Source organism: Bacteroides sp. D55t1_190419_B8 (genome assembly GCF_015558905.1).
GTDB lineage: Bacteria > Bacteroidota > Bacteroidia > Bacteroidales > Bacteroidaceae > Bacteroides > Bacteroides vicugnae.
Genome location: NZ_JADMOU010000039.1, coordinates 1 through 48,820, shown reverse-complemented (window position 1 = coordinate 48,820; position 48,820 = coordinate 1). Strand labels below are relative to the sequence as shown.

Annotated in this window: 43 protein-coding genes and 4 pseudogenes; 24 read left to right on the top strand and 23 right to left on the bottom strand. The window is 42.8% G+C overall.

Annotated features, from left to right (window positions below):
- The 8 genes from I2I13_RS22210 to I2I13_RS22175 form a co-directional block, all read left to right on the top strand.
- A partial coding sequence (locus tag I2I13_RS22210) for a hypothetical protein (RefSeq protein WP_195650534.1) occupies nt 1-427 on the top strand: 427 nt, incomplete at its 5' end.
- Nucleotides 428-430: 3 nt separating this feature from the next.
- Nucleotides 431-1,258 carry a hypothetical protein gene (locus I2I13_RS22205; RefSeq protein WP_032855839.1) on the top strand — a complete coding sequence of 276 codons (828 nt, stop codon included), beginning with the start codon at nt 431-433 and terminating at the stop codon, nt 1,256-1,258.
- A 185-nt stretch (nt 1,259-1,443) separates the two neighbouring features.
- A complete protein-coding gene (locus I2I13_RS22200; RefSeq protein WP_117980033.1) occupies nt 1,444-2,454 on the top strand; it encodes a ParB/Srx family N-terminal domain-containing protein in 1,011 nt (336 codons plus the stop codon).
- Between the two features lie 428 nt (nt 2,455-2,882).
- The gene (locus I2I13_RS22195) at nt 2,883-4,400 is read left to right on the top strand and encodes a DUF4301 family protein (protein WP_148366932.1); all 1,518 of its coding nucleotides are present in this window, start codon (nt 2,883-2,885) and stop codon (nt 4,398-4,400) included.
- Between the two features lie 167 nt (nt 4,401-4,567).
- The gene (locus I2I13_RS22190) at nt 4,568-5,191 is read left to right on the top strand and encodes a chloramphenicol acetyltransferase (RefSeq protein WP_195650533.1); all 624 of its coding nucleotides are present in this window, start codon (nt 4,568-4,570) and stop codon (nt 5,189-5,191) included.
- Nucleotides 5,192-5,224: 33 nt separating this feature from the next.
- A complete protein-coding gene (locus I2I13_RS22185) occupies nt 5,225-6,619 on the top strand; it encodes an acyloxyacyl hydrolase (protein WP_195650532.1) in 1,395 nt (464 codons plus the stop codon).
- Between the two features lie 23 nt (nt 6,620-6,642).
- The gene (locus I2I13_RS22180) at nt 6,643-7,206 is read left to right on the top strand and encodes a Crp/Fnr family transcriptional regulator (protein WP_148366929.1); all 564 of its coding nucleotides are present in this window, start codon (nt 6,643-6,645) and stop codon (nt 7,204-7,206) included.
- A gap of 97 nt (nt 7,207-7,303) precedes the next feature.
- Entirely contained in the window at nt 7,304-8,458 is a 1,155-nt protein-coding gene (locus I2I13_RS22175) for an acyltransferase (RefSeq protein WP_074557004.1), read from the top strand.
- 117 nt (nt 8,459-8,575) lie between these two features.
- On the opposite strand, the gene I2I13_RS22170 is transcribed toward I2I13_RS22175, so the two are convergent.
- Both I2I13_RS22170 and I2I13_RS22165 read right to left on the bottom strand, forming a co-directional pair.
- On the bottom strand, nt 8,576-9,412 hold the full coding sequence (locus I2I13_RS22170; protein ID WP_195650531.1) for an Rpn family recombination-promoting nuclease/putative transposase: 837 nt from the start codon (nt 9,410-9,412) through the stop codon (nt 8,576-8,578).
- Between the two features lie 256 nt (nt 9,413-9,668).
- Nucleotides 9,669-9,821, bottom strand: a pseudogene (locus I2I13_RS22165) (phage integrase SAM-like domain-containing protein); the annotation flags it as partial.
- On the opposite strand from I2I13_RS22165, the pseudogene I2I13_RS22160 reads away from it, so the two are divergent.
- Nucleotides 9,782-10,057, top strand: a pseudogene (locus tag I2I13_RS22160) (N-acetylmuramoyl-L-alanine amidase); the annotation flags it as partial. The pseudogenes I2I13_RS22165 and I2I13_RS22160 overlap by 40 nt on opposite strands.
- A gap of 239 nt (nt 10,058-10,296) precedes the next feature.
- Entirely contained in the window at nt 10,297-13,431 is a 3,135-nt protein-coding gene (locus tag I2I13_RS22155; RefSeq protein WP_148366927.1) for an ATP-binding protein, read from the top strand.
- Between the two features lie 141 nt (nt 13,432-13,572).
- Here the strand turns inward: I2I13_RS22155 and purT are convergent, their stop codons facing one another.
- A complete protein-coding gene (purT, locus tag I2I13_RS22150; protein WP_195650535.1) occupies nt 13,573-14,739 on the bottom strand; it encodes a formate-dependent phosphoribosylglycinamide formyltransferase in 1,167 nt (388 codons plus the stop codon).
- 678 nt (nt 14,740-15,417) lie between these two features.
- Here purT and atpD point away from each other — a divergent pair.
- From atpD to I2I13_RS22100, 10 genes are all read left to right on the top strand, one after another.
- Complete coding sequence (gene atpD / locus I2I13_RS22145) at nt 15,418-16,935, top strand: F0F1 ATP synthase subunit beta (protein ID WP_074557001.1); 1,518 nt, start codon at nt 15,418-15,420, stop codon at nt 16,933-16,935.
- Between the two features lie 12 nt (nt 16,936-16,947).
- Nucleotides 16,948-17,193 carry an ATP synthase F1 subunit epsilon gene (atpC, locus tag I2I13_RS22140; protein ID WP_074557056.1) on the top strand — a complete coding sequence of 82 codons (246 nt, stop codon included), beginning with the start codon at nt 16,948-16,950 and terminating at the stop codon, nt 17,191-17,193.
- A gap of 83 nt (nt 17,194-17,276) precedes the next feature.
- Nucleotides 17,277-17,711 carry a hypothetical protein gene (locus tag I2I13_RS22135; RefSeq protein ID WP_074557000.1) on the top strand — a complete coding sequence of 145 codons (435 nt, stop codon included), beginning with the start codon at nt 17,277-17,279 and terminating at the stop codon, nt 17,709-17,711.
- Nucleotides 17,695-18,837, top strand: coding sequence for a F0F1 ATP synthase subunit A (atpB, locus tag I2I13_RS22130; RefSeq protein ID WP_195650530.1), 1,143 nt, complete (start codon nt 17,695-17,697; stop codon nt 18,835-18,837). The genes I2I13_RS22135 and atpB overlap by 17 nt, the downstream gene beginning before the upstream one ends.
- Before the next feature lie 108 nt (nt 18,838-18,945).
- Nucleotides 18,946-19,203: an ATP synthase F0 subunit C gene (atpE, locus tag I2I13_RS22125; protein ID WP_004308863.1), complete on the top strand. Its 258-nt coding sequence runs from the start codon at nt 18,946-18,948 to the stop codon at nt 19,201-19,203.
- A gap of 102 nt (nt 19,204-19,305) precedes the next feature.
- A complete protein-coding gene (gene atpF / locus I2I13_RS22120; RefSeq protein WP_004295759.1) occupies nt 19,306-19,809 on the top strand; it encodes a F0F1 ATP synthase subunit B in 504 nt (167 codons plus the stop codon).
- Between the two features lie 5 nt (nt 19,810-19,814).
- Nucleotides 19,815-20,375, top strand: coding sequence for a F0F1 ATP synthase subunit delta (locus tag I2I13_RS22115; protein ID WP_004295760.1), 561 nt, complete (start codon nt 19,815-19,817; stop codon nt 20,373-20,375).
- Nucleotides 20,375-21,958 carry a F0F1 ATP synthase subunit alpha gene (gene atpA / locus I2I13_RS22110; protein ID WP_195650529.1) on the top strand — a complete coding sequence of 528 codons (1,584 nt, stop codon included), beginning with the start codon at nt 20,375-20,377 and terminating at the stop codon, nt 21,956-21,958. Before I2I13_RS22115 ends, atpA begins: the two co-directional genes overlap by 1 nt.
- 124 nt (nt 21,959-22,082) lie before the next feature.
- The gene (locus I2I13_RS22105) at nt 22,083-22,979 is read left to right on the top strand and encodes a F0F1 ATP synthase subunit gamma (protein WP_195650528.1); all 897 of its coding nucleotides are present in this window, start codon (nt 22,083-22,085) and stop codon (nt 22,977-22,979) included.
- A 762-nt stretch (nt 22,980-23,741) separates the two neighbouring features.
- A complete protein-coding gene (locus tag I2I13_RS22100) occupies nt 23,742-26,339 on the top strand; it encodes a helix-turn-helix domain-containing protein (RefSeq protein WP_195650527.1) in 2,598 nt (865 codons plus the stop codon).
- A gap of 27 nt (nt 26,340-26,366) precedes the next feature.
- On the opposite strand, the gene I2I13_RS22095 is transcribed toward I2I13_RS22100, so the two are convergent.
- From I2I13_RS22095 to I2I13_RS22085, 3 genes are all read right to left on the bottom strand, one after another.
- Entirely contained in the window at nt 26,367-26,987 is a 621-nt protein-coding gene (locus I2I13_RS22095) for a lysine exporter LysO family protein (protein WP_004295766.1), read from the bottom strand.
- Nucleotides 26,984-27,262, bottom strand: a complete 279-nt coding sequence (locus I2I13_RS22090; RefSeq protein ID WP_004303461.1) for a LysO family transporter — start codon at nt 27,260-27,262, stop codon at nt 26,984-26,986. The genes I2I13_RS22095 and I2I13_RS22090 overlap by 4 nt, the downstream gene beginning before the upstream one ends.
- A gap of 402 nt (nt 27,263-27,664) precedes the next feature.
- Nucleotides 27,665-28,576 (bottom strand): SDR family oxidoreductase, encoded by a 912-nt coding sequence (locus I2I13_RS22085; RefSeq protein WP_195650526.1) that lies wholly within the window; start codon nt 28,574-28,576, stop codon nt 27,665-27,667.
- Between the two features lie 138 nt (nt 28,577-28,714).
- Here I2I13_RS22085 and I2I13_RS22080 point away from each other — a divergent pair.
- A pseudogene (locus tag I2I13_RS22080) lies at nt 28,715-29,194 on the top strand (RtcB family protein); the annotation flags it as partial.
- 356 nt (nt 29,195-29,550) lie between these two features.
- Here I2I13_RS22080 and I2I13_RS22075 read toward each other — a convergent pair.
- A complete protein-coding gene (locus I2I13_RS22075; protein ID WP_195650525.1) occupies nt 29,551-30,450 on the bottom strand; it encodes an AraC family transcriptional regulator in 900 nt (299 codons plus the stop codon).
- Between the two features lie 30 nt (nt 30,451-30,480).
- Nucleotides 30,481-31,383 (bottom strand): AraC family transcriptional regulator, encoded by a 903-nt coding sequence (locus I2I13_RS22070; protein ID WP_074636059.1) that lies wholly within the window; start codon nt 31,381-31,383, stop codon nt 30,481-30,483.
- A gap of 204 nt (nt 31,384-31,587) precedes the next feature.
- Here I2I13_RS22070 and I2I13_RS22065 point away from each other — a divergent pair, with 204 nt between their 5' ends.
- A complete protein-coding gene (locus I2I13_RS22065) occupies nt 31,588-32,595 on the top strand; it encodes an SDR family oxidoreductase (RefSeq protein WP_195650524.1) in 1,008 nt (335 codons plus the stop codon).
- Nucleotides 32,596-32,734: 139 nt separating this feature from the next.
- On the opposite strand, the gene I2I13_RS22060 is transcribed toward I2I13_RS22065, so the two are convergent.
- The 4 genes and pseudogenes from I2I13_RS22060 to I2I13_RS22045 form a co-directional block, all read right to left on the bottom strand.
- Nucleotides 32,735-33,283, bottom strand: coding sequence for an occludin (locus tag I2I13_RS22060; RefSeq protein ID WP_195650523.1), 549 nt, complete (start codon nt 33,281-33,283; stop codon nt 32,735-32,737).
- 135 nt (nt 33,284-33,418) lie between these two features.
- Nucleotides 33,419-34,114 carry a response regulator transcription factor gene (locus I2I13_RS22055; protein WP_004295780.1) on the bottom strand — a complete coding sequence of 232 codons (696 nt, stop codon included), beginning with the start codon at nt 34,112-34,114 and terminating at the stop codon, nt 33,419-33,421.
- A gap of 12 nt (nt 34,115-34,126) precedes the next feature.
- On the bottom strand, nt 34,127-35,644 hold the full coding sequence (locus tag I2I13_RS22050) for a sensor histidine kinase KdpD (RefSeq protein WP_195650522.1): 1,518 nt from the start codon (nt 35,642-35,644) through the stop codon (nt 34,127-34,129).
- Between the two features lie 144 nt (nt 35,645-35,788).
- Nucleotides 35,789-36,574 (bottom strand): annotated as a pseudogene (locus I2I13_RS22045) (aspartate-alanine antiporter); the annotation flags it as partial.
- Between the two features lie 167 nt (nt 36,575-36,741).
- On the opposite strand from I2I13_RS22045, the gene I2I13_RS22040 reads away from it, so the two are divergent.
- Entirely contained in the window at nt 36,742-38,409 is a 1,668-nt protein-coding gene (locus tag I2I13_RS22040) for a formate--tetrahydrofolate ligase (RefSeq protein ID WP_004295785.1), read from the top strand.
- A 338-nt stretch (nt 38,410-38,747) separates the two neighbouring features.
- Here I2I13_RS22040 and glyA read toward each other — a convergent pair whose 3' ends face one another.
- The 11 genes from glyA to I2I13_RS21985 form a co-directional block, all read right to left on the bottom strand.
- Nucleotides 38,748-40,028 (bottom strand): serine hydroxymethyltransferase, encoded by a 1,281-nt coding sequence (gene glyA / locus I2I13_RS22035; protein ID WP_004295787.1) that lies wholly within the window; start codon nt 40,026-40,028, stop codon nt 38,748-38,750.
- A 134-nt stretch (nt 40,029-40,162) separates the two neighbouring features.
- Entirely contained in the window at nt 40,163-40,894 is a 732-nt protein-coding gene (locus tag I2I13_RS22030) for a porin family protein (protein ID WP_195359125.1), read from the bottom strand.
- A gap of 70 nt (nt 40,895-40,964) precedes the next feature.
- Nucleotides 40,965-41,837, bottom strand: a complete 873-nt coding sequence (locus I2I13_RS22025; RefSeq protein ID WP_195359124.1) for a hypothetical protein — start codon at nt 41,835-41,837, stop codon at nt 40,965-40,967.
- Nucleotides 41,838-41,840: 3 nt separating this feature from the next.
- Complete coding sequence (locus I2I13_RS22020; protein WP_195359123.1) at nt 41,841-42,968, bottom strand: DUF3696 domain-containing protein; 1,128 nt, start codon at nt 42,966-42,968, stop codon at nt 41,841-41,843.
- A 3-nt stretch (nt 42,969-42,971) separates the two neighbouring features.
- The gene (locus tag I2I13_RS22015) at nt 42,972-43,250 is read right to left on the bottom strand and encodes a hypothetical protein (RefSeq protein ID WP_195359122.1); all 279 of its coding nucleotides are present in this window, start codon (nt 43,248-43,250) and stop codon (nt 42,972-42,974) included.
- Between the two features lie 213 nt (nt 43,251-43,463).
- Entirely contained in the window at nt 43,464-44,030 is a 567-nt protein-coding gene (locus I2I13_RS22010; protein WP_195359121.1) for a flavin reductase family protein, read from the bottom strand.
- Nucleotides 44,031-44,046: 16 nt separating this feature from the next.
- On the bottom strand, nt 44,047-44,508 hold the full coding sequence (gene pyrI / locus I2I13_RS22005) for an aspartate carbamoyltransferase regulatory subunit (RefSeq protein WP_074556995.1): 462 nt from the start codon (nt 44,506-44,508) through the stop codon (nt 44,047-44,049).
- A complete protein-coding gene (gene pyrB / locus I2I13_RS22000) occupies nt 44,505-45,446 on the bottom strand; it encodes an aspartate carbamoyltransferase (protein ID WP_195650521.1) in 942 nt (313 codons plus the stop codon). Before pyrB ends, pyrI begins: the two co-directional genes overlap by 4 nt.
- Before the next feature lie 112 nt (nt 45,447-45,558).
- The gene (locus I2I13_RS21995; RefSeq protein ID WP_148366910.1) at nt 45,559-46,341 is read right to left on the bottom strand and encodes a DUF4373 domain-containing protein; all 783 of its coding nucleotides are present in this window, start codon (nt 46,339-46,341) and stop codon (nt 45,559-45,561) included.
- Nucleotides 46,342-46,364: 23 nt separating this feature from the next.
- Complete coding sequence (locus I2I13_RS21990) at nt 46,365-46,709, bottom strand: SH3 beta-barrel fold-containing protein (protein ID WP_195650520.1); 345 nt, start codon at nt 46,707-46,709, stop codon at nt 46,365-46,367.
- Between the two features lie 227 nt (nt 46,710-46,936).
- The gene (locus I2I13_RS21985; protein WP_195650519.1) at nt 46,937-47,347 is read right to left on the bottom strand and encodes a DUF4119 family protein; all 411 of its coding nucleotides are present in this window, start codon (nt 47,345-47,347) and stop codon (nt 46,937-46,939) included.
- A gap of 131 nt (nt 47,348-47,478) precedes the next feature.
- On the opposite strand from I2I13_RS21985, the gene I2I13_RS21980 reads away from it, so the two are divergent.
- Nucleotides 47,479-48,432, top strand: a complete 954-nt coding sequence (locus tag I2I13_RS21980) for a tyrosine-type DNA invertase cluster 3b (protein WP_195650518.1) — start codon at nt 47,479-47,481, stop codon at nt 48,430-48,432.
- The last annotated feature ends 388 nt before the right edge of the window (nt 48,433-48,820 follow it).

The following is a 48,820-nucleotide window of genomic DNA, read 5'->3' as shown; positions in this document are numbered from 1 at the left end:
AGGGGAATGGAATAATGAGTCTCATTCGTATAAAAACGAAAACTACTTTATTTATATAAAAGAAAATTTAGAAAGTTCCTATGTAGAAAGGACTTTAGGGACGAAGTCTTTAATAAATATACGATATATTATTCCTATAGGAGCATATAGCTATTCTTTCAAGAATAATAAAGAAACCTCTCTAAATACGATTGGCTTCTTTAATAACGAATATGAACCTTGTGAAGTAGTATTTGATACTTGGGAGATGTACAAATTGGAATTTACAAGTCTCAATTGTGGTGGAGTAATAGATTATTATCCTATACCCTATATTAGAAAAATAAATAATCCGACTTGTAAGCAGAAACTTGAAACAGGTTATACTATTGAAGATTTTGATGAAATTCTAGCTGCTATTTGGAAATATATAAAAGAACAAAAGTAGGTAATGAAGCCAGTAGATAAGTTCTCAATACAGTATAGCGAGCTACTAGAGTATATATATCCAGTGACACAAGAATATTTCCCTGATTTTGATTATGACGAAGAAACAGGACAGGCATATATGTTGCCGTCACAAACGCCAGACACTTTTAAAGGAAGATACAACAGAGGAATATTGAAAGGTAGATTCTCGTTTGATTCATACATAAAGAATAAAGAATTGCAGGATTTACTTACTACATTAGATTTAGATGCTGAAAAGTTTTGGTATCTATTGCTTTTCTGTTATGATTGCAGTTGGGGTAAATGTATGGAGGGTATAGAAATAAAAGAATCCCCTAAAGAACAGATAGAAAGGTTTGTTAATGCTATCAGTGAGGATTATAAAAGAGATACTCCGTTTGGTGCAGTCTTTAAAAGCCCAATTTGTATTACGTTGAAAATAGGTAGGAAGAATATCGTGATAGATAATAAAACGGCTATTGCTAGTATAGCCAAGTTTTGTGCAGACGGATTGGAAACAGTAAATTCAGACCAAATGAATACTGCCAGCGTTGACTTGAGCAATCCACATACTGAATCATTCTCTGTATTCGCTTATTATTTCTCACAAATGATTATCACTGCCTTGAATTATCAAGAACAGGTAAAAGAAAAGAGAAAGAAGGGAGCTAATATGTCTGACAAGGAAAAGACGCTGATTTCTCATCTACTATACTTCACTGGTATCGTGAGCAACGAAAGTGTGTTGGTTGATTATGACTACTTGAAGTCCCTGTTGAAGCAATATAAAGATAAGGACATAAGGAGTTTGAATGCATTTTATTATTGATTGAGACTTATTTTATTGTTTATTTCTGCTTTCTTATTCTCTAAATACTTCATTCTACAGCTTGTGAAGTAGGGGAATAGGAAAGCTGTGTTTTTTTATCCCTGTTAGTACTCTTAATAAAGCATCATCTTTGCAGTATAACAAATAAAGCTGGAGCGCACCAGTCTAAAAACTGCAAAAGAAGTATGAAAACAAAAGAAAGTATGAAGAATGAAATCTTTACTCTGGAATCAAGAGAATTGAACGAAGGAAAGAAAGTGGCTTTTATTGCTGGCGGTATCAATCGAGACATTAACAAGGCTAACCTGAATGATAAAGTCAAGTCTATCGGAGAACATTCACAGTATGTTCCGCTTGTTGTGGTTGATGGTGAAGATGTGGTAAACGCAGGGTTAAGTTTGAAAGAACCTGTATCTGGACTGCCAATAGATTCCTCTAAAGCTAATGATTATTTGGTCATTATTGAAGGTCAGCACAGGTATAGGGCTATAATGGAGCTTCGAGAAAAAGATGCAAATAATAAGAAGAAGTATGAAAAGGCAATGAAGAAATGGCAGAAGGACGGTAGTAAACCAGAAAATAAGCCAGAAGAATTTACGCCTAAAGCTCCTACACAGATAAAGGCTATGTATTCGCTGGTTGAGGATGAGGATATACGGATTACGATTTCAGAAATGAACAATACGTCAGTAAAGTGGACTAAAGGAGATTTTGCAAAACAGGCTTATGCTGCCTATCCTGATAATGAGGTTTTGAAGTTCATAGTTAAGTATATGGATATACAACACCAAAGAACAAAGAAAGGTGAAGCAGATGATATGCTACCAAATGGTGGGTTTAAGTTGACAACACTTAGTAAGTATCTGATTTATTCTGCTGACATAAAAGAATCGGTACTGGCAGAGACGTGTAAATATGGAGAGGATACTCTTACTAAATATGTGGGCGATGAACCAAATAAGCTGGTTGAAAAAGCAGAGAAGATTATTAAAGCTGGTTTGGATGCAGGATTTACTTATCGTTTCTTGGCTAAAGGATTCTTCATCGACTGGATTATTAGGAAGAGCAATCAAGGAACTAACTATACAAAGCTGCTTGGAATGTTAAAGAAAGTAAAGAAGCCAGCTATAAACAGTATAATGGAAGATGCACAGAAGCATAACTTTATGGAGATACTAAATGAGAAAATAAAATAGTTAATCTTTATCCGTTGATGTCAGTTGCCAGCTAGCGTAATGTTAGCTGGCTTTTTTGTTGTTTTATTGCTAGCTGGTTTACCGTTCGTCTCAACAGTAGGGGTATGGGGTGAAATTTTATCAGGAAAGTGCTTTAAACCACACGCTCCCCAACTTTCCACGGCTGGTAAGATTTCAAATATCCAAAAGGTCTGTAATATTATTGTAATCGGTTAACTCTATTTATTCTACAAATTCTGTGATAACATCGGATATTTATCTATCTTTGTTGTGTTCAAATAACGCTGAAAAGTACATAAATGAATAACACTTCTTCGTAAGTGACTGATAATGAAATATGGAAGGAAAATTAGTTTTTTTCCCGGTTATTCGGCAAGAAGTAAATAACATTTTGTATTTTTGGGCATCAATTAATAAAATTAGATATTATGATAACGACACAGGACAAAGAGTTGCTTGCCAAGAAAGGCATTACGGAAGAGCAAATTGCAGAACAATTAGCATGCTTCCAGACGGGTTTCCCCTTTTTGAAACTGGATGCAGCCGCTTCCATCGAAAAAGGAATATTGGCTCCCGATGCAGAAGAACAGAAGGCTTATCTGGCCGCTTGGGATGCGTATACAAACACAGGTAAGACTGTTGTGAAGTTCGTGCCCGCTTCCGGTGCAGCGAGTCGTATGTTCAAGAACCTATTCGAGTTCCTGTCCGCCGACTATGACCGGCCGACTACCAAGTTCGAACAGGCATTCTTTGACGGAATCAAGGATTTTGCTTTCTATGACGATCTGAATGTAGCCTGCCAGCGTATCGACGGAAAAGATATTTCCGGACTGATCGAAGAAGGTAACTATAAAGCAGTGGTGTCCGCCCTGCTCGAAACTGCCGGACTGAATTATGGCGCATTGCCGAAAGGTCTGCTCAAATTCCATAAGTACCCCGAAGGTTCACGCACACCGATGGAAGAACATCTCGCCGAAGGAGCCATGTATGCTGCCGGAAAGAGCGGTAAAGTGAATGTGCACTTCACGGTATCTACCGAACATCGCGAACTTTTCAAGAAATTGGTAGCCGAAAAGGTAGACGAATTTTCCAAACGCTATGGAGTGGATTATTACATCACCTTCTCCGAACAGAAGCCGAGTACCGACACGATTGCCGCCGACATGGACAACCAACCTTTCCGCGACAACGGCAAACTGCTGTTCCGTCCCGGTGGCCACGGTGCACTGATTGAGAATCTGAACGACCTTGATGCAGATATTATCTTCATCAAGAACATCGACAACGTAGTGCCCGACAGACTGAAGGCCGACACCGTTACTTATAAGAAACTGATTGCCGGAGTGCTCGTGACTTTGCAAAAACAAGTATTCGAATATCTTACCCTGCTCGACAGCGGTAAATACACCCATGACCAGATGATGGAAATGCTTCAATTCCTGCAAAAGAAACTCTTCTGCAAGAATCCGGAGACGAAAGACCTCGAAGATTCCGTACTCGCCATCTACCTGAAAAACAAGTTCAACCGCCCGATGCGTGTCTGCGGAATGGTGAAGAACGTAGGCGAACCCGGTGGCGGCCCGTTCCTTGCTTACAACAGCGACGGAACCATCTCCCTGCAAATCCTCGAAAGCTCACAGATCGACATGGACGATCCGGAGAAGAAAGAAATGTTCGAGAAAGGCACACACTTCAATCCGGTAGACCTCGTATGTGCTGTGCGCGATTATAAAGGACATAAATTCGACTTGGTGAAGTACGTAGATAAGGCAACAGGCTTCATCTCCTACAAATCGAAGAACGGCAAAGACCTGAAAGCTCTCGAACTTCCCGGCTTGTGGAACGGTGCGATGAGCGACTGGAATACCGTCTTCGTAGAAGTGCCACTTTCCACCTTCAACCCGGTAAAAACAGTGAACGACCTGTTGCGTGAGCAACATCAGTAATTTATTCACCACAGAGGACACAGAGGACACAGAGATTTTATAGAGCTTTTATAGAACTTTTTCACCGGATTAATGCAATTGATTCCATTACTTCCGGTCTTACCTTACCGAAAAAACTCTGTGTCCTTTGTGTCCTCTGTGGTGAAACTTAAAAAAGAGTGTTTAGAATGAATCAGATAGAGAAGATCATCGATATTGCTACTTGGAACAGAAGAGAACATTACGAACATTTCAGTGCTTTTGACGATCCGTTTTTCGGAGTAACCGTTCAGGTAGACTGTACGCGCGCGTATCAGGAAGCCAAAGCCAAAGGCATATCCTTTTCCCTGTTAGTCCTCCACCGGATAACGACAGCCGCTGCTGCGGTAGAAGAATTCCGTTACCGCATCGAAGGCGATAAGGTGGTGTGCTATGACAGCCTTCTGCCCGAAGCTACCGTAGGCCGTGCCGACCATACCTTTTCTTTTGCCGCCTTTGAATACGATCCGGACGAACTCGTCTTTATCCGTCGGGCAAAAGCAGAGATGGAACGTTTGCAAGCCACTACGGGACTCAACAAAGGAGGCACTTTCCATCCCAATGCCATTCATTATTCGGCAGTGCCGTGGCTCTCATTCACCGACATGAAGCACCCCACCAATATGCGTTTGGGCGACAGTGTTCCCAAAATCTCCACCGGAAAGTACTTCCGCGACGGAGAAAGACTGATGATGCCCGTTTCCGTAACCTGCCATCATGGATTGATGGACGGCTATCATGTGGCACAGTTTATTGAGAAGCTCCATTTATAACTTCCGTTCTGAAAAGACTAACCAGACTATTATATGAGAGTAAAGATACCCAGATGGGAAATTGCCGTAATCTGTTCCGCTTTGCTTTTTCCCGGCACTTCGCTTTGTGCGCAGGAGGTAGGGCAGGAAGAGAAAGAGATGAAGGAAATGCGGCAAGAGGTGAAACAGCTCCGGCAGGACGTCCGCCAACTTCGTGAAGAAGTGCGGAGATTGCAGGAAGAAATTCATGGCTTCCGGCACAACAGTTTCCCGCAATGCGGAGCCGACACCGTAGCTCCCTACGTTCCCCACCATTTCATTCACCGGTTGGGGATAGAGGCGCGGCCGCAATACGTGTTCCCCACCAATCCTTTCCTGCAAGGCGAGAACGAACGGTGGAAACCCATCCAGAGTTCATTTGCCGCTCATCTGAAATACTCTTTCAAGTTTCGTCCCAACACCTGTGCCGACCGCATCTATGGCGGAGCCTATCAAGGTTTCGGCTTGGCCTTCACCACCTTTGGCGATAAAAAGCAGCTGGGTGATCCTGTGACGTTCTATGTCTTTCAAGGTGCACGCATTGCCCGTTTCAATCCCCGCCTTTCGCTCAATTACGAGTGGAATTTCGGTATCTCTGCCGGATGGAAACCTTATGACAACGATTACAACTCTTACAACGGAGCCGTAGGCTCACGGGTGAATGCCTATCTCAACGCAGGTATCTACCTTAACTGGTCGCTTTCCCGTTATTTCGACTTTATCATCGGCGGAGACTTCACGCATTTCTCTAACGGCAACACCAAGTTTCCCAATGCAGGTGTCAACACCACCGGAGCGAAAATCGGACTGGTGTACAACTTCAACCGGGAAGAAGCCGACCTCACTAAATCATTGGTTCATCCCTACGTTCCCCGTTTTCCGCGGCACGTCAGTTATGACCTTGTGTTGTTCGGCTCGTGGCGCCGGAAAGGTGTCTATGTGGGCGAGAAACAGATTGCATCACCGGGCAGCTATCCCGTAGCGGGATTCAACTTTGCTCCGATGTACAATCTCAACTATAAGCTGCGCTTCGGAGTCTCGCTGGATGGTGTCTATGACGGTAGTGCCAATGTGTACACCGAAGATGCGCTGGTAGAGTACGATGGCGGCAGCGGTTCCTCCCGTCGTAAATTTCTCGTGCCGGGCATTCAGCATCAGCTTGCGCTGGGACTTTCCGGACGGGCAGAATACGTGATGCCGTTTTTTACCATCGGTGTCGGCTTGGGAACAAATGTGCTGGGGCGTGGCGATTTGCGCGGATTGTATCAGGTCTTTGCGTTGAAGATAGACGTCACCCGGAGTTCATTCCTTCACATCGGCTACAATCTTCAGGATTTCCAGACTCCTAATTATCTGATGCTCGGTCTTGGTTTCCGTTTTAATAATAAATATCCTAAAGTACGTCATTAACCCCCAATACGCCATTCCCCCAAATGGAAAATATCATTCGTAAAATCAGGCAAATCTATCCGGTTTCCGACGAAGCACTTCAAGCGCTTCAGGCGAATATGGAATTAAGGTATTATCCCAAAGATACCTATATTGTTCAGGCAGGAGTGACAGACCGCTTGGTTTATTTCATTGAAGAGGGCATTGCCCGTTCTATATTCCATCACAACGGAGAGGACACCACTACGTGGTTCAGTCAGGAGGGTGACGTTACGTTCGGCATGGATTCGCTCTACTATCAGCAACCATCGATAGAAAGCGTTGAAACGCTTTCCGCTTGCAAAATCTACGTTATCCACATCGACAAGCTGAATGCCCTCTACGAAACGTATATCGACATAGCCAACTGGGGAAGAATCCTGCATCAGAATGTAAACAAGGAGCTTAGCCACATGTTTGTGGAACGCCTCCAACTTTCGCCTAAAGAACGCTACGAACAGTTCAACCGCCGCTATCCCGGACTTATAAACCGGGTGAAGCTGAAATATGTGGCTGCTTTTTTGGGCATTTCCATCTATACCCTTAGCCGGGTGCGCGCTAAAAAATAGCGATTAGCAGGGCTTTTTTGCTTTAGAGCAAAGAAACTTCGTAGCGCAAACCGTATCTTTGTCCTCTGAAAATACTAACTTACTAATAGAAAAACAAATGTCGAACATTTCTGCTTCAGCCTTTTCAGACACCAAGGCGCATTATGATCTTCTTGACGGACTTCGCGGTGTGGCGGCTCTTATGGTGATCTGGTATCATGTATTCGAGGGCTTTGCTTTTGCCAGTAATAGTGCTATTGAAACTTTGAATCACGGATATTTGGCCGTGGATTTCTTTTTTATCCTTTCGGGTTTTGTGATCGGTTACGCTTACGACGACCGTTGGGGTAAGAGTCTCACCATGAAAGATTTCTTTAAACGCCGGTTGATACGTCTTCATCCCATGGTTGTTCTGGGGGCTGTTCTGGGAGCTATCACGTTCTGCATTCAGGGCTCTGTGCAATGGGATGGAACACACGTTGCCATATCCATGGTGATGTTGTCTCTTCTTTGCACGATATTTTTCATTCCTGCCATGCCGGGGGCGGGCTATGAGGTTCGTGGCAATGGCGAGATGTTTCCGCTGAACGGGCCGTGCTGGTCGTTATTTTTCGAATATATAGGCAATATCCTTTATGCGTTGTTCATTCGCCGTCTGTCTAATAAGGCGTTGACTGTGATGGTGGTATTGTTGGGAGTGGCGTTGACGTCATTCGCCATCTTCGATGTCTCCGGTTATGGAAACATGGGGGTAGGATGGACGCTGGATGGCGTAAACTTCTTGGGCGGATCATTGAGAATGCTTTTCCCTTTCTCTTTGGGTATGCTTTTATCCCGCAACTTCAAACCTGTGAAAGTGAAAGGCGCTTTCTGGATATGTACCCTTGTATTGATTGCCCTGTTTTCCGTTCCTTATTTGGAGGGTGCAGAGCCGGTTTGTACGAACGGTGTGTATGAAGCGTTTTGCATTGTCGTAGCTTTCCCTATCCTTGTGTGGCTGGGTGCGTCGGGAAGTACGACGGATAAGCGGTCAACGCAGATATGTAAGTTCTTGGGAGATATATCTTATCCGATCTACGTGATACACTATCCGTTGATGTATCTGTTCTATGCATGGCTGATTAAGAATCAACTCTATACGCTGGGCGAGACTTGGCAGGTAGCTTTATGTGTTTACGCATTATGCATTGTACTGGCTTATCTAAGCTTGAAATTCTATGATGAACCTTTGCGTAAGTATTTGGCAAAGCGTTTCTTGAGCAAGAAACGATAGGTAGTAGTTTTTTTATAGAGAAAGTCCCGTTTTGTTGCAAGACAAAACGGGACTTTTATTTTTCTGATATGTATTCCTGTTTTCCTCCGAGGAGGTACTAATCGTAATAAGTCGATTTTATAGCTTTTCTATTTCTTCTTTTGAAAGTCCGGTGCCTTTGGCAATCATTTCAGTAGTAAATCCCATTTCTTTGAACCTGCGGGCGGTTTCGATAAGAACTTCTTGCCGTCCTTCCCGTCGTCCTTTCTGTTCAGCAAAGTCCAACGTATTAAAATAATCGTTGTAAATTTTCCATTCTTCCTCGTACTGCGCTCTTTCTTCCTGGGTCATATTCGCTTTGGAAGCCAACTTCTCCAGTCGTTCAAAAACTGCTTTGCGAGCCTTGAAAGGCATTCTGTCAAGTGTGTCCATATGCTTTAATATATAAATCCAGCGTTCAAAATCGTTTTCACATTCATCCTCTTCTTTGTTGAAGTTCGGCAGTTCGATAAAGATTTGCCGGAACTTGTTGTTGAAGAGCTTCCCAGTATCCCTGTCAGAAAGTATAATATCCGTTCTGATTTTAGCGGGCATATCCTTGTCCATCACGAAATTCATGAAGAACACTCCATACACTGCATCCAACTGGAAGTCCCAAACACCTTTTTTTGCTTGCTGCGTGATGGCTCGTGAGAGATAGAAGAGGGCACGGTCTTTAAAATAAGGCTGTTCCCGGTTCTGCATTTCTACGATAATGCGTTCGCCCGTGTCGGTTACGCAATATATGTCGTAGATAATACCTCGCTCTGTTTTTACTTCCGGCTGCTGTTCGTTGTTGAGGAACTGGATGTCGGTGATTATGTGCTCTCCTACGAGCAAATCATTCAAGAAGTCAATTAATAACTCCTTTTCTACCTCTCTGCCGAATAAAAACTTAAAGCCAAAATCGGTAAAGGGATTGATAAATCTTCCCATTGTATGTTGTGTCTCAATTACAAAACAAAGATAGCGCTTTTTTGTTGAATATGGTCAAGGAGAAGGATAAAATAATCCAAAAGGTGACTATTGTCCGGCTTCTACTTTTCCATCATCCGGCATGTTGACAGTTACAGTATATACATACTCTGTGTCCTTTTCGTTTCAAATTAAATTTCCGTTACCTACGAAGTAACGTCTTATTTGTCAGGAGATTGCTTTCCCTCTTGACCGCTTCACAAAATCAATAATCTTTCCGCAGATAAGTAGACACCGTGTTCCAACTGCATCCATGTTCCCGTAGACTGTTCTCAAAACGCTTCAACCATTTGGGCGTCAGTTGCCGAAACGGCATCTTGTCCGAACCCAGAAAAGTGCGGATTGCATTCAAACTGCTTCGGTACACATGTCGACCGCACAGGGCAGCCCAAAGACACCCGTACCGAATGGCAGAAGCACTCACTGCGCGTATTGGTTCTCACGTTGTTGCGGGATTACCCGGATTGCAGGGTGTGCGGCCATCGTGATCTTAGTCCCGACCTGAACGGAAATGGTGAAATAGAGCCGGAAGAATGGGTGAAATCGTGTCCCTGTTTTGAGGTAAAAGCCGAATTCGGGTCGCCGGAGAAAGACATAATTATATAAATAGGTATGTAGAAATTTTTTTGGACGATGAATCCGGAGTCATTCAAAAGTGTAGTCCCGTTTCAGAGTGTGCGTATGCACTTTCTGGAACGGGATTCGCATAATAACGAAGATAAACTGATATTTTTCGGAAAGTGAGTGAAAATCATTTCTTTTTTTGATGTTTTTACTCAAAATACCAAAAATAAATCATAGATTTGCGAAGTTTATCAATATCACAAATAAAACAACAAGAAAATATGGAAGCACTAAAGTTCCGTAAAGCCATTTTGCTGGTAAGTCTATGCCTTTGGACTCTCACCGTTTTTCCTCAAGTGAAAGAAGATACCATTTTCCAGAGTGATTATCTGCTAATACTTAATACCTATACATCGGATGCTCCTTGGAGTAATGCCATCATTTCCCCTGTTCTGCAATGGCTGAACATGGAAAGAAAAACAGAAGTATATGTGGAAAACATGAATATGCTGATGATTGATGACAGCTTGAAACTGGCGGACCTCAAAACGAATATCTTTGCCAAATATGGAAAGAAGAAACCTAAAGCCGTATTGCTGTTGGGCAACTCGATGATGCTCTTCCGCAATGAGATGCGTGAAGCATGGGGAGATGTTCCCCTCATTTTGTGCGGGGAAGAGAGTTATATGGGTCCCGATGACTGCTACATTAAAAAATATCCGGTAGTACCGTCCGAACAGGTTCCGCTTACCAACTTCACCGAAGAGTATAATCTCACACTGCTCCAGACCCGTGTGTTTATTGAGGAAAATGTGAAGCTGCTGCAACATATGATTCCCGGTATGAAGAAGATTATCCTGATCGGAGACGGACGTTATGTGAATCAGCAACTCAATACTGACATGAAACAGTTATTGCAGAAGGCATATCCGGAGCTGGAATATGATTTCTATTCGGCTGCAAATATGACTACGGACAGTTTGCTGTTGAAACTGAACAAAGTGGACAGTGCTACCACGGGAGTACTTCTTTCATCCTGGTTCACCCGTCAGGTGGTAGCCGGAAATGTGCAGTTGCAAGCTAATTCATTCCAGGTAATCTCCAATAGTGTGACTCCGATATTTGCACTTAAAAACTCTCTGGTCGTAAATAGCGGAATGATAGGAGGGTTTATGTATTCACAAACGGATTTCAACGAGCAGTTGCTCAAAACACTCTCCGCTGTACTGTCGGGAGTTGCTCCGCGCACTATCCCGTTTTACATTCCGAAGGGAGAAAATATATTCAATTATCCCGCTTTGTTGCAACGGAATTTCTCGCCGGACAGTTGTCCGTCCGGTTCTGTCTTTTTCAACCGTCCGCAAACTGTATGGCAGCAGTATGGCTATTTATTCATAGCCATTATCGCTTTCTTTGTTATTCTCTTTGTGGTGCTTTATCAATATATAAGAATAAAAGCGTTAGGCAGGGTGCGTGAAGCCCAACAGACGCAATTGGAAACGGCACAAGAGTTGTCGGATTTGTTTGATAATATGCCTATCATCTATGCCCGTGAACGTCTGATACGTGATGATGAGGGCGAAATCGTTGATATGGAAATCTGTTCCATAAACAAGCATTTCCTGAAACAGTATGAATCTAAAGTGGATGTAATCGGCAAACGGGCCAGTGAATTGTTTGGAACAAACTTCCTTGCCTCTATAAACTATGTGAAGATTCTGGATAAGGGAAAACGTCCGATCACGTATTCATTTTATACCCCACAGACCAATAAGCATCAGGAAATCGTGCTGGCTCTTAGCTCGAAGAAAGATTACATAGATGTGTTTGGTGTGGACAGCACGGATTTGTATCACACCCAGCAAAAACTGAACGCCACAAACCAGAAGTTGATTATGGCTCTCGAAGTGGCCGACATCATTCCTTGGAAGTGGGATCTGGAACGGAGGATGATTCTTTGCGACATAAACCGTCCTATCGAATTGAGCACCGAAGAACAGGATGTTACCGAAGAGCAACTTTCTGTGCCGGATGCACAGTACTTTGCAAAAATATTCAGGGAAGACCGGCCACGCATCGAGAAGGCTTATCAGGATTTGATAACCGGAACTATCAAGAAGGTGAAAGAAGAATACCGGGTGGTTACCCGCACGGCTACGGGACTGCAAACGGACTGGGTGGAAGCACAGGCAACTGTTGCCACCCGTGACGAAAACGGTCGCCCGCTGACGTTGGTAGGTTCTTCATTGGTGATTACCGCCCGCAAGGCTTTGGAAGAGGAATTGGTAAGTGCCAAGGACCGTGCCGAGGAATCGAATCGCCTGAAGAGTGCCTTCCTTGCCAATATGAGCCACGAGATACGCACGCCGCTGAATGCGATTGTCGGTTTCTCCGGACTATTACCTACCGTAGAGGAACCGGAAGAAAAAGAAGAGTATATTACGATCATCGAAAACAACAACAAGCTGCTGTTGCAACTGGTGGGCGACATCCTCGACTTGTCCAAAATAGAATCGGGCACACTTGAGTTTGCTTACCTGCCCAAGCATTTGAGCGAGATTTTGCGGGGTATAAAATGCTCACTGCAAGCCCGAACGGAAGAAAAAGGGCTGGCTTTCAGCCTGATGGAGCCTATGCCGGATTGTTGTATTGAAACAGATGGCAACCGGTTGAACCAAGTGATTACGAATCTTATCACCAATGCAATCAAATTCACCGATAAAGGCGGCAGCATCACTTTCGGATATACACTGGAGAAAGAAGAGAATATGTTGCGCTTTTATGTGACCGACACGGGCTGTGGCATACAGGAGGACAAACTGGGAACGGTGTTCAACCGCTTTGTGAAGCTCAACAGTTTTGCGCAAGGCACAGGACTCGGACTTTCAATCTGCCAGATGATTGTGGAGCACATGGGAGGGAAAATAGGTGTGGAATCGGAGTACGGAAAGGGTTCTACTTTCTGGTTTACGCTGCCTTATCATCCTGTAAAAAAGATGCAGTCGCAGGAACCGAAGTTCGACATGATGCACGTGCATCGCGATGATATCAGTATTTTGATTGCCGAAGATAACGAGAGTAATTATAAATTGTTCGAGAATATCTTGCACAAGGATTTCAATATTATCCATGCCTGGAATGGTCAGGAGGCTGTCGATTTGTTCAAGGAGAAGCATCCGCATATTGTATTGATGGACATCAATATGCCTATAATGAACGGATACGAAGCAACGAAAGAGATACGCAAACTATCTGCCGAAATTCCTATCATCGCTATCACGGCTTATGCTTATGCTTCGGATGAGCAGCGTATTCTTAGCGAAGGGTTCGACGGCTATGCTTCCAAACCGATCAATGCTAATGTGCTAAAAAACAAACTTTTTGAAATTATAAACAAGCGGATGGTGTTCTTCTAAAGAATAAGATGGTGATGAATCGATAGATATTCTCTGAAAAAGTGAGGCGTGTGTCAATAAGTGGTAATCACTAACTTTCGACACACGCCTCGTTTTTTATCTTCTCTATGATTCCTCTAGTTTTCTATGGTTCTTTGGATTTTAATAAACCTCTACTTTCCCGGCAATTCTCTTTGCCTTATCACGCAGGGCATCCAAATCGGCATTCAGCGGAGCATAGCAAAGCACTACTCCCATACGGCGGTTGACGCGGGTAAACGGTTTGCCGAATATGCGGAGGTAGGTGTCTTCTTCTTTCGTCACTTCTTCCAGTCCGCGATATTGAGGGCGTTCCTGACTGGCAATCGGGGAAAGGATCACAGCGCTTGCACCTATCCGTTCTTGTTTGATGCCGGGAATGGGCAGGCCGAGCACGGCACGTAAGTGGAGTTCAAATTCATTCAGGTTTTGTGTGCCCGCCAGTGTCACCATACCTGTGTCATGCGGACGAGGAGAGAGTTCGGAGAAATAGACTCCATTATCATGGCTTAGGAAGAACTCAACTCCCCAAAGTCCTGCACCTGTGAGGGCACGGGTTACTTTCTCCGCCATCTCTTCCGCTTCTTTCAAATGGGCAGGATCAATGTGTGCAGGCTGGAAACTTTCACGATAGTCGCCACCTTTCTGCACGTGTCCGATGGGAGGGCAGAAGAGGGTAGGGCCGTTCTTTTGGGTAACGGTGAGCAAGGTGATTTCGCTGTCGAACTTGATAAATTCTTCAATGATAAGTTCGCGAATATCGCCACGACTGCCGCTGCATCCGTATTCCCAGGCATGTTCGAGTTCGTCGGCACTCTTCACAAGCGATTGTCCTTTGCCGGAAGAAGACATCAACGGTTTAACGACACAAGGGAAACCGATTTTATCGGCAGCTTCTTTCAGTTCTTCCAGAGTTTTGGCATAGAAGTATTTGGCTGTTTTCAGTCCGAGTTCTTGGGCGGCAAGGTCGCGAATGGCTTTGCGGTTCATCGTGAAGTTCACGGCACGAGCGCTGGGAACTACCTGGATACCTTTTTTCTCGAAGTCGTATAAGCGTTCTGTACGGATGGCTTCAATCTCCGGAACGATGATGTCCGGGCGGTGTTTCTTCACCACGCGTTCCAGCTCTTCACCGTTCAGCATGTCGAATACTTCAAATTCATCGGCCACTTGCATAGCCGGTGCTCCTGCATAGGAGTCGCAAGCAATGATGTGCTGGCCTTTACGTTGAGCTGAAATTACAAATTCTTTTCCTAGTTCGCCGGAACCGAGTAACAGTATTTTCTTCATCATTTTGAGTGTTTTATATTAGTGGTGCAAAATTACAGCAAAAAAATGAGATAATAATTGTATGTGGCGTTATTATATTGCTCTTTTATGCAAATTGGGAACTTTATAAAGATGGATGTGAATCTTAATGCAAAAATGCGGAATATATAAGGAATAGAATAGATAGGAGAAAAACAGGAAATATGGCTTTAAACTTTCTTAAGGAAAACATGAAAATACGGACTTTTCTGTGTTCGAGCACAAAACTAGTTGTTTTTGCCACTATTTCTTGTTTTTGCTAATCCATTGATTTTTAACAAAGAGATAGGAAACTCGATGGGTTAATTTAGTTTATTGATAGATTATTGCCCCCAAACTTGTTTTGCTATTGATTTGTAGCAGAAATTTGCCTGAATTGGTCAATCTGTAGTCATTGTAGGTCTAATAAGTGTTATCGAACGACAAATTATGAAAAAGGAAGCACAACGACACGGAATTGTTTCTACATTTGCGCAGTTGTTTCTTTAACTATTTCTAAGGACAGAAGTTTATGGGATATAGAAAATAGTTGAACAAAAACTGAACTCAACTGTTTACTATAATAATGAAAATAGGTAAAACGCGAAAAATGTTCATTCCTTGTCATATTATAAAGTCAAAGGGAGAGAAAAGAATAATATAAATAAATTGAGATTGCTTATGTCACAGATTATCGGACATATCTCGCAGGTGATCGGCCCTGTGGTCGATGTGTACTTTGAAGGTACGGATGCAGAATTGGTGCTGCCAAGCATCCACGACGCGCTGGAGATAAAGAGGCCAAACGGCAAAATACTGGTTGTAGAAGTTCAGCAACATATCGGCGAAAATACGGTGCGTACCGTAGCGATGGATAGTACTGACGGACTTCAGAGAGGCATGAAAGTGTATCCCACCGGAGGCCCGATCACGATGCCGATTGGCGAACAGATTAAAGGAAGACTGATGAACGTAGTCGGTGATTCAATCGACGGTATGAAAGGACTCGACCGTAAAGGTGCATATTCTATTCACCGAGAACCCCCTAAGTTTGAGGATTTGACAACTGTGCAAGAGGTGCTCTTCACAGGTATCAAGGTGATCGACCTGCTCGAACCGTATGCCAAAGGTGGTAAGATCGGTTTGTTCGGCGGCGCCGGTGTAGGAAAGACTGTATTGATTCAGGAACTTATCAATAATATCGCCAAGAAACATAACGGATTCTCTGTATTTGCCGGAGTAGGTGAACGTACCCGCGAAGGTAACGACTTGCTGCGCGAAATGATTGAATCCGGTGTAATCCGTTACGGCGAGGCATTCAAGGAAGGAATGGAGAAAGGTCATTGGGATCTTTCGAAAGTGGATTATAACGAACTGGAGAAATCGCAAGTGTCTCTGATTTTCGGTCAGATGAACGAGCCTCCGGGCGCACGTGCCTCTGTGGCATTGTCCGGACTGACGGTGGCGGAATCTTTCCGCGACGCAGGAAAAGAAGGTGAGAAACGCGATATTCTGTTCTTTATTGATAATATCTTCCGTTTCACGCAAGCAGGTTCGGAAGTGTCCGCCCTTTTGGGACGTATGCCCTCCGCTGTTGGTTACCAGCCCACGTTGGCTACGGAAATGGGTGCGATGCAGGAACGTATCACGTCTACCCGCAAAGGTTCTATCACCTCCGTACAGGCGGTGTATGTGCCTGCCGATGACTTGACCGACCCGGCTCCTGCAACAACTTTCAGCCACTTGGACGCAACTACCGTGCTCGACCGTAAGATTACGGAGCTGGGTATTTATCCGGCGGTAGACCCGTTGGCTTCTACGTCACGTATCCTCGACCCGCACATTGTTGGCCAGGAACACTACGACGTAGCGCAGCAAGTGAAACAAATTCTGCAACGTAACAAGGAATTGCAGGACATTATTTCCATCCTCGGTATGGAAGAGCTTTCGGAAGAAGACAAGATGGTAGTGAACCGCGCCCGCCGTGTGCAGCGTTTCCTTTCGCAACCGTTTGCCGTAGCCGAACAGTTTACAGGCGTTCCGGGCGTGATGGTGGGCATCGAAGACACTATCAAGGGATTCAAGATGATTCTGGAAGGAGAAGTGGATTATCTTCCCGAACAGGCTTTCTTGAATGTCGGAACCATTGAGGAGGCAATAGAGAAAGGTAAGAAATTGCTGGAACAGGCAAAAAAATAAAAAGATAGCATGATGAAAGAACTGCATTTGAGTATAGTATCGCCCGAAAAGAGCATATTCGACGGAAATGTGAAGATTGTCACATTGCCGGGAATGATCGGTTCGTTTTCTATTCTCCCCGGGCATGCGCCCATTGTTTCGTCGTTGAAAGAGGGAACGTTGAGTTACACGACGATGGACGGAGAAGAGCACACGATGGATATTCAGGGCGGTTTTGTCGAAATGAGTGACGGTACGGTTTCCGCGTGTGTTTCCTGACGGAAGTTCCCCACCGGCACAAAGACTAAATATCAAAAGTGTGAAAAAAACGAGATTATAACTTTACAGAAAAACACAGTAACATGGTGAATATAAGTAAAACTAAACGGAATTTTATTTTTTTGCATACCTTATTTGCAGTAATAAGTGCGGCACTCGGAGCTGTCATTCTACACTTCGCTTTGCCAGGACATTATTTCGGAGGGTATCCGTTTATTCCGGTCTATTTTTACTTCTTTGGTCTGTTTAGCATCTATATGTTCGACGCTTGCCGCCGACATGCTCCACAGAGATTGTTACTGTTGTATCTGGCAATAAAGATGATAAAAATGATTCTATCGCTGATTCTGGTATTGATTTATTGTCTTGCCGTTCGCGAAGAAGCCAGAGCCTTTCTGCTGACGTTTATCTCTTTCTATTTGATATATCTGATATTCGAAACCTGGTTCTTCTTCTCTTTTGAGTTGAATCAGAAACGGAAAAAGAAAAATAAGAAGAAAAATGAAACAGTTGCATAACATAGTAGCTCCGTTAATTCTGTTCTGCCTCATGGCAGTGGTCAGCTTGCCGGTTCCTGCACAGGAGCAGGAGGGGGAAGCGGTGTCACAACAGACGCAGGACGAGATTACTCCGAAAGAGGAACAGGAGAACACGGTGGATGTGAAAGAAATTGTGTTCGGTCATATCGGAGACTCCTACGAATGGCATATCACAACGTGGGGTAACGCGCACATTACTATACCATTACCTATCATTGTTTATAGTAGTACTACAGGTTGGCACACGTTCCTTTCTTCCCGTCTCGAAGAGAATGGAGGGACTTATGAAGGACTTTCCATCGCTCCCGAAGGAAGTAAGTACGAGGGCAAACTGGTAGAGTATAATGCGGCAGGCGAACAGGTTCGCCCGTGGGATATTTCCATCACGAAAGTGACGTTTGCTTTGCTGTTCAACAGCGTGTTGTTGCTCATCATCGTATTGAGCGTGTCACACTGGTACAGAAAACGTCCGCAAGGAGCGAAAGCACCGGGAGGATTTATCGGATTCATGGAGATGTTCATTATGATGGTGAACGATGACATTATCAAGAGTTGTGTAGGACCCAACTACCGGAAGTTTGCACCGTATCTGCTGACAGCGTTCTTTTTCATCTTTATCAATAACATGATGGGATTGATTCCGTTCTTCCCCGGAGGTGCGAACGTGACGGGAAATATCGCTATCACTATGGTGCTTGCAGTCTGCACGTTCCTGGCAGTGAATATCTTCGGTTCTAAACATTACTGGAAGGATATTTTCTGGCCTGATGTACCCTGGTGGCTGAAAGTGCCTATACCGATGATGCCATTCATCGAGTTCTTCGGAATCTTTACGAAACCGTTTGCTTTGATGATTCGTCTTTTTGCCAATATGCTGGCGGGACACATGGCGATGCTGGTGCTTACCTGCCTGATCTTTATCTCGGCAAGCATGGGGCCTGCACTGAACGGCACGCTGACGGTGGCTTCTGTATTGTTCAACATCTTTATGAATGCGCTTGAGTTGTTGGTTGCTTTCATCCAGGCTTACGTATTTACGATGTTGTCGGCAGTGTTTATCGGTCTGGCACAGGAAGGTGCCAAAGTGAAAGCTGAAGAAAATTGAAATGAAACGCGGTGAAAACGTTGATAAAAAGAATACGGAATAAACGCGCGGAATGAATGATTAAATAATAAACAAGAGAAAATATAAACCATTTTAAAACTGAAAATTATGTTACTATCAGTATTGTTACAAGCCACTGCAGCAGCAGTAGGAGTTAGTAAATTAGGTGCAGCTATCGGTGCAGGTCTTGCAGTAATCGGAGCTGGTTTGGGTATTGGTAAGATTGGTAGTTCGGCAATGGAGGCAATCGCACGCCAGCCGGAAGCATCAGGGGACATCCGTATGAACATGATTATCGCCGCCGCCTTGATTGAAGGTGTGGCTTTGTTGGCGGTAGTAGTTTGTCTGTTGGTGTTCTTCCTCTAATCAGGCATATAACAAGCGAATTTCGCAGGCGTGAGCCATGTTTCAAATCATGATCAGCCGCGAAATCGTAAATTGTAAATCGTAAAATCGTAAATAAAGATTATGTCATTACTATTACCTGATAGTGGCCTGCTGTTCTGGATGTTTCTCTCATTCGGGATTGTGTTCGTGATATTGGCGAAATACGGCTTCCCCGTCATCATCAAGATGGTGGAGGGTCGTAAGACCTATATCGACCAGTCTTTGGAGGTGGCGAGAGAGGCTAATGCCCAGTTGTCTAAACTGAAAGAGGAAGGCGACGCATTGGTGGCTGCCGCCAACAAAGAACAAGGACGCATCTTGAGGGAAGCAATGGAAGAACGTGACAAGATTGTTCACGAGGCCCGTAAACAAGCCGAAATTGCCGCACAAAAAGAACTGGATGCGGTGAAACAACAAATCCAGATAGAGAAAGACGAAGCCATCCGCGACATCCGTCGCCAGGTAGCCGTGCTTTCTGTGGACATCGCCGAGAAAGTGCTCCGCAAGAGTCTTGAGGACAAGGAAGCACAGATGGGCATGATCGACCGTATGCTGGATGAAGTACTAACCCCGAATAAGAACTAAGGAAGATGGAAGTCGGAATACTCTCAATGCGTTATGCAAAAGCCATCATTGAATATGCACAGGAAAAAGGTCTGGAGGACAGGTTATATCAGGAGTTCCTGACGCTGTCGCATAGTTTTTGTGAACAGCCCGGTTTGCGCGAAGCACTTGATAATCCGGTCATCACAACGAAGGAAAAGTTGGCGTTAGTCTGCACGGCTGCCGACGGTGACGGAAAATCGACCAGAGAGTTTGTCCGTTTTATCACTTTGGTACTGCGAAACAGGCGTGAAGGCTATCTGCAATTTATCAGCCTGATGTATCTGGATCTCTACCGGAAGCTGAAGCATATCGGAGTGGGTAAGCTCATTACAGCCGTTCCCGTCAATAAGGAAACGGAAAACCGGATTCGTTCCGCAGCAGAGCATATCTTGCACGCCCAGATGGAACTCGAAACGGTGATAGATCCTTCGATCGAAGGCGGATTTATCTTCGATGTCAACGACTACCGACTGGATGCAAGCGTTGCCACGCAGTTGAAGCGAGTGAAACAACAATTTATTGATAAGAATAGGAGAATTGTATAATGTCTGAAAATATAAAAGTAAGCGAAGTATCTGATATATTGCGCAAGCAGCTCGAAGGAATCAACGCCAATGTGCAACTTGACGAAATCGGTACGGTGCTCCAGGTGAGCGACGGCGTAGTGCGTATCTATGGATTGCGAAATGCCGAAGCCAATGAATTGCTGGAGTTTGACAATGGTATCAAAGCAATCGTGATGAACCTCGAAGAGGACAACGTGGGTGCTGTGCTGTTGGGTCCGACGGACAAGATCAAAGAGGGATTCGTCGTGAAGCGTACCAAACGTATCGCCTCCATCCGTGTAGGAGAGGGCATGCTGGGACGTGTGATCGACCCGCTGGGCGAACCGCTCGACGGCAAGGGGCTGGTTGGTGGCGAACTGTATGATATGCCATTGGAACGGAAAGCTCCGGGGGTAATCTACCGTCAGCCTGTGAACCAACCGTTGCAGACGGGATTGAAGGCGGTAGACGCCATGATTCCTATCGGTCGCGGACAGCGTGAGTTGATTATCGGCGACCGCCAGACGGGAAAGACTGCCATCGCTATTGATACGATTATCAACCAGCGCAGTAACTTCCTGGCAGGTGATCCTGTATATTGTATTTATGTGGCTATCGGTCAGAAGGGTTCTACCGTTGCTTCTATCGTTAATACGCTTCGTGAGTATGGAGCACTGGACTACACGATTGTGGTGGCTGCTACGGCTGGTGATCCGGCTGCATTGCAGTATTACGCTCCTTTTGCGGGTGCTGCCATTGGCGAGTATTTCCGTGATACCGGTCGTCATGCGTTGGTGGTTTATGATGACCTTTCCAAGCAGGCGGTAGCTTATCGTGAGGTTTCTCTGATTCTTCGCCGTCCATCAGGTCGTGAGGCTTATCCGGGTGATATCTTCTATCTGCACTCCCGTCTGTTGGAACGTGCTGCCAAGATTATCAGTCAGGAGGAAGTGGCTCGCGAAATGAACGATCTTCCGGAAAGTCTGAAGGGAATTGTCAAAGGCGGTGGTTCGCTCACGGCATTGCCTATCATCGAAACGCAGGCTGGTGACGTATCGGCTTATATCCCGACGAACGTGATTTCTATCACCGACGGACAGATATTCCTTGAAACTGACTTGTTCAACCAGGGTACGCGTCCGGCTATCAACGTCGGTATCTCTGTATCCCGTGTAGGTGGTAACGCGCAGATTAAGGCTATGAAGAAAGTGGCGGGAACATTGAAGATCGACCAGGCACAGTATCGTGAACTGGAAGCGTTCTCCAAGTTCAGTAGCGACATGGACCCGATTACCGCATTGACGATTGACAAGGGACGTAAGAACGGCCAGCTGTTGATTCAGCCTCAATACAGCCCGATGCCCGTAGAACAGCAGATTGCTATTCTCTACTGTGGTACACACGGACTGCTCCACGATGTTCCCTTGGATAAGGTGCAGGACTTTGAACGTAGCTTCATCGAATCGCTGCAACTGAATCATCAGGAGGATGTATTGAATGTATTGAAAACGGGTGTGATTGATGATAATGTGATTAAGGCTATCGAAGAGACTGCCGCTATGGTCACTAAACAATTTATCTAATCGGTCATTGGTTTATCTGATTGGCCTTTAAAATAAATCTGAATGGTTTTTTGATTTATCTAATTGGCTTTTTTATAAATCAGATCGCCCTTTAATTTTTAATTATTAATTTTTAATTATCACTATGGCTTCACTGAAAGAAGTAAAAACCAGAATAAATTCGGTCAAGAGTACCCGAAAAATCACTTCAGCAATGAAGATGGTGGCTTCTGCCAAATTACACAAGGCGCAAGGAGCCATTGAGAATATGCTGCCTTATCAGAAGAAGTTGAACAAGATTCTGACTAACTTCCTAAGCGCGGACCTGCCTATCGAATCTCCTTATGTGCAGGAACGTGAAGTGAAGCGTGTAGCAATCGTTGTTTTTTCTTCGAACACTTCTCTTTGTGGTGCTTTCAACGCCAATGTCATCAAAATGATGATGCAGACTATCGGGGAATTCCGTACTTTAGGACAGGATAATATCTTGATATTCCCGGTAGGCAAGAAGGTGGATGAAGCGGCCAAACGGATGGGTTTCAAACCGCAGGAGGTTTCTCCAACGCTCTCCGACAAACCAACGTATCAGAAGGCTGCCGAACTGGCTCACCGACTGATGGATCTGTATGTAGCAGGCGAAGTGGACCGGGTGGAAATAATCTATCATCACTTCAAATCAATGGGGGTACAGATTCTTTTTCGTGAGACGTATCTCCCCATTAATCTGACGAACGTCGTAAGTGAAGAGGACAGAGAGAATGAAGAGGAGGTACAGGAGAACGAGATTGCCAATGATTATATCATCGAACCGAACGCAGAGGAATTAATCGCGAGCTTAATCCCCACTGTATTGAGCCAGAAGATTTTTACTGCCGCTGTTGACTCCAATGCTTCGGAACATGCTGCACGTACGTTGGCTATGCAAGTGGCTACGGACAACGCAAACGAGCTGATCCAGGATTTGACGAAGCAGTACAATAAGAGTCGTCAGCAGGCGATTACAAATGAATTGCTGGATATTGTAGGGGGATCCATGAAGTAATTAATCATCTTTCTTTTGTCTTGAAACAAAAGAAAGAAGCAAAGAAAAATTCAAGGCTGACTTTTTTCTCCTACTCGCTTCCTTCACTTCGCTAAAGGGCAGAAACTCGCTACGCTCAAACAGTCTGCCCTTCTTAACGCTCCGTTACGGGCGCTCGCCTGACGGAGAAAAAAGTAGGCCGGGGAACCTGGCGGGGTGGGTGTTGCTGCTTGAATGTTGTAGAGTAGGTTTGTGGGGAAGCTGTTCTGGATAGGGTTGTGGGGGGAGCCGTGCGATATGTCTGATATTGCTTTGGTGAGTCGCTGTTATATCGTTAATAGTTTTATTATATATTGTTCTGCTTTGCTATATTGAGTCGTATAACGTCTGCGACTTTTATATAGCAAAGCTTTTTTATAAGGGGTATAAACCTTTCATAAGTCTCTTTATACTACATAGGCTACATCGGTTATCATTCTATTAGCCTTTTATTCTATGTCCTCTTTTTATATGGTGAGTTTTTTAATAATAAAGCTTCCCACATTGTAAGGCTTCCACCCGCAGGTCTTCCGGCCTCGTTTTTCCGGCGTCAAGCGCAGGTGGTTTCTCCGGCGTTAAAAAGGGCAGACTGTTTGAGCGTAGCGAGTTTCTGCCCTTTAGCCGGAGGAAGCACCGGAGTAGCCGGAAAAACGCAGCCTTGATTCTTTCTTTTTGGTTCTTTTTCTTTCGTATCAAGACGAAAGAAAAAGAATATTCAGTAACTTTACCGAAAATTGGAAAAGCATGGAAAATAATCCGGAACTGCAGCTTGCTTGGCAGTTCATTGAAAATACAGGCACACATTTATTTCTTACCGGAAAAGCTGGAACCGGGAAAACGACATTTCTTAGACGATTGAAAGAACATACGCCCAAACGCATGGTTGTATTGGCTCCGACAGGGATTGCAGCTATCAATGCGGGAGGCGTAACGATTCATTCTTTCTTTCAGTTGTCTTTTGCTCCTTTTGTGCCCGAAACAACCTTTAATTCTTCCCAGACACATTATCGTTATAGTAAAGAAAAGCGGAATATCATCCGTAGTATGGATTTGCTGGTTATTGATGAGATCAGTATGGTGCGTGCTGATTTGTTGGATGCGGTGGATGCAACTCTGCGGAGGTATCGCGATAGGGAGAAACCTTTTGGTGGGGTGCAGCTGTTGATGATTGGAGATTTGCAACAGCTGGCGCCTGTTGTGAAAGACAATGAGTGGGAGTTGTTGAGAAAGCATTATGAGACTCCTTATTTCTTTGCAAGTCATGCATTGAAAGAAACGGCATATATGACGATTGAACTCAAGAAAGTATATCGTCAGAGTGATACGTTCTTCCTTTCTTTATTAAATAAAATTCGGGAGAATAAGGCGGATGATGAAGTGTTGAATGAACTGAACCGTCGTTATCAGCCCGGCTTTCAGCCGCAGAAAGAAGAGGGATATATTCGTCTGACGACACATAATAATCAGGCGCAGAGGGTTAATGATCGCGAACTGGCATCGTTGCCCGGCAAGGCGTATCATTTTAGTGCCGAGATAGAGGGGGATTTTCCAGAATATTTGTATCCTGCGGATAAACTTCTGACAATTAAGGAGGGAGCACAGATTATGTTCCTGAAGAATGATCCATCGTCCGAGAAACGGTATTATAACGGTATGATTGGTGAGGTGGTAGCGGTTAATGAAACGGGTATTGTGGTGCGTGGTAAAGGGGATAGATCCGAATTTCAGTTGTTGCCGGAAGAGTGGGGGAATTATAAGTATGTGTTGAATGAGGAGACGAAGGAGATCACTGAAGTGATAGAGGGGACGTTCCGCCAGTATCCTATTCGTTTGGCGTGGGCTATTACGATACATAAGAGCCAGGGTTTGACGTTTGAACGTGCTATTATTGATGCACGGAATTCCTTTGCACATGGGCAAACTTATGTGGCTTTGAGTCGTTGCAAGACGCTGGAGGGTATGGTGTTGGAGTCTCCTTTGCGCAGGGAAGCCATAATAAGTGATGCTACGGTGGATAATTTCACCAAAGCGGTGGAGCAAAATAAGCCGGGCAGCCAGCAGTTGAATGATATGCAAAAGGCGTATTTCTTTGATTTGTTGAGTGATTTGTTTAATTTCTATTCAATCGATCAGGCTTATAAACGGTTGCTTCGTCTTATGGATGAGGATTTGTATAAGCTCTTTCCGAAGCAGTTGGCTGAATATAAGGCGTTGGCTCCCCATGTTAAAGAGAAGATTGTGGAGGTGTCTCAACGTTTCCGCAATCAGTATACCCGGTTGATACATGAGAGTGAGGATTATGCGGCGAATGAGGAGTTGCAGGAACGGATTCGTTCCGGTGCCGGATATTTTCATAAGGAGTTGGAACCGGTTCGGGCTTTGTATGATAAGACTAATATGCCTCTTGATAATAAAGAGTTGAGAAAGCTTTTGGCAGAGCGTATGCAGGCGCTGGATGATGCGTTGTGGATTAAGGAGTCTCTGTTGGAAGCTGTGTCTACAAGAGGGAGGTTTGCTATTACGGATTATTTGAAGTTGAAGGCTAAAGTAATGTTGAGCCTTGAAGATGATTCTACGTCCTCCGGTTCTTCGAAGGCTTTGAAGGAGAAGAAAGAACGTAAGGAACGGAAAGAGCGTACATGCAGTGCTGAAAAGGTAAAGGTGGAAGTTCCTACGGATATTCTGCATCCGGAGCTTTATCGTGCCCTGTCTGAATGGAGAACAGCTAAAACAAGGGAGATGAATGTTCCTGCTTATGTGATTATGCAACAGAAAGCATTGATGGGAATTGTGAATCTGCTACCGGATAGTCCAAGAGCTTTGGAGGCGATACCTTATTTTGGAGCGAAAGTAGTAGAGAGATACGGGCTTGAGATTCTGGGTATTATCCGCAAGTATATGGCGGAGAATCAATTGGAGAGGCCGGAGATAACGGATATGTTAATCTCCTCCGGTAATAGCGATGATACGGTAAGGCAACGAAAGACGAAGCTGCAGAAAGAGGCAGAGAAACAGGAGAAAGAGGCGGAGAAGGAGAAAAAGAAGGAGGCGAAGAAAGATACGAAGTTGGTTAGCTATGAAATGTTCCGTCAGGGAATGAATATAGATGAAATAGCCAAGGCTCGTGATTTGGTATCCGGAACCATTGCCGGACATCTGGAGCATTATGTCCGTTCGGGAAAGATCAAAGTGGAGCAGGTGGTGAAAGCTGAAAATATAGCGAAGATTCGCAAGTATTTGGATGAACATGAATACATGGGAATATTCGCTATAAAGGTAGCATTAGGAGACGATGTCTCCTATGCTGATATCAAGTTTGTATTGGCTGTTTCCGGGCATTAATAAATAAAGTTATTATCCCGGACAGGGTTAAAGATTACAGAAGAAAGAAACGAAAACGGGAACGCTGATGTCAATCAGAATGCCGTGCAGGATGGCGATGGGAATCATTTCTTTTCCTGAATATCTGGTGATGGAAGGCAGCAGTACATCCATCGAGTTGACTCCTGCTGCTGAAATAGGAGCGAGTTTCCCGAAGTACTTCTTGATGATCGGAGTACCAAGAAGTGCCATCATCTCACGGAAAATATTAGTCAGTAGGGCAATGGTTCCCAGTTCCGTAGCCAGTTGCAGTCCGATGGAGGGTTCTTTGAACTGGGTGATAAGGATGGAAGAGAGTGAATAGTAGGCAAATCCACTTCCCACTGCCATACAGTCGAACACGCTCCATTGACGCAATAGCAAACTTGCCAGGGCGGAGAATAACAGCGTACCGATAATTGTTCCCAATGGAATCAGCAACATTTTAGGGTGCAAATGTGAAACAATGGCTTTCAGGTTCTTATTGGAACCGATGCTGATTCCTACTTGTAGCATTAATGCATAAAGTATGTACATGGAAACTGTGTGTGTATCGAACTCGAACTTATTGAAAGCTCCCATGATACAGCCTACACAAAAGAATACTATAACGATCAGACTTCCTTTCATTGTTCGCCTCCTTTCCTGAAAAATAATTGTAGTACCAAACGGGCAGCAATCAGGCTTCCCAATACACCGGACACAGCAAGAACAATGGCTTGCCATCCGAACTTACCAAGATTGTTCACAATCAGGCTATTAGAACCGATAGATACACCGAGAATAAAGAGCAACAGGAATATTGTAAGAGAAATTGTCTTTTCTGTCTTCTGTAGAATACTCCAGTTACGCAATACATAGCCGATGCCGATTCCTAAAAACATGGTAGATATAATAGAGAACATAATTGTATATATTTTGGGTTAGGTTAAACTGATGATTGACAACACACAAAAGAATTTTCAAAGAAGATATTACATCTGCTTGAAAATCAGAAAGGAATACTGCTATGGCTAACAAAACAAGTCAGCAGGTAGTTCCTGTAAAGAAATAGTTGGGAAATTTAGATGAATCCACTGAACCAATGCACATGCACGCAACAAGACTTACAGAAAATAGGTATTCCTGCAAGAAAAAGAGTAGCGTTATGTAATTGTAATGTTTGATTCATCATTGGTCTTTTTTGAATTTGGTGCAAAGATAGTTATTTATTGCATATTTTCAAAATAAATATGCAATAAATAAAGAGAAAGGAATATCCGGAACGAGATAGATGGTTGTAAAAAGTTGGTTATGTGCTCTTTCCCTTATAATTTATCCCAGTTCGCAAGAATTTCTTTTAACTTTTGGGGCCTGTATCCGAGCATTGTCCGGGCTTTATCAATACTCATCCCACTGAAGCGGGGACGGGGAGTGCTTTCATTCATTTTTTCTGTGGTGGCAGGATGGATAAGAGAACGGTCGAGTTTCATATAATCTGCTACCTGGTAGGCAATCTCTGCAATGGTCATACATTCATCTCCACAGATGTGGAAGATGCCATTCGTCGTATGTTCTATTAAACGTAGCACTCCATCCGAAACGTCTCCAACATAGGTTGGTGTCCGCCATTGATCGGATACGACACGTATTTCTTGTCCGGCTTTCAGACGGTTCATTACTAGCTGTACAATATTACCATGTTGTCCCGGTAGTGCCTTGCCATAAACGATTTCTACACGGACAATGGCATAACTGCTGCAAGTTTCTGCCACCCTCTCTTCTCCTTTCCATTTGGTATATCCGTAGTAGTTGACCGGGGCAGGGAGGTCTTTTTCTGTATATAACAGCCCGGCAGCTTCGTTTATCTTTCCATCAAAAACAAAGTCCGTAGATAAATGAATGAACCGGCTTTTGTATTCTTCGCATAAATCGGCCAGTTGGCCTACTGCGGTAACATTGGTAAGATAGGCTTCTTCATGATGCGTTTCGCAATAGTCCGGCACGGACAGAGCGGAGCAATTAATGACTACATCGGGTTGAACCTCTTTGAAGAGATGCCTAACGTCCGCTTCATTCCGTATATCTGTTTCGATGAAACGATAATCCTCCGCGTTATTGGGAAGAATATCCGGATGCAGGGAGCAGCCCGTCACCTTGTATTGTTTACAAGCAGACAAATCGTTTAAAATCTGGCGTCCGGTGAATCCGTTGGCACCGATAATTAATATCTTCTTCATTAGGTTCTATATATAGATGTTATAGATTATTTCTACAAAAATAAAAAATAATATCAACTACGCAAATAGATTTCGTACTTCCCTTCTTACTTTGCTCCCGATAACGAGATTTATATGAATTGATAAAAGAAAAAATGTATGGAAAAAGTAATTATGGGAACACGTTTACCCGCTAAACTTTGGTTGGATGAAGTAGAGGACTCTTGTATGTCGCAGATTATGGATTTGACTTCACTGCCTTTTGCATTTAAACATATTGCCATCATGCCTGATGCGCATGCGGGAAAAGGAATGCCTATTGGCGGTGTGTTGGCTACCAATGGCGTGATTGTTCCCAATGCTGTGGGAGTGGATATCGGTTGTGGTATGTGTGCGATTAAGACGAATCTAAAAGCGGAAGATTTTAGTTATACGGATTTGACTTCCATTATGTCGAAGATTCGTGCAGTTGTTCCTTTGGGATTCGATCATCAGAATAAAAAGCAGGATCAGGAATTGCTTCCGCAAGGATTCGACTTTGAAGAGATGCCTGTTTTGAAGAATCAGTACGAGGCTTGTTTGAAGCAGATAGGAACCTTGGGAGGAGGGAATCACTTTATTGAGATTCAGAAAGATACACTGCAATGGTACCGGGACTGGCTTACCTGCCAATGGAGACACAGAGGACTTGGTGAAACCGTTGGCGGAGCTGGCTCCAATGGCGGTGATTAAGGGATAATGTCATGCCATGTTTAAAGGAGTATCTAGTGTATGGACATAAAAAAAGGAGCAACGCCTTGCTCCAACCTTTGTTAACCTTAAATCTAATACTATGAAAAACACATTGCAAAGGTACATACTTTTGGCAAATTAGCAAATAATCCAAGAAAAAAAGTATGTTTCATAACATAGATTAAGAATTTGATATTCTAATTCAATTTTTATTAAGACTTTTTGATTGCTTTATCTTCCTCTAATCCCTTTAACATATACTTTCAATTAGGTATCCTGAAATCATTCGGAGAACAACCTGTGATTTTCTTAAATAACCGGCTGAAATACTGTGGATTCTGAAAACCCAGCTCTTGCGTTATCTGATTGATCGTTTTATCAGTATTTACCAACCAATCTTTGGCAATCTCGAAGCGTTTGAATTCGATATACTCTTTAAATGATTTTCCCGTTTCATACTCCAGTAAGTCGTTGAAATATTCAGGAGACAAATGAAGCCGGTTCGCACAATACTTATGTGAAAGTATATCGACAGTCGGTACCTGTTTCGTTTCGAAATGGTTATTTATGATTTTATCGAATTGTTTGATAATCGTTTTATTCGCTTCATTACGTGTAATGAATTGGCGTTCGTAGAAACGGACGCAGTAATCCAGCAATAGTTCTATATACTTGGAAACTATCTTCTTGCTATGTCGGTCAATGCAACGTTCGAGTTCCTGGTTTATTTTATCCATAAACTCCAGAATGATTTGCTTCTCGCGCAAAGATATATGTAATGCTTCTTCAGGCAGATAAGAGAAGAAAGTATAGTTATGTATATTAAGTCCGAGCGGAGTGCCACAAATCAGATCGGGATGAAAAGCCAATATCCATCCTTTGGAGGGAAAATTCTTACTGTTTTCCTTCATATTGATAGACTCTCCGGGACTAAGGCAGAGCAAAGTACCATCCGAAAAATCATAATACTGGTGACCATACATATACGCTTCACATTTACACTCACTCAATAGAATCGTATAAAAGTCGAACTTGATGCCCGTATGAGCTGACAAGTCAGCCTTTGAGAGATCAATGACACTTACCAGCGGGTGTAGTGTCTTACTCCCCAGGCAACAATTGCATTGATGCACGGTTCCTATTTTGAGTACTTTATCTCCCATGATGTTGAGACTCCTGTATCTAAAATACGTCTAGTTTTTTTGTTTATATTCGTTCGGGGTGCAGCCGACATGCTTTTTAAATAACCGGCTGAAGTGCTGTGGATATTGAAATCCCAGTTCATAAGCTACCTGGCTGACAGTTTGAACACCTTCCAGTATTCTTTCTTTGGCCAGTTCGATAATCCGACACTGGATATATTCCTGTGCCGTTTTTCCGGTTTCCTTCTTTATCAGGTCTCCGAAATAATTAGGAGAGAGGCATGCCTTGTCTGCAAAGTATTTCACGGATGGCAGTCCTTCGGTCATTGCCACCTGATTTTGGAAATATTCGTCCAGTAATTGCTCGAATTTAACGACTATATCTTTATTCGCCTGATTGCGTGTAATGAACTGCCGTTCGTAGAAACGCATACAGTAATCCAGTAGCAGTTCGATATTTCGCACGATAAGTTGCTTGCTATGCTTATCGATAGTGTGCTCCAGTTCGAGCCGGATTTTATGTATGCAATCGGTTACGATTTCTCTTTCCTGATCTGAAAGATGCAATGCTTCATTTACCTCGTAAGAGAAAAAAGTATAGTTTTTGATATTCTGTCCTAATGAAGTTCCACGGATTAAATCGGGGTGGAATAAAACCCCAATCGACTTGGTACGGGGAGCCGTTCGGTTACGGTTGTCTATTCCGCTCACTTGTCCTGGTGCCATGCAGACAACCGTTCCTTCCTGATAATCGTAATTCTTGCGTCCGTATTTGAGATCCCCGCATTTGGCATCTTTCAGGAACAAACAATAGAATCCGATGTTCATACGGATATACTCAACCGACTTGGTAGCTTTTGAGAAGTCGATTACATTAACTAAAGGGTGCAATGTCTCCAGTCCAAACAACTGGTCATACTGATCGACGGTTTCAATTTTTGTTATTTCATCCATATGCTTTGTTATTAATCTGATACAAAGATAAAACATTTGGAGGTATCTTTTTTATTTCATTCCTCAAATCAGTAATAAGGGTACAAGAATCAGTAATCTGTATACTACATAAACTTGCGGGAGGAAAAATAAATGGCAATGATTGCTGGAAGTAAGTCATGGAATTGATATATTTGCTCCGGAGAATATAAAAAAACAGGTTTTATGAAAGCATTATTCATTGGAGGAACGGGTACTATCAGTACAGATGTAGTTGCATTGGCGCAACAGAGAGGGTGGGAGATTACTCTCCTTAACCGCGGCTCAAAAAAAATGCCGGAAGGAATTCACAGTATCATTGCGGATATTAATGATGAAGAAGCTGTGGCAAAAGCCATCGCACTTGAACACTACGATGTGGTTGCACAATTCATCGGTTATACGGCAGAAGACGTAAAGCGTGATATCCGCCTGTTTCAGAATAAAACGCGGCAATACATCTTTATCAGCAGTGCCTCTGCCTATCAAAAGCCATTGACCGATTATCGCATTACCGAAAGCACCCCTCTGGTCAATCCCTACTGGCAATATTCCAGAAGCAAGATAGAAGCGGAAGAGGTATTGATGTCAGCCTACCGGACAAGTGGTTTTCCGGTGACCATCGTTCGTCCCAGCCATACCTATAACGGAACCAAACCTCCCGTAGCCGTACATGGAGATAAGGGAAACTGGCAGATTCTCAAACGGATTCTTGACGGCAAACCTGTCATTATTCCCGGTGATGGCTCCTCTTTGTGGACACTGACTCACTCCAAAGATTTTGCCAAAGGCTATGTCGGACTGATGGCGAATCCACATGCCATTGGGAACGCTTTTCATATCACTACCGATGAAAGTATGACTTGGAATCAGATTTACCAGACAATCGCCGATGCGTTAGACAAACCTCTGAACGCATTGCACGTGGCATCCGATTTCCTTGCCAAACATAGCGATCATTATGATTTCAGGGGGGAACTCTTAGGAGATAAAGCAGCTACGGTTGTTTTCGATAATTCGAAGATAAAGCGGCTCGTCCCGGATTTTATATGCCATATCTCCATGGCGGACGGATTGCGGCAAGCTGTACATTATATGCTTTCTCATCCGGAAACTCAAACACCCGACCCGGAATTTGATTCGTGGTGTGACCGTATAGCCAATGCAATCAGTGCGGCAGACAAAGCCTTCTGATTTTCCTGATTTTAATAAGTACCTGTCACTAATTAATTGCTATTTTTTAGGCACGGATTACACGGATTAACGCGGTTATTTTTCAGCAATGAGAACCCTAAAGACCGTGACATACGTGTAATCCGTGCCTAATTATTATTTAATAAGGAACATTTCTTCCTTGCTGCACCTCAATTCGTATTCCGAAATTACCATTGGCAGATTTCAGTTCAAACGCTCCCCGGAAATTATTCCTTTCCCAAGGCATAGCGCTGCGGTTAGTCACCCGCCAGCCATCCTTGTTGTAATCTCCGTAAGTATTGATTCTCATTCCGTTTTTCAGTTTGAAAGATCCCATCTGCATAAACTGTGGAGAAGAAGACAATCCCCAACCATATCCATATCCAAAACCGGCAAACCCGGAGTAAGAAGACGAAGAAAAAGAGTCGGTGAATCCTTGAGAATAGGTAATATCCGTGTTTAAACGAAAGAGCTGATTATAATCTTTCGTCATATTAGGCATATCTAAATTAAACTTGGGAAGTTCGGGAGTTGCTACGTTCATTAACCCCATATCCAGCAGAAAACCACCAAACTCCTTGATATTGGTAGATGGAGCACGACGAATACTATCGGAAGGAATTTCCGACTGTGCGGATGCAAAACCGACCGATAATATCAGCGAAAGAAATAGAATCAGTTTTTTCATCTTCGTAAAGGTTGATTTACTACAAAGATAGATAATTTCCACCTGACTATCCGCTTCCGTTATGTTTTCTTAGAAAAAAACTGTTGTGCAAATGCGGTAGTCTTTTATTCATGGCACTTTGCGGTGTTAAAGAGTTTAGTTGACAATCAGTTTATAGCCGATTCCCCGTACATTGACAATACGTATCTGTTCATCTTGCGAGAGCTTATGCCGCAATTTGGTAATGAACACATGCAAGCTTCGGGAATTGAAAAAACTGTCGTCTCCCCAAAGTTCGAGCAAGACATCCTGCGTGTTGACCACCTGATTCCGGTTCTCGCAAAGCCGTTTCAAGATTTCCGATTCACGATGAGAGAGTTCCTGTCTCGTTCCTGCGTGTAATAAAGTTTGTGCAACAGGATCAAACAGATAACTTCCTATCTCAAAATGATTGGCAACCTTATTCTCAGTGAAGAGAAAAGCCTTTCCCATCAGTGCTTTGATTCGGATAATCAACTCTTGTATACCGAAAGGTTTTTTCAGGTAATCGTTCGCTCCGAGTTCAAACCCCTCCACCACATCATTGATGGCCGAACGGGCAGTCAGGAATAAGACAGGAGTCTGTTTATCCGTCTGGCGGATGCGACGTACCATTTCAAAGCCATCCATTTTCGGCATCATCACATCGGCTACAAGTACATCCGGATGAAGTTCGAAGAAAAGGCTTAGTCCTTCCTCACCGTCATTCGCCGTATGAATGATAAAATCATTTTCTTCAAGTGTATCTTTGATAATCATGGCGAGTGTCTGTTCGTCTTCTACCAGTAATACGGTAATTTTGTTTTTACTCATGATTTTATGGGTTTATAAAGTAATGGTAAAAGTGCTTCCTTTGTCCGGTTCACTTTTTACGGTGATAGTTCCTCCATGTTTTTCGACCATGCTCTTTACATAGAACAGCCCTAGTCCGTAACCTTTTATATTATGAAGATTGCCCGTCGGGACCCGGTAGAATTTATCAAATATGTGCTTTTGTTTATCAAGTGGAATCCCGATTCCCCGGTCGGTAACGCTGATGGTTACTGTCTCCCCTGTCTGTCGGCAGGAAATAGACAATTCGGCTTCCTCCTTCGAGTATTTCACTGCATTATCTATCAGATTACTGATGATGTTGCTGAAATGCGTACGGTCGGCTACAATGACAAGCGTTTCCGGTTTAATATCCAATTCGATATGTACAGGCTTGTCCGCTTTTAGCTGGTGCTGCTCCATGAGCGGAGTAATCAGCTCCTTCAGGTTGATTTCCTCCGGATGCAAACGAAACGTTTTGCGACGCTCCATTCCCATGGATAAAATCTGTTCCACCAGCCCGCTAAGCCTTTGCAACTGCTCCTGACTGATGCGTAGATACTGGTCGCGCTTGCTTTTCTCTTCCGCTTGGTTAAAGTTCAGTAATGCGTCATTAGCCGCATAGGCTACGGCAATGGGAGTCTTTAATTCGTGCGTGATATTATTGGTAAAATCACTTTTCATTTCATCCAGCGTTTTCTGTTTCAGGAGCGTCCGGATAAGGAACCAGAAAGAGAATCCGAGAATCAGAAGAATTACAAATGAAGTGACCAGAATACCTGTCATCTGCTTTAACACCAATGAATTGATCGGCTCGAACACCAGTTGGTAGCGTTGGCTGTGATGCATATTAAATTCATAGTCATAGCGGATTGCCTTGGGACTGGGAATATAACTGCTATCTCCCGCAATACCTAATGTATCGGTATATACAATGGAAGAATCGGCACTGATCCCGGTATAAATCAAAAGAGTGTGATGAGGAATAGAGAGATTATGCTCTTTCATCACATGGGTGAGCAAACTGTCATATCGCTGCAGGTTGACATCTATATAAGTGTCCACCCCCGAATGAATACCCTGCTGAATACTCATTAACAGCTCCTTTAGCGAATCTTGCTTTTTCAATAACACATCCAGCCCGTTCTCGCTACTTGCAACAGGTGTAGAATCTTCCGGAGCGTTACCAACGGCCTTTACCGTATCCGTAGTAGTTTCTGTCCGGGAGTGTATCGTATCCTGACGGCTACTATCCGTATAAGAAATCGTTTGTTTAGTCACTAATGAATTGCCGTCCGCATCATATCCGGCTGATACCGTCAGCGAACCGTGTTCCACATTATCTTTTTGCAAATCATTTACCCGGAGCACGACCTCGTTAAAGTCACTCGTCCGCATCGCATCTCTGATATTGCTCTCCATTTCCATCTTCATCGACCGGTAAAGCCCTGTCAACCAATAAGCTTGATAAACAAAGATTCCGATTAACGAGCAGATAACCAGTATGACGATATGTTTTAGTGGTAATTTCATACTGACAAAGATAATAGGAAACTATTCTTATTCTTCTCTTTGATAAGACTAAATAACACTAGATAAGCCAGTGATAACGCAAATTTCCATTTTTTCTACCGTATTTTGTCGTATTCCAAAAATAAAGACGAAATGAAACGGATTCACCACTCTTTTTTGACGAATCCGTTCTACAAACAGCCGTTTATCATTTTTACATAGATAAGCTTCGAGTTCACTGACTTTCTTTCCTTTGTCAAACCATTCATTGGTGATTTTATAAGCACGGAACACAACCGGACGAAGAGCCGGGGAAAATCCGGGTTCGTCAGCTTCCGATGTTCCCATTTGAGCCTCCAATTCCTTGCAGTCAGCCTTCACCTTATCTAGTCCACCCAGCATTTTAGGGCCGAGAGAAGCCAGAATCCACGCCGAACCGGCCGTTCCGAAAATATAAGTTACGGCATACGCTACCGGAATTGCATTGATGAACGTGGCTTTCTGTGCATCGCTGATTCCCAGCTGGTTGATCGTATCGCTTGCCACGCCGATAACGGCGGATATTGTTTGTGAGCCTGCCAACAGTCCGGCAGCTTCTCCTACATGATATCCCATGATTTTGGCCAGTATCCACGGGGCTACCAGACTGACAATACACATCAGTACGGCAAATCCCACTTGTGGCAGGCCGTCTTTCTTCAATCCGCGGAAAAACTGCGGACCTACCTTATAGCCAACGGCAAATAAGAAAAGCAGAAAGAACACAGCTTTCATCGGACCATCTACAGTGATATTCAGTTGTCCGACCAATACTCCGACCAGCAGAACGCTGGTGACTGTCCCCAAGGAGAATTTCCCTATTTTGAGTCTGCCAAGCCAGAACCCGGCAAAGAGCGTCAGGAAAATAGCAAGTTCAGGATGTACCCTTAGTTGATTAATAATCCATTCCATAATTAAGTTGTTGTTTTAGGTTATGTCATTTACAATAGTTATAGCGTAAAAAGAGTTTGTTGTGTTATGAAAAATAGAGATATAATATCCGCCGAACTTTAAATTTCTCTATTTCGCTTTTTTGTTATACTTTTGTTCCTTCAAAAATAAAACTAATCATATTCTGTATGAAATCAGACATAGAAATAGCTCGCAGTATTGAGCTGAAGAAGATTAAGCAAGTTGCTGAAGGTATCGGAATCCCTCGCGAGGAAGTGGAGAATTATGGCCGCTACATAGCAAAGATCCCCGAACAACTGATTGATGAAGAGAAAGTGAAGAAAAGCAATCTCATTCTGGTAACTGCTATCACAGCAACCAAAGCGGGCATTGGCAAAACTACAGTATCTATCGGTCTCGCTTTGGGATTGAATAAAATTGGAAAGAATGCGATTGTCGCTCTTCGCGAGCCGTCTCTCGGTCCATGTTTCGGAATGAAGGGAGGAGCAGCCGGTGGGGGATATGCACAAGTGCTTCCGATGGACAAAATTAACCTCCATTTTACAGGGGATTTTCATGCCATCACTTCTGCTCATAACATGATTTCTGCTTTACTCGACAATTATCTTTATCAGAATCAGGCAAAGGGCTTTGGACTGAAAGAAATTCTTTGGCGGAGAGTGCTTGACGTGAACGACCGTTCGTTGCGCAGCATCGTTGTCGGCCTCGGACCTAAATCGAACGGGATTACCCAAGAGTCCGGTTTCGATATTACTCCTGCTTCGGAGATTATGGCAATTCTTTGCCTTTCCAAAGATGTGAGTGATCTGCGTCGCCGTATTGAAAATATCCTGTTGGGCTTCACGTATGACGACCAACCTTTTACTGTGAAAGATTTGGGAGTGGCAGGAGCCATCACCGTGTTGTTGAAAGATGCTATCCATCCTAATTTAGTGCAGACTACCGAAGGAACCGCTGCTTTTGTACATGGTGGTCCGTTTGCTAATATCGCACATGGTTGTAACTCTATTCTGGCCACTAAATTGGCAATGTCTTTCGGTGATTATGTAATAACAGAGGCCGGATTCGGTGCCGATCTCGGTGCAGAAAAATTCTATAATATCAAATGCCGCAAGAGCGGACTCCAACCACGTCTCACGGTGATTGTCGCTACGGCACAAGGATTAAAGATGCACGGAGGTGTCAGTCTCGACCGTATCAAAGAGCCGAATATGGAAGGCTTGAAAGAAGGATTGCGTAATCTCGACAAACACGTTCGTAACCTTCGCTCATTCGGTCAGACCATCATCGTAGCTTTCAATAAGTTTGCATCCGACACGGATGAAGAAATGGAATTACTGCGCGAACATTGCGAACAGTTGGGAGTGGGTTTCGCCATTAACAATGCGTTCAGTGAAGGAGGAGAGGGAGCAGTAGATATGGCCCGTCTGGTAGTAGATACCATAGAGAACAATCCGTCCGAATCTTTACGCTACACTTATAAAGAAGAAGATAGCATACAGCAGAAGATCGAAAAGGTAGCCACTAATATTTACGGAGCCAGCGTTATTACCTATAGCAGTATTGCACGCAACCGTATCAAACTGATCGAGAAAATGGGAATCACTCATTATCCGGTTTGTATTGCTAAAACACAATATTCATTCTCTGCCGATCCAAAGATTTATGGGGCGGTAAATAACTTCGAGTTCCATATTAAAGATATTGTTATCAATAACGGAGCTGAAATGATTGTAGCCATTGCCGGAGAAATTCTTCGTATGCCGGGATTACCCAAGGAGCCGCAAGCATTGCACATCGATATTGTGGATGGAGAAATAGAAGGATTGAGCTAAAATATATACCTCAAAAAAATATTCCGGTATGATGCCGGTAAAATAAATCCCCGTCTTTCCCTATGAAATAAAATGTGGAAAGACGGGGATGACTGTATATAGAGTCCAGTGCGCTTCTGTTTTCTCTTCTTGCACACTATACGGTTGAATTCGTCCTTGCTATGAGTGATATATGACATCATATATTTCTTTTATAGTAAGAAAAACGAAAATATGGACAGATGGTTCGGGCGGGACCGTTAATAAATAAAAAAAGCCTGCTCCTTTCACAAAGAGCAGACCTTATAAATAAGAAATAAAGCTGATAACAGTGAAGCTATTAGCTTTGAAATCGTTTTTTAATAAGCAAAAAGAGGATATTTCTTCATTGTCTCATTGACACGTGCACGTACTTGTGCAATAACTTCCTCATTTTCTACGTTAGACAATACAGTCTCGATCATTTCAGCAATTTCGAGCATCAAATCTTCTTTTGCACCACGGGTAGTGATGGCAGGAGTACCTAAACGGATACCGGAAGTCTGGAAAGCCGAACGGCTGTCAAACGGAACCATGTTCTTGTTAACGGTAATATCAGCAGAAACCAATGCTTTTTCTGCCACTTTACCTGTCAGTTCAGGATATTTGCTACGCAGGTCGACCAACATAGAGTGGTTGTCTGTACCACCGGAAACGATGGTAAAACCACGGTCGATTAAAGCCTGTGCAAGTACAGCAGCGTTCTTTTGTACTTGTTTAGCATATTCCTTAAATTCAGGTTGCAGGATTTCACCGAAAGCAACTGCTTTAGCAGCAATTACATGTTCCAACGGTCCACCTTGAACCCCTGGGAATACGGCAGAATCCAGTAATTGAGACATCATCTTGATCTCACCTTTCGGAGTGGTCTTTCCCCACGGATTGGGGAAATCCTTACCCATCATGATGACACCACCACGAGGTCCGCGAAGTGTTTTATGTGTAGTAGAAGTGACGATATGTGCATATTTAACCGGATTTTCGAGCACTCCGGCAGCGATCAGGCCGGCAGGGTGAGCCATGTCAATCATCAGGATAGCGCCTACTTTGTCGGCGATTTCACGCATACGTTTGTAATCCCATTCACGAGAGTATGCAGAACCACCACCGATAATCATTTTCGGTTTCTCACGTAGAGCGACTTCTTCCATCTGGTCGTAGTCAACGCGTCCAGTTTCCTGATTCAGGTTATATTCGCAAGGAGTATAGATGATACCGGAAGTGTTTACCAGTGAGCCATGAGAAAGGTGTCCGCCGTGTGCAAGATTTAATCCCATGAATTTGTCGCCCGGATTCAGAACTGCGAGGAAAACAGCAGCATTAGCTTGTGCTCCCGAGTGTGGTTGTACGTTTGCCCATTCAGCGCCAAAAATTTCTTTCAGGCGGTCGATAGCGATTTGTTCGCTTTGGTCTACTACTTCGCAACCTCCGTAATAACGTTTGCCGGGATAACCTTCTGCGTACTTGTTAGTCAGGCAAGAACCCATTGCCTGCATAACCTGGTCACTCACAAAATTTTCTGATGCAATAAGCTCGATTCCTTTCAACTGACGTTGATGCTCTTTTTCGATGATGTCGAAAATGATGTCGTCTCTTTTCATTCTTTTATAAGTAAGATTAAATTTCTAATTCGAGATACCTATTTTAAGCGCACAAAGTTAATGAAAATAAATAAAGAATGAAGGAAGTACAAGAAAAATGTTAGTAAAAAGCCGGATTTAATGATATTTTATTCTTAAAGGATGAATCCCAGCGAAAAACTTAACGCGCTGTCACGGCGACGGAAAATAATGTTGCTCACTCCTGTGCTGCCGTCGGAATTGATATTGTCGTAAATGATGGACTTGGAGATATTTCCGATGCCTTGCTCGTAGCGGAAATCGAAAAAGATACGGGAGATGTTGACGCCTACACCGATCACTGCACTGACATTGAACGGATACAGCCTTTCGTGAATCCCTTTCTGGTCAAAATTCTTAAAAGTGATTTCATTGTGCTTTCCCCATAAGTAGCGAAGTTTGGGGCCTGCGAAGATAGACATTCCGTAAGGCCCTTTTTTCACCACATTATAGCCGTATAAAATAGGGAAATCCACACTGTGCAACACCGATTGCACGGAAGCATAATCAGGCTCGATGGCAGGATGCTGCGAACCGAGCTTATCGAAAGATATCTCACATTTGCTTACATTATAGGACACTTCCGGCTGAATGAAATGCTTCTTCATGTTGATACGCATGAAGAGGGCACCGAAATAACCTATCTTGTAGTTATTCTGTACCTCATCGATAGTCACATCCTTAATTTTCAGTTCAGACACCATGAACATGGAAGAGTTGAATCCCGCCTTGATACCGATATTTATTTTTTTTGTATTGGGGCGGTCTACTTTTTCTGCGTTATAGTTCTGGCCGACAGCCGTGCAGGCTATGGCTAACAAACCGGGAAGGATGATTCTGCGTAACATAAATAATTGAGTTTACGTAATTTAGTTTTTATATACCCATGGCTTCATATTAATCCTCAGATTATGCTAATCAACGCCGATTTCCAAAAAGCTTTTCCAGTTCATCTGCTATTTGACGTAGTTCCAACTCGTTTCGTGCTGTAGTTTGTACAACCATACCCAAACCTTCTTCTGTCCATTTTAAAACAATCTCAATTCGATTAGCTTTAATTTGAATGTTCTTTACGAAAGTCTCACTGTGAGGTGTATACCCAATGGAAGTTACAACTTTAGTAATATATGGTAGGGGGAATAGACTTGCTTTAGCAAAAGCCATCAATTTGTCATTTCCATGATGATCAGACGAAAGATTACAGCACTTTTTCTTTGGAACTATACCACAATCAAAAAAGTTTCTAGGTTGTGTTTTAACTTGCCATTGCATATAAAATTCTGTGTCAAAATCTTCAGGTAAAGAAAAAGATAGTATTTTATGCACTGTTTTATTGCCTTTACAATCTTCAATCACAGTATATTCTTTCTGTATTTCCCAGAACTGGCAAGAACAAAAATTAAGTCCAATAGATTTTTTCAAACATGCAGCAGATAAACCGTATGCTTCCTTATCTTTTATTTCTCCAGTATCATCAGATACAGCTGTGGTAAACACGCCTTTTATATAAGATTCCTCCTCTTCAGAATCCGGTTCATAATATGGAGGATGTAGCATTGATAGCAATAATAGTTCTTTGCTTCCACGGATATTCTCATTACATAAATCTGCCACAGTATAATCTTCGCATAGTAAAATATCCGCTATACCTTGATCAGGACAACGCACAACATTGAATCTTTTTTGCTTTGCCGTAGATAATAATGATGCGAATTTGTAGGCTCTTTCTTTCGCGTTTTCCTTTGAGACACATAATGGATAACAAGAAAGTTCATTAAAATAGGCTTCCATATATTATACTAGCTTTACTAATTGTTTCGTCCACTCGTCTAGAAAATCATCAGGATATTTGTTCAATTCTCCAAACCGATCGCATTTAATAATCTCCACTTCCGGTTTTGTGTCTATATCATCATGAGAAAAAAACACAATTTCAGCATCTTGGGGAGTCAGATTACAAAAACTTTGTTTCATGGCAATGCGGAGTCCGTTCACAACATGATCACTATGTGTCTCGATTAAGAGTTGAATATTATTAGTCTTAGCTATTTCAATAAGAAATTTAGTCAATCTTGATTGAGCACCGGGATGTAAATGAGCCTCTGGGTTCTCTATTATCAAAATACTTTTCTCCTTAGCAAGAAGAGCGGCTACAATGACCGGTAAAACATAGCTATAGCCAAACCCTACGTTCATAGGACGGAATGATTTTCCATTATTAACAGAATCAAGAAATAGCTCTATTCTATCAGCATCATTTGTTTTCACTTTTAGAGTTGCACCTGTGAGGACTGTAGACAAAACTTCACAGACTTTTGCTTGAAAATCCTCACCTTGGTTGGAAAGTACATTAATGACATATTCGCCGTTTACGCCAAACCAGTCTGAATCTAAAGTATCCTTACGCGGGGATGAATTACGAGGACCTAAACGATCTGCAGATACATATTGTAATGACTTGAGATTCTGTAATATCATAATATCCGATGTCGTACTAACGGATTGGCTGGTGCTAATCTCTTGCTTTGCCGATTCTTTAGCCTCATTAGCTCTCACGTCAAAACGATTCTCACCGTTTACAATAAGTTTGTTTAATCTTGCCACCTGTGTTTTATGCGGATATTCTATAAATCCCAGTTCTACTGTTTCGGTGTCATCTTGCAGATTCAAGAAAAAAGTTTTTTCATCAATGCCAGTGTTTACTATTTCATCAAATGTTCCTAACTCTATCAGATCACCTATCAGATGAAGTCCGTTAATATCGTTAGAATCTCTCATAGTTTGCGCAAGCAACAAAAGTGATTGGGCTACTGTCGATTTTCCGCGACCATTTTTACCATACATCACATTGATTTGGGAAAGAGGTATCTGATTCCTTTCGCGGAAACATTTGAAACCTTCAAGTGCTATACTATGAATCATATTTTATTCATTTTTTAACCATGTCCAGACTGTCTTAGATAACCATCCCTGACGATCTTGTTCAGTGATGTCGACAATAAAAAGCAAATCATTGTCATCTATTTTAGGACGTAACTTATCGTAAATATTCTCTGCAGAAGTAAAATTGTTGTTTACTTTTACAATCCATGTGGATTCGAGTGGATGTTGCCAGTCTCCAACACTCTTTATTGCCTCATAAAGTTCAACATAACTTTGCCCGGGCTTTCTCAAATCATATGTAATTAAAAACACTTTGGCCATAATGTTATATATTAGTTTGTAATATATTTTTTTTAAAACGCCAATCAACTTGCTCTTACTGTGCTTAATAAGCCCCCTGTCAAAATAGCAAAATTACTATTTTTTTTTCAGTTAGCAAATAAATGGCATTCGCATATGTGAAAATTCTAATTTTCGTACTCCTTTTATTGCAACATCTAAAGCCCTTTTTTGTTCTTTAATCACTGCTTTAGTTTATTTCTTCTTTTCTACACTCCAACCGAATTTACCGATTTTCTCTCCCAGATTATAATATCCTCCGTGCACATATACCAGCGGATTGGCTTCTGCCAGTTCCAGCTTTCCGGTTTCAGGATTCAGGTTCCGGTCGTCCGCACGCACATTTACTACGTCAGCGATAAACATATCGTGTGAGCCGAGAGAGATGATTTCTTTCACACGGCATTCAATGCAAAGAGGAGATTCTTCAATCAACGGAGCACTGACCACCGTACACTGTCCGGGTGTCAGCTTCATCTCATCAAATTTATGATAATCACGTCCCGAACGAACTCCGCACCAGTCGGTGGCAAAAGCCATATCTTTCGTTGTCAGGTTGATGACAAACTCCATGTTTTTTTTGATAATGTCATAAGAATGGCGTTCCGGACGTACGGATATATAACACATGGGCGGGTTTGTACAAATCGTACCCGTCCATGCTACTGTGAACATATTATATTCGCTTTCTTCCTTTCCGCAGCTGACCAGTACAGCCGGCAGCGGATAGATCATCGTTCCTGGTTTCCAGTCCTGTTTCATAGGCCTATACGTTTATTCAGAGGATTGTAATCTCTTCACGTTTCTGCTCTTTCTCGCAATAATGGCATTTTACGATACAATTATCCTTGTCTATCACATGAAAGATAGTGGCCATCGGTTCGTTGTTGGTGATACATTTCGGATTGGCACATTTCACGATGCCCCGAAGTTCATCCGGCATTTTCACCTCTTTCTTTTCCACTACTTCGTAATTGCGGATGATATTCAGCTTGACGTGCGGGGCAACTACTGAAATACGGTTAATCTCTTCGTCGCAGAAGAATTTATCTGCAATCTTGATGATCCCTTTTTTACCTAGTTTCTTACTGTCGAGGTTGAATCCGATAGTGATATTGCTAGTCATCTGTTCCACACCGAGCAGTTGCACTACGGTAAAGAGCTTTTCGGATGGGATATGGTCAATCACTGTCCCGTTTTTCAGGGCAGCTACTTGCAATTCTTGTTTATTTTCGCTCATAATAAAATATCGTTTTTAACGTCATCTAATGTGATACCTAATACATCGCAAAGGATTGCTTCGCGGGCATACAGACCGTTTTGTGCCTGTTGGAAATAATATGCTTTCGGATTGTCATCCACATCGTAAGCTATTTCGTTGACACGGGGAAGCGGGTGCAGGATACGCAGGTTCGGACGTGTGTTTTCCAGCATTTTGTTACGGAGAATATATACATTCTTCACCCGTTCATATTCCATCAGGTCGGTGAAACGTTCGCGTTGCACACGGGTCATGTACAGAATATCGGCGTCAGCGATAATCTCTTCGGTAAAATCCGTATGTTCAACGTATTTTATTTGGTGCGTTTTACAGTAAAGCTTGTATTCTTCCGGCATTTTCAGCTCTTCGGGAGCGATGAAATGGAAAGTCGGATTAAAGTGTCGCATCGCCATCAGCAATGAGTGTACGGTGCGACCGTATTTCAAGTCACCCACCAGGAAAATGTTCAGATTTTCCAGCGTACCTTGTGTCTTGTAGATAGAGTAGAGGTCGAGCATCGTTTGCGACGGGTGCTGGTTGGCTCCGTCACCTGCGTTGACAATAGGCACCGGGGCTACTTCGCTGGCATACCGTGCAGCTCCTTCGAGATGATGTCGCATGACGATAATATCTGCATAGTTGCTCACCATCATGATCGTGTCTTTAAGTGTTTCCCCTTTGGCAGAGCTGGTAGCTTTGGGGTCAGAGAATCCGATTACTCGTGCACCGAGACGGTTGGCAGCTGTTTCAAAACTCAAGCGGGTACGGGTGGAAGGTTCAAAGAACAGGGTTGCTACAACCTTTCCTTGTAATAACCGGCGATTGGGGTTCATTTCAAACTGCTTCGCCATTTCGAGCATGTAGAGGATTTTTTCTTTAGAATGTTCGGCAATGGTTACTAAACTTCTGTTTTCCATTTTGTTATCTTTTATGTGGATAGAACTTGTTTTACCGGAGTGTAAAGGTACGAAGAATTTGTGAAAAGCACAGATTTTTCGTACCTTTTTTATCAGCTTTTAATCAGTCGGTTTATTTCCGTCCGCCGGCTAACGCTGCAATGATATATTTCCCCGGTGCTCCGATTTTGCTCCAGGTCGTATTGGAGAGCAGTTTCCACACCTGGGTGCCTTTCCTGCCATAGTCCGATAACCGCAGAATCGTCTGTTTCTCTTTCTGGTCAGTCACTTTATGGTTGTCCAGACTCTCCATCAATCCTGCGATGTTGTGTGTAGCCAGATTGTAGGCATACCCCGGAATCTCAATCGAAACAACGTTGGTTTCTTCTTCTTCTTCATGATTTAGTTTAGTTTCCTTTAGTTTAGTTTGTCGGAAAATGTCTGCATTTTCTTGACTCACCTCCTCTTGAGTTTCAAAAATGTCTGCATTTTCCGCGTTCAACTCTTCTTTTTGCATCCCTTTTTTCTTCTTGGTCTCTAATAAATAAGGTAGTTGGGAGAAATCTATTTTCCTCCGTGTAGTGGCTTCGAACCACACCCTTTGAATCTGTTCCGAAGTGAGTATGCCGTATTTTTCGTAGGTTTCTTTATGGAAAAATCCTTTCTCCAATAACAGGTCGACAATCTTTTCCATCATGTCCTCTTTGATCCCGCCGCCCACTTTACGGACGAAAATCAGGTTTTGTTCCTTTCCCCAAGAGATATAATATCCCTCTTTATATATTTTACAAAGCAATCGCATGACAATGTAAGAAGCTAATACTCCAAACTTAGCTTCTAATAGTTCCATCACTTCTTCGTCAAAGAAGTTTGCCGGTGTCGGAAAATAAGGTATCCCTTTATTAATCATATTCATTGTTCAATATATTTTAATCTAACTTATACAATAGCTCTCCACTCCATCAGGTTCCCGATCATAAATCTTCTCCATCCTTTTTGTTCTTCACTCCAATAGAGAATAGACTCTTGTTTTGCTGTGATATTGAATTCTCTATGGAAGAATTTTTCATATCCTACCAGTGTTCCTCTTTCCAGACAAAACGTGCCATCCTGCTTGTAAAAAGCTATCACTACATTTCCATACAACATGCGATCTATTAGTTTAATGCACTCTTGTACAATTCTCTCCGCACATTTATCCGAAATCCCCTTTTCAGCAGTAATACGTTTTTTCCATACTAATTTGCAAGCTTCTAACTTACTCTTCCTGATTTTTTGTCTCATTTTCTTCTGTTTTTAATTTTGAAAAATAAATTTCTGTTTGAGCGTAAATCTTCCCTTATAGATAGTGACGGTATGTTGTTGTCATAGCGTCACTATCCTTTCATTATAGTGACGCTATAACGATAGCATACCGTCACTATTTTTTAAGAGAAAATCTGTTAGTTTTCGACCGGTTGAAAACGGCGGCGAAGGTAAGCCTTATATTCCAACTGTCCCATTATTTTTTCTTAGTACTTGCTTTTGACCTTTTCAGCCTGTTCTCTTTTTTCCTTTTTTTCTTTCATGTACTCTTCCTCAACAGGTTTTTTCAATGCACCCAATTCAGCATGTATACTGCTAAGTTCCATTAACTTATAGCCGCCATGTTTGTGGATGTATAATACTTTTTGGTCATAGATATATTGGGCTAGATTTATCAGCTTTTTCTTCTTAGGATGGCGGAAATGTCCATCAATAAAGATTTTTAAATACATGGTGAAATAAAGACGGATATCTCCATCGATTGCTATTCTGTTATCCAGTTCTTCTTCACTGATGATTTCTTCCCTTGAATGCCTCCTGGGGGCTTTTTTCATTGTTTGGACATTTCTTTTTACCTTGTCGTTTTTACTACCTTTTTTGGCATTTTTACTTTTCATAATCTACTAATTTTAACGTTGGTTAAATATGTGTTAATTCTAAAAATAATATCTGGAAAGTGAAATTGAACGTACAAAAAGATTTGTTCTTTTGTCGCTTGCCAAATAGTATATATATAAAATAACTAGTGATGCAAATGATGAATAAAAATGGATTTAGTCGATGTGGTGAGAACTACATCAATCGTTTACGAAAGGAGGGGCGCTATTCTACTGCGCACGTCTATAAGAATGCCCTTTATTCTTTCAGTAAGTTTTGCGGTACGTTGAATATGTCGTTCAGACAGGTCACCAAAGAACGTTTACGACGTTATGGTCAGTATCTTTATGAGTGTGGTTTGAAGCCTAATACGATTTCTACGTATATGCGTATGCTTCGTAGCATTTACAATCGGGGAGTGGAAGCGGGTAGTGCTCCTTATGTTCCCCGATTATTTCATGATGTCTATACAGGCGTGGATGTCCGCCAAAAGAAAGCTTTGCCTGCCGGTGAATTGCACAAACTTCTATATGAGGATCCCAAATCGGAGCGTTTACGTCGCACACAAACTATTGCCGCCCTGATGTTCCAGTTTTGTGGAATGTCATTCGCCGATTTAGCGCATCTGGAAAAATCAGCTTTAGAGCAGAGTGTATTACGTTATAATCGAATCAAGACGAAAACTCCCATGAGCGTGGAAGTGCTTGATACTGCCAGGGGAATGATTAATCAACTCCGGAGTAATCAGGAACCCATTCCCGATTGTCCAAACTATCTGTTCGATATACTTTGCGGTAACAAGAAACGGAAGGATGAAAGGGCATACCGTGAATATCAGTCTGCTCTTCGGAGATTCAATAATCGTTTGAAGGATTTGGCGAGGGCTTTACGCTTGAATTCTCCCGTTTCTTCTTACACACTCCGTCATTCCTGGGCAACGACAGCCAAGTATCGTGGAGTGCCTATTGAAATGATTAGTGAATCGTTGGGACACAAATCAATAAAAACCACACAAATCTATTTAAAAGGTTTTGAGCTAAGAGAACGTACAGAGGTAAATAAAGGGAATTTATCTTACATTAGAAACTATCGTTTAGGTAGATAATTAACGATAAAGTGTTAGAAATCAGGGATGAAATGTATCCGTTACTTCTTAGGTAACGGATAAGGTACTCATTCACAAGAAAACAGATGAAAACAGAAAAATATGGACAAGAACCGCCTACAGCAATGTTTTTCTAACCTACGCGAAGGGAAAAGCATCTTAAAAAATAGAATATAAGAATATCGGGCATGATAAAACAAAATCATCATGTCCGGATATATTCTTGTTGTATATTTCAACAAATCAGAAAAAAAAGAAGATTTTACTTGTTTACTATTTGTATTTTTGCATATCTTTGCATCGAATAATAATCCGTTACCTAAGAAGTAACGGAAACTTAAGGGGTAAAAAAGTATGATTCTAACGAAAGAAACTTTAAGTGCTGGGC

Coding starts and splice junctions, on each gene's coding strand:
- I2I13_RS22205 (WP_032855839.1), top strand. CDS start 431: ATGAAGCCAGTAGATAAGTTCTCAATACAGTATAGCGAGCTACTAGAG.
- I2I13_RS22200 (WP_117980033.1), top strand. CDS start 1,444: ATGAAAACAAAAGAAAGTATGAAGAATGAAATCTTTACTCTGGAATCA.
- I2I13_RS22195 (WP_148366932.1), top strand. CDS start 2,883: ATGATAACGACACAGGACAAAGAGTTGCTTGCCAAGAAAGGCATTACG.
- I2I13_RS22190 (WP_195650533.1), top strand. CDS start 4,568: ATGAATCAGATAGAGAAGATCATCGATATTGCTACTTGGAACAGAAGA.
- I2I13_RS22185 (WP_195650532.1), top strand. CDS start 5,225: ATGAGAGTAAAGATACCCAGATGGGAAATTGCCGTAATCTGTTCCGCT.
- I2I13_RS22180 (WP_148366929.1), top strand. CDS start 6,643: ATGGAAAATATCATTCGTAAAATCAGGCAAATCTATCCGGTTTCCGAC.
- I2I13_RS22175 (WP_074557004.1), top strand. CDS start 7,304: ATGTCGAACATTTCTGCTTCAGCCTTTTCAGACACCAAGGCGCATTAT.
- I2I13_RS22170 (WP_195650531.1), bottom strand. CDS start 9,412: ATGGGAAGATTTATCAATCCCTTTACCGATTTTGGCTTTAAGTTTTTA.
- I2I13_RS22155 (WP_148366927.1), top strand. CDS start 10,297: ATGGAAGCACTAAAGTTCCGTAAAGCCATTTTGCTGGTAAGTCTATGC.
- purT (WP_195650535.1), bottom strand. CDS start 14,739: ATGAAGAAAATACTGTTACTCGGTTCCGGCGAACTAGGAAAAGAATTT.
- atpD (WP_074557001.1), top strand. CDS start 15,418: ATGTCACAGATTATCGGACATATCTCGCAGGTGATCGGCCCTGTGGTC.
- atpC (WP_074557056.1), top strand. CDS start 16,948: ATGAAAGAACTGCATTTGAGTATAGTATCGCCCGAAAAGAGCATATTC.
- I2I13_RS22135 (WP_074557000.1), top strand. CDS start 17,277: ATGGTGAATATAAGTAAAACTAAACGGAATTTTATTTTTTTGCATACC.
- atpB (WP_195650530.1), top strand. CDS start 17,695: ATGAAACAGTTGCATAACATAGTAGCTCCGTTAATTCTGTTCTGCCTC.
- atpE (WP_004308863.1), top strand. CDS start 18,946: ATGTTACTATCAGTATTGTTACAAGCCACTGCAGCAGCAGTAGGAGTT.
- atpF (WP_004295759.1), top strand. CDS start 19,306: ATGTCATTACTATTACCTGATAGTGGCCTGCTGTTCTGGATGTTTCTC.
- I2I13_RS22115 (WP_004295760.1), top strand. CDS start 19,815: ATGGAAGTCGGAATACTCTCAATGCGTTATGCAAAAGCCATCATTGAA.
- atpA (WP_195650529.1), top strand. CDS start 20,375: ATGTCTGAAAATATAAAAGTAAGCGAAGTATCTGATATATTGCGCAAG.
- I2I13_RS22105 (WP_195650528.1), top strand. CDS start 22,083: ATGGCTTCACTGAAAGAAGTAAAAACCAGAATAAATTCGGTCAAGAGT.
- I2I13_RS22100 (WP_195650527.1), top strand. CDS start 23,742: ATGGAAAATAATCCGGAACTGCAGCTTGCTTGGCAGTTCATTGAAAAT.
- I2I13_RS22095 (WP_004295766.1), bottom strand. CDS start 26,987: ATGAAAGGAAGTCTGATCGTTATAGTATTCTTTTGTGTAGGCTGTATC.
- I2I13_RS22090 (WP_004303461.1), bottom strand. CDS start 27,262: ATGTTCTCTATTATATCTACCATGTTTTTAGGAATCGGCATCGGCTAT.
- I2I13_RS22085 (WP_195650526.1), bottom strand. CDS start 28,576: ATGAAGAAGATATTAATTATCGGTGCCAACGGATTCACCGGACGCCAG.
- I2I13_RS22075 (WP_195650525.1), bottom strand. CDS start 30,450: ATGGGAGATAAAGTACTCAAAATAGGAACCGTGCATCAATGCAATTGT.
- I2I13_RS22070 (WP_074636059.1), bottom strand. CDS start 31,383: ATGGATGAAATAACAAAAATTGAAACCGTCGATCAGTATGACCAGTTG.
- I2I13_RS22065 (WP_195650524.1), top strand. CDS start 31,588: ATGAAAGCATTATTCATTGGAGGAACGGGTACTATCAGTACAGATGTA.
- I2I13_RS22060 (WP_195650523.1), bottom strand. CDS start 33,283: ATGAAAAAACTGATTCTATTTCTTTCGCTGATATTATCGGTCGGTTTT.
- I2I13_RS22055 (WP_004295780.1), bottom strand. CDS start 34,114: ATGAGTAAAAACAAAATTACCGTATTACTGGTAGAAGACGAACAGACA.
- I2I13_RS22050 (WP_195650522.1), bottom strand. CDS start 35,644: ATGAAATTACCACTAAAACATATCGTCATACTGGTTATCTGCTCGTTA.
- I2I13_RS22040 (WP_004295785.1), top strand. CDS start 36,742: ATGAAATCAGACATAGAAATAGCTCGCAGTATTGAGCTGAAGAAGATT.
- glyA (WP_004295787.1), bottom strand. CDS start 40,028: ATGAAAAGAGACGACATCATTTTCGACATCATCGAAAAAGAGCATCAA.
- I2I13_RS22030 (WP_195359125.1), bottom strand. CDS start 40,894: ATGTTACGCAGAATCATCCTTCCCGGTTTGTTAGCCATAGCCTGCACG.
- I2I13_RS22025 (WP_195359124.1), bottom strand. CDS start 41,837: ATGGAAGCCTATTTTAATGAACTTTCTTGTTATCCATTATGTGTCTCA.
- I2I13_RS22020 (WP_195359123.1), bottom strand. CDS start 42,968: ATGATTCATAGTATAGCACTTGAAGGTTTCAAATGTTTCCGCGAAAGG.
- I2I13_RS22015 (WP_195359122.1), bottom strand. CDS start 43,250: ATGGCCAAAGTGTTTTTAATTACATATGATTTGAGAAAGCCCGGGCAA.
- I2I13_RS22010 (WP_195359121.1), bottom strand. CDS start 44,030: ATGAAACAGGACTGGAAACCAGGAACGATGATCTATCCGCTGCCGGCT.
- pyrI (WP_074556995.1), bottom strand. CDS start 44,508: ATGAGCGAAAATAAACAAGAATTGCAAGTAGCTGCCCTGAAAAACGGG.
- pyrB (WP_195650521.1), bottom strand. CDS start 45,446: ATGGAAAACAGAAGTTTAGTAACCATTGCCGAACATTCTAAAGAAAAA.
- I2I13_RS21995 (WP_148366910.1), bottom strand. CDS start 46,341: ATGAATATGATTAATAAAGGGATACCTTATTTTCCGACACCGGCAAAC.
- I2I13_RS21990 (WP_195650520.1), bottom strand. CDS start 46,709: ATGAGACAAAAAATCAGGAAGAGTAAGTTAGAAGCTTGCAAATTAGTA.
- I2I13_RS21985 (WP_195650519.1), bottom strand. CDS start 47,347: ATGAAAAGTAAAAATGCCAAAAAAGGTAGTAAAAACGACAAGGTAAAA.
- I2I13_RS21980 (WP_195650518.1), top strand. CDS start 47,479: ATGCAAATGATGAATAAAAATGGATTTAGTCGATGTGGTGAGAACTAC.